Origin of the sequence: Geothrix limicola, assembly GCF_030268085.1 — a bacterium.
GTDB lineage: Bacteria > Acidobacteriota > Holophagae > Holophagales > Holophagaceae > Geothrix > Geothrix limicola.
The window spans coordinates 675,618-732,431 of sequence record NZ_BSDE01000003.1 but is presented as its reverse complement, the minus strand read 5'-3'; the positions used below and the strand labels follow the sequence as shown (position 1 = coordinate 732,431).

Below are 56,814 nucleotides of genomic sequence, written 5' to 3'. Positions count from 1 at the left end.
CAGCCCACCACGGCGGCGCGGATGCCCCTGCCGGCGCCGTAGCCCGCGACGTACTTGCCGATGACGCCCAACAGGGCCAGCAGCAGCGCGAAGCCCAGGGTCGCGGGCTTGAAGAGGGCGCCGGGATCCACCTTGGCGCCCATGAGCACGAAGAAGAGTGGCGATAGCACCGTGACCAGCGGATGGATGAGTTCTTCCAGCGTGTGGCGCTCGCGGTGCTCGAGATCGACGATGTGGGCGGGTTCGAGGATGAGGCCCGCCGCGTAGGCACCCACGATGGAGGCCAGGCCCGCGAGGTTGCCCAGCCAGGCCAGCAGGAAGGCGAAACCGAGACCGAGCGGCAGCAGCACCTGCTCCCCGCGGAAGCGCGTGGCCAACTGGAAGAGGCGCGGGGTGGCCAGACGGCCCAGCGTGAGCGCGGCGGCGAGGAAGCCCAGGGCCAGCCCCATGGTCTTCACCAGCTGCGGCCCCAGCGCGCCGCCAGCAGCCGCGCCCACCATGCCCGAGACAGCCACGAGCACGAGCAGGCCCAGCACGTCATCCACCACCGCCGCACCGACGATGATGCGGCCCGCCAGGGAATCGGAGGCACCCTTTTCGCGCAGCACCTGGGCGGAGATGCCGATGCTGGTGGCGCAGAGGCAGGCGCCGATGAAGAGGTCGAGCACAAGGGGAGATCCCTTGGGCAGCAGAATCCAGGCCCCCGCGAGCCCCGCCAGCATGGGCGCCACCACGCCGATGAGGGCCACGCGAAGCGAGGCGACGCCCACCTTGAGCATCTGCGGCACGGTGGATTCGAGGCCGACGGCAAACATCAGCACCACGACGCCGAGGCCGCCCAGCAGTTCCGTCGCAGGCGAAGCGGCCACGTCGGGAAACAGCGGCCAGGCCCGGTGCAGCGCCGTGAGAGCGAGGCCCACGGCCAGTTCCCCCGTGACCGCCGGCAGCTTCAGGCGCACGGCCAGCTCGCCGCCCACCTTGGCCGAAAGCCACAGCACGGCCAACAGCATCAGCGTGCCCGCCAGGGGATCGTGCATCAGGAACGCGAAAGGCATCGGAACCCCGGGCTCATATGGATGGCCTCCATTAAAGCACCGGCACGGCCCGGGCCCCGCTCGTACCACCGCTCCGCCTGGACAGCTTCTCCGACGCACGCGCACACTGAGGGCATGTCAGAAGCGAGCAAGCCCCAAGGTGGTTCCGCCGCGCACCCCCTGGCCCTCCCCTCGCGGCTGAGGAGCCTGCGGATGATCGCCCAGGCCCGCCGCCTGGCCCTGGCGGTGCTGCCCCTGGGTGCCTTCATCGGATTGGTGGTGGCCTGGGCCCTCTCGGGCCTCGATCACCTGAGGCACCTCATCAGCGGCCACGGCTGGGCCCTGGTCGTCCTCACCGTCTCGCCCCTGCTCGGCCTCGTGCTGACGGGCGCCTGGCTCAAGGCCACGCGCATCGGCGAAGTGTCCCTCGTGAAGGATCTGGCCGAAAGCCAGACCGATCCCCTGGGGGCCTTCGGCTTCTGGCCGAGCCTGGGCAAGACCATGGCCTGCGCCCTGACCATCGGCTTCGGCGGAAGCGCCGGCATCGAGGGCCCCGCCAAGTGGCTGGGAGCCGCCCTCGGCGCCCAGTTCCACGCCATGCTCCGCTGGATGGCCCGGCGGGTGCCGCGATTGCGACGGGTGATGGCGCAGCCCGGCGTCGTCGTGATGTCGGGTTCCGCCGCGGCCCTGGCGGCCGTCTTCCGTGCCCCCCTTTCGGGCGCCCTGCTGGCGACTGAACACGACGGCCATCTGAATGCCACCCAGGTCGCGCCCGCCCTCGTGGCCTCCGCCACCGGCTACCTGGCCTTCATCGCCCTGCGCGGCACCGCTCCGCTGCTGGGCGTTGTTAGCCCCTACACCCTGCGGATGCGCGAGATCTTCTGGGCGCTGCCCCTCGGGCTGGCCTGTGCCGTGGGCGCCTCGCTGTTCCGCCGCCTGCTCCGTTTCAGTCGGCACCACCTGCGTCCGCTTCCGCTGCCCCTGCGCGGGCTCGTCGCCGGTCTGGGCCTGGTGATCCTGGCCCTGCCGGGCGCCTGGTTGTGGCCGGGCCTGCCCGTCACCCAGGGCGGCGGCCTGGACCTGGTCACCCACGTGCTTCACGGCGGTGTCCTTCCCTCGGCGGCCCTGGCCTTCTTCGCACTCAAGCTCACCGCCACGGCCCTCACCTTCGCCGGGGGTGGCGTGGGCGGCACCTGGCTGCCCTCCGTGACCATCGGCGCCTGCCTCGGCGCGGCCTTCGATGCCTGGGCCGGACTCGGCCAACCGGGGCTCTTCGCCATGGTCGGCGCCAGCGCCTTCGCGGGTGCCGTGCACCGTACGCTGCTGACGCCGGTGGTGTTCCTGGCCGAGACCACGGGCCAGGCGGCCCTGGTGGTGCCCGCCCTCGTCGCCACGGTGGCCGCATTCGAAGGCACACGGAACGAATGAATCCCGTCGATGGCGTCGCCTGGATTTCCTCCGGCTTGATCCTGGCGGGGCTGGCCGTGCTGCGCCGCCACGAGGCCCGGCTCCCCCACCTGGACTCGGACCCCGTCCTGTCCGATCCACCCTCCGTGTGCCTGTGCATCCCCGTGCGCGACGAGGCGCGCGAGCTGCCCGCGGCGCTGGACTCCTGGCTGGCCCAGGACCATCCGGAGTTGAAGATCCTCGTCGTGGACGATGGCTCGACGGACGGCAGCACCGAGATCCTCCGTGCACGGGAGGCCGCACACCCGGCGCGTCTGCGCGTGCTGCGCAACGACCACCTGCCGCCGGGCTGGCTGGGGAAGAACCATGCCCTGGACCTTGCTGCCAGGCAGCCCGAAGCGACATCTGCCGACTGGCTGCTCTTCGCGGATGGCGACGTGCAGGCCGCACCCGATCTGCTGCGCCGCGCCCTCGCCTTCGCAGCGGCGCAGCCCACGGACGTGCTCGCCCTGATCCCCGCCGTGGATGTGGAAGGCCCGGCCGAGCGCCTGATCCTGCCCGTCGCGGCCTCGGCCTTCCTCATGCTCGTGCCGCCCCACCAGGTGCCCAATCCCCGGCATCCTGCCTTCTGCGGCGTGGGCGCCTTCACGCTCATCCGCCGTGCGGCTTACGACGCCGTGGGCGGCCACGCCGCCGCGCCCCTGGAGGCCATCGACGACATGATGCTGGCCCGCCGCGCGAAGACTGCGGGTTTCGTCAACCGCGTGGCGCGGGGCGGGCCCGACCTGCACCTGCGCATGTACCACGGCCTGGGCGAGCTGGTGCGGGCCATGCGCAAGAACACGGCGGCCCTGCCCGCCTGGTACCTGCTGCCGTTCACGATTCCCGTCATCCTGATCGTCGGACTGGCGCCGCTCTGGATGCCCTTCGCGGGATATCCCATCCTCGCCCTCCTGCTCTGGCTGCTGGTGCCGGCCATCATCGGCGACGTGCAGCAGCGCCTGACGCGGCGCCCCATGGATCTCTGGTGGGCCCTGTGGCCGCTGAACGCCGTCGTCTTCGCCGTCGGAACCCTGTGGGCCTTCAGCGACCGGCTGCGGGGCCTCAACCACTGGCGGGGTCGGAACGTGCCGCTGAACTGATTCCAACTCGGGTTCGAAAAGATCCACCACGGAGGCACGGAGGGCACTGAGAAAAGCACAGAGAAAAGCGCTGAGAAGAACATGGGAAGCACCAGGTTCTTCTCCGTGTCCTCCTCCGTGCTTTCCGTGCCTCCGTGGTGAATCCTTCGGATCACAAACCGGAAGGAACCTTTAGGCGCCCTCGAACAGGCTCAGCGTATCGTCCAGGCGGCGCAGGATGGCGAGGATGCGGAAGGGCTCCACGGTCACGTAGTCCACGGCGCCCGCGGCCACGGCGTGGTGGCGCTTCTTGGCCTCGTCTTCTTCGGTGCCCGCGAGGATCACGGGCACGGGGCAATCCTCCTGCGCCACGAGCTGGCGGCAGAGTTCGAGGGGGCTGGCCAGCCGCAGCTGGTTGTGGATGACGACCATGCGGGTGCGGCCCCACTCTGCGCCTTCCTTTTCGATGCCCTTGAGCTGTGTCTTCACGGGGCCCTTGATGTGATCGAGCATGGCCAGCCCGAACTTCCGGCTGAGGGCCTCGCCCAGGCGGCGGGCGAATTCTTCTTTCTCCGTGAGCAGCAGGATCATGGGATCGCGGTCCACGATGATCTTGATGGTGGGCAGGGCCGCGGCGCGGTTGATGCGGGCCGTGGCCTCCTGGAAGCCGCGGGGCGAGAACTCGTCCTTGTCCTGCTGGGCCTGGAGTACCTGCTGATCCTGGATCCAGGTGCGGTACTGATCCAGCATCTTGGCGTCGGCCTGCTTGGTGAAGCGCAGACCCACCAGGTTCTCGCCGAAGTAGGCCACCGTGGTCGGTGCCCGCAGGCGCAGGTCACCTTCCAGCGGCACGTCCAGCAGCGATTCCTCGCCCATGCGCAGGAGTTCGCGGATGTCCTGCTTGGTGTTGCGCAGCACCAGTTCGAGGCCCTCCTCGCCGAAGCTCTGCACCGTGCCGTCGAGCAGGGCGTTGCGCGTGTTGGTGAAGGTGGCCGCGTGGGCCTGGCTGGGCGGGCGGTCGGGGATGAAATCCGCCAGGCGGTGCAGGTCCGAGCGGCGCATCACGCGGGGGATGGTGGCCAGGCAGGTCTCCACGCCTTCCAGAACCTCCTGCCCCGTGTGTGACACGACGCACTCGTACTCGAGCCCGCGGTCCTTGAGCTTGATGGCCAGGTTTTCGCCCGGCTTCAGGCCCCAGGCACCGATGTCGTCGAAGGGCATGCGGAAGGCCATGCGCTCGCCATCCTCCGTCAGGATCGGGAAGGCGGCCCGCTGGGCCTTGTAGGCCACTTCCAGCTTGGTTCCGGCGAGGCAGAGGCGCTGGAGGGCCATGCGGATGGCCGTGACATCTTCGAGGAGGGCGGTGGATTTGCTCATTTCAGGCCCCTCCGCCCAGGGGGGGCACGGCGCCCGCCGGAAGCCAGCGGGACAGCGCCCGGTGCAGCTCGTCGACGCGGACGGGTTTGGGAATGTGATCGTCCATGCCCGCCTCCAGGCATTTCTCGCGATCCCCCACCATGGCGTTGGCCGTCATCGCGATCACCGGCAGGCGGCGGCTGCCGCGCTCCCGCTCGCGAATCCGTTGCGTGGCCTCGAACCCATCCATCTCAGGCATCTGACAATCCATCAAAACCAAATCGTAGGCCACGCCCACGAGGGCGTCCAAGGCCTCGAGGCCCGTGCAGACCACGTCGGCCTCGATGCCGAATTTCCGGAGCATGATGAGGGCCACCTTCTGGTTCACGAGGTTGTCTTCGGCCAGCAGCACGCGCACCTTGGCCGGGACTTCCGCCACCAGCATGGGCACGGCGGCGGCGCCGCCATCGACGGCGTGGCTCGCGGGCTCCAGCAGGCGGCGCAGGTGGCTGGGCCGCGCTGGCAGGGTCAGGAAGGCCTGGACGCCGCGGCGGGCGGCGGCCTCGCGCAGCTCGGGCCGGTAGAGGGGGCCCGCGAAGACGACAGCGCCTTCGCCCTCCGCGGATACGGCCGCCTCCAGGGCCTCGGGCCCCACGAGAATCACGGAATCCGGACGGCGGACTTCGCGTAGCCACGCAGCCGGATCCGCACCAGTGGGCAGGATGCGGGCTTCCACGCCCCAGGCCTCGGTCTGTTCTGCGATCAGGCGCGCCGCGGCCGGAGGCAGGCCCAGGAGAAGCAGCGAAGTCGTGGCCGGGCGCACCGGCGCCAGCCCTTCCCGCACGCCGAGGCGGAGGGTGAACCAGAAGGTGCTGCCTTCATCGGGCACGCTGGTGACGCCGACGCCGCCGCCCATGAGTTCGGCCAGCCGCTTGCAGATGGTGAGCCCCAGCCCCGTGCCGCCGTACTTCCGCGTGGTGGAGCTGTCACCCTGGAAGAAGGAGGTGAAGAGTCGGTCGACGACCTCCGGCTTCATGCCGATGCCCGTGTCCTGGATCTCCACCCGCAGGAGAACCTGGCCCTCCGCTTCCGATTCGGGCCGCACGCGGACTTCCACCGAGCCTTCGTGGGTGAACTTCAGGGCGTTGTCCACCAGGTTCGTCAGCACCTGGCGCAGCCGCGTGGGATCGCCAGCCACGGCCAGCGGCGTCGCCGGATCCACGAAGACGCCCAGCTCGACGCCCTTGGCCTCGGCCTTCACCGCGAGCACGGCCTGGACATCCTCGATCACGGTGAGGAGGTCGAACTCCAGGGTTTCGAAAACCAGCTTCCCGGCCTCGATCTTCGAGAAGTCCAGGATGTCGTTGATGAGCGTGAGTAGGGCGTCGCCGCATGAGCGCACGGTCTCTGCGTACTGGCGCTGCTCGGCCCCCAGCGGCGTGTCCAGCAGCAGGCCCGTCATGCCGATGATGCCGTTCATGGGCGTGCGGATCTCGTGGCTCATGTTGGCCAGGAACTCGCTCTTCAACCCCGACAGCTCGAGAGCCTTGTCGCGGGCCTCGGCCAGTTCCAGATTCTTCCGTTCCAGTTCTTCGGCCGCTTCCTCCAGCTTGATCTCGGCACGCCGCCGCTCGGTGATGTCGTGGTACTGCCACAGCTGGCCCAGGTATTCCTCACCCACGATGATGGGCACAAAATCAACCGCCATGATGCGGCCGTCGACCAGCTCGAATTCCTCGCCCTGCACGGGTTTCCGGGCCTCCGTCAAAGCCTCGGCCCGGGCCCGGAAGCCCACCGGATCCGCCAGCAGGGGCAGGCACTCGTCCAGAATGTCCCGGGTGTCGCTCTCCACCAGCACGTGGGCCGGCACGGGGACGTGGAACATCTGGCAGAAGGTCTCGTTCAGCAGGGCGATCTTGCGGCCCTCAGTCTCCACCAGAATGCCCGCCTGCATGTTCTCGATGAGGGCGCGGAGGCGGCTCGTCGCCACGCGGAGGACGATCTCCGTGTGCTTGCGCTCGGTGATGTCGCCCAGGGTGCCCGAGATGCCGAGCACGACACCCGATTCGTCGAAGGCGATGCGCTGGTGGGCCTCCACCCATTTCACGTCGCCGGACTGGGTGGGAATGCGGAACTCGCTTTCGAAGACCGCCTGCCCCGTGTCCACCGCGTAGGTGAGCATGTTCAGGTAGCGGGCGTTGTCGGCCGGATGCAGGAAGGTCAGAAAGGGCCGCCCGAGGCTTTCCTCCACCGGATAGCCCGTCAGGTCCGCCCAGGCCGGGTTGAGGAAGGTCCACTGGCCCTGCCGGTCGATCTGGAAGATCACTTCCTTCAAGTCTTCGACCAGGGCCCGGTACCGGTCGGCCTCGGCCTGGACCGCGGCCAGCCGGGCCTCCAGGGCGGAAACAGATGCAGAGGAAGGGGAGGCCGGGGCGGGGTTCGACATGCTCCCTCTTCTTCGGCCGGCCCGGCCAGAATCCTAAAAAAAGATTTCTTGTTTTTTTCGCTTTTTGCCCCATCCTGGAAAGCACGCATCTGGAGGACCCATGGCCGCGGCCGAGCAAGACGATCGACTGAAAGCCCTCACCCGCACCGTGGCCGACATCGAGCGGGCCTTCGGCAAGGGCTCGATCATGAAGCTGGGCGACCGCATGAGCGGCGCCGAGGGCATCGAGGTCATCAGCACCGGCTCCATCTCCCTGGACTCGGCCCTGGGCGTCGGCGGCGTACCCAAGGGCCGCATCGTCGAGGTCTACGGCCCAGAGGCCAGCGGCAAGACGACCCTGGCCCTCCACATGGTGGCCCAGGCCCAGAAGAAGGGCGGCCTCGCCGCCTACATCGACGCCGAGCACGCCCTCGATCCCGAATACGCCCAGAAGCTGGGCGTGGATGTGGCCAACCTCTTCATCAGCCAACCCGACAGCGGCGAGCAGGCCCTGGAGATCTGCGACCAGCTCGTGCGCAGCGGCGCCCTAGACATCATCGTGGTGGACTCCGTGGCCGCCCTGGTGCCCAAGGCCGAAATCGACGGCGAGATGGGCGACAGCCACGTGGGCCTGCAGGCCCGCCTCATGAGCCAGGCCCTGCGCAAGATGACCGGCACCATCAGCAAGACCAACAGCTGCGTCGTCTTCATCAACCAGATCCGCATGAAGATCGGCGTGATGTTCGGCAACCCCGAGACCACGACGGGCGGCAACGCGCTCAAGTTCTACGCCTCCGTGCGCCTGGACGTGCGCAGCATCCAGAGCATCAAGGGCAACACCGGCGATCCGCTGGTGGCCGCCAAGGACGAGGATTCCTCCGTCATCGGCAAGAAGACCAAGGTCAAGGTCGTGAAGAACAAGGTCGCGCCGCCCCTCAAGGTGGCCACCTTCGACATCATGTATGGCGAGGGCATCAGCCGCACCAGCGAGCTGGTGGAGCTGGGCACCCAGTTGGAGATCATCCAGAAGAGCGGCTCCTGGTACAGCTACAAGGACAGCCGCCTGGGCCAGGGCGCCGAGAACGTGAAGAAGCTCTTCAACGACAACCCGGAGCTGGCCGACGAGGTCGAAAATCTCATCCGCGAGCGCCTCGGCATGAAGGGCGCCGTGGAAGTCTAGAACCCATCAGCTGCAGGACCTTTGGAAGGGGTCGGCAGACGGCGGTGATCCTCACGGGTCGCCGCCGTTTTTTTTGACGGGGGCCGGCGGTTCCTGTCGCGTCAGCTATCATGGCCGATCCTCCGAGGTCCCCATGGCCAGCCCCGCCTTCCAGGTCGAAACCGTCCACCTGTCCCAGTTCCGCGAAGGCAGCGCCCGGGAGCGCGCCGACTTCATCCGGGTGCTCGGCGACAGCTTCCGCCACACGGGCTTCGTGAAGGTGGCCGGGCACCGGGTCCAGCAGACCGACGTGGACGGGGCCTACGAGGCCGCCCGGGCCTTCTTCGCCCTGCCCGAGGAAACCAAGCGCCGCTACCAGGTGCCCGGGGGCGGAGGCGCCCGCGGCTTCACCAGCTTCGGCAGCGAACACGCCAAGGACAACCCCGTGGGCGACCTCAAGGAATTCTGGCACGTGGGCCAGGAGCTGCCTGCTGGCCACCCCCTCCATGCAGCCTACGGCGACAACCTCTGGCCCGAGGCCGAGGTGCCAAGCTTCAAGGCCCACACCCTCGCCCTCTACCACGCCCTGGAAGACTGCGCGGGCACCCTACTGGAGGCCCTCGCCCTCTACCTGAGCCTTCCCGAGCGCAGCCTCGCCGACATGATCCTGGACGGCAACTCCATCCTGCGGCTCATCCACTATCCGGCCCTGAAGGACCGCTACCTCGAGGGCGGCGTGCGCAGCTCCGCCCACGAGGACATCAACCTCATCACCCTCCTGCCCGCCGCCACGGACTCCGGGCTGCAGCTGCTGGACCGCGACGGCGTCTGGCGCGCCGTGGACGGCCTGGCCGGCGAGATCGTGGCCGATGCCGGCGACATGCTGAGCCGCCACCTGAACCTGAAGATCCCCAGCACCACGCACCGCGTGATCAATCCCGACAGCGCCGAGGCCGTGCGCTACTCCATGCCCTTCTTCTGCCATCCGCGCCCCGAAGTCGTGCTGGACTGCCCCGAGGCCCTGCTTGAAGCGGGCGAGGCCAAGCGCTTCGAGCCCATCACCGCCCACGCCTTCCTCATGCAGCGCCTGCGGGAGATCGGGCTTATCTGAACGGACCTAGTCCTTGTCCTGCACGCCCAGTCCCGCCCCCTGGAGGTGGCGCGGCAGGTTGGGGGTGGGCTGGGTCGCCAGGGGGCTGACCGAAGGCGCTGGGGCCTGGGCCCGGGGCGGAGCGGCAGGCCGGGCGGCGGCGGGGGCCTGGAGGCTCCGCATCTGTTCGGCGGTGGCGAAGCGCTCGAGGCGCGACAGCTGTTCAGCGTTGGGGAAGCCCTCGTAGCGCACGCGGCGCGGGCCCCAGATGGCCACGGGCTCGCCCTTGATCTCGTGGATGCGCGGCAGGGTCTGGCGCGCGAAGATGCCCAGCGGTTCGCCGTTCCGGGCCGAGAAGGCGATGAGGTCCGTCTCCGGCAGCAGCACCGGGGCCCCTTCGGACCAGAGGGCCATGGTGAGCGGCTTGCCCTGCCCGGTCTTCACCATGCTGACGATGGCGGGCCGGCCCAGGGCGGGGTCGAGATCCTCCTCCTGGTGGCGCAGGGCTTCGATGAGGTCCATGTGCTTCAGTTCGCGCTGGGGCGAGGACATGGGATGGGGTTCCTGGAGCCGTGCGGTCATCAACTGGTCGCCGACGCGCTCGATGACGGCCAGTTGAAGGGGTTTCGCACCGGACTGGAGGCTGCGACCCACTTCGTCCATGAGCTTGGGCAGGAGGATCTGGGGCACCGCCAGCAGCGTGTCCGCCGAAGGAATGGCGAGGAAGGGGTGCTGGTCCTTGAAGAGTCCGGACCACACCTCAGGCAACAGCAGGCGCGCCGCATCGAACCCATCGCGCCAAGGGCTGCGGTAGGCACCGGAGGGCAGGCGTTCGAAGCTGCCTTCGCTGCGATGGCGAAGGTGATCCAGGGCCACCTCCAGCACATCGTCGGCGCTCTGATCCCAAAGCTTCGGCCAGGCCGCGGGCATTACCGTGTCCTGCACGCGGATACGCTGGCTCAGGCCGTCAATGAAGCCGCGGCTCCAGCGATCCTCGCGTTCGGCCACCCAGGCGGGCACCAGTTCGGGCCGCACGTGATCCTGCGCGTCGATCCAGGGCTCGGGGAGGGGTAGGCCCTTTCCGCAGAGCTCAGCCACCGCGTCGGCCCAGGCTTCCCGCTCCTCGGCCTTGCGGTGGGCCTCGAAACCGGGGATCAGCGCCGCCAGGCCCGGGAGGTCGGCGGACAGCCCGCGGGCCTCCAGCAGGGCCTCCAGGCTCGGCAGGGGCGCCACGTCGGCGCGGGAACGGAATCGATCGAAAAAGCCCATATCTGCAGATCCACCCAAACAATCCATTGTGACCGAGGAAACGAAATTATGCTTGAGGTATGGAGCCTCTCGACACCCTGGGCCGCCCCCTCAAGGCGCTGCGCATTTCGGTCACCGACCGATGCAATTTCCGCTGCAGCTACTGCATGCCCAAGGATGTGTTCGGGCCCGACTATCCCTTCCTGCCGCGGGAGGCCCTGCTCAGCTTCGAGGAGATCACCCGGCTGGTGCGGATCTTCAGGGGTCTGGGTGTCTCCAAGATCCGCCTCACCGGGGGCGAACCGCTCCTGCGGCGGGAGCTGCCGGCCCTCGTCCGGATGATCGCCGCGGTGCCCGGCCTGGAGGACCTCGCCCTCACCAGCAACGGCGTGCTGCTGCCGGATCTGGCGCCCCTCCTGCGCGAGGCGGGCCTGAACCGCCTCACCGTTAGTCTCGACACCCTGCGCCCCGAGCGCTTCCGCGCCCTCAGCGATACGGATCTGCCGCTCGCGCGCGTATTGGAGGGCATCGCCGCGGCCCGCGCCGCGGGCTTCGGCCCCCTCAAGCTCAACTGCGTCCTGCAGCGCGGGGTCAATGACGACGAGGTCCTCGACCTCGCCGCCTTCGCCCGCGAGCAGGGCCACACCCTGCGCTTCATCGAGTTCATGGACGTGGGCGCCACCAACGGCTGGCGCATGGAAGCCGTCGTACCCGCCGTGGAGATCCACGGCGTCCTGCACGCGAAATGGCCACTGGAGCCGCTTCCCGAGGCCCAGGGTGGCGTGGCGAAGGGCTGGCGCTACCTCGACGGGAAGGGCGAGATCGGCCTCATCGCTTCCGTCACCGCCCCCTTCTGCCGCGGCTGCGACCGCGCCCGCCTCTCGGCGGACGGCCACCTCTACACCTGCCTGTTCGCAAGCGAAGGGCTCGACCTCAAGGGCTTCCTCCGCAGCGGCCACAGTGATGCCGACATTCATTCGCTGCTGGCCAGCCACTGGTCGCGCCGCGGCGACCGGTATTCCGAACTGCGGCGCGCCGATACGCCCGGCCTGCCCCGCATCGAGATGTCCCACATCGGCGGCTGAAATCGAGGCACCCATGCGCCTGCTCGCGTCCCTCCTGTCCGTGGCCTTCACGGCCGCCCTCGCGGCCGCGCCGCCTGCTGCTGTCGTCCATGGGGGCGCCGGCAGCCCGCGCGTGCGCATGGACGGGACGGATCGCGCCGCCGCCAAGGCCCTCCTCGAGCTCAAGGCCGGGCGCAGCGCCCTCGAGGCCGCCCTGGCGGGCGTGGTGGTCCTGGAGGATGATCCCCGCTTCAACGCGGGCACCGGCGCCAACATCCGCCTGGATGGCAAAACCATCCAGATGGATGCGGCCTGCATGGATGGTGAGACCGGCGCCTTCGGGGCCGTCGCGGCCATCGAGCGGGTGAAGAACCCCGTGCTGGTGGCGCGCAAGGTCATGGACACGCCCCACCTCCTCATCGTCGGCGAAGGCGCCACACGCTTTGCGCGGGCCATGGGCTTTCCCGACTACGATCCCACCTGCGCCGAGAACAAGGCCCGCTTCGCCCGAGTACAGACCATCCTCAAGGGCACGGATCCGCGCCAGCTCGACGCCTGGAAGCGCTACGACTGGAAGAAGGCCTGGAACTTCCCCACGCCCCTGAAGGAGGCCCTGGGATCGCCGGACACCGTCGGGTGCGTCGCGCGGGATGCGAAGGGACGCTTCGCCGCGGCCATCAGCACCGGCGGCACCACCATCACCTTCTACGGACGCGTGGGCGACGTGCCCATGTACGGCGCGGGCATCTTTGCTGGACCCAAGGGCTCCGTGGCCTGCACGGGCAACGGCGAGGACATCGTCAAGCACCTGGTCGCCAAGACCACGTACGACCTGCTGGAGAAGGGCCTTCCCGCCCAGGAGGCCGTGGATCGCGCCCTAGCCGCCTTCCCCGAGCGCATCGACCTCGGCCTCGTCGCCATCGGACCCGAGAGCACCGGGGGCGGCTGCAACTACTCCGCCGAGAAGAAGGCCTTCGTGAAGGATTACCGGAACCAGATGGCCTGGAGTCTCGCCCAGTAGCGGACCTTCATTTGCGCGGGACCGGCTTCGGATCCGCGGAGCGGGCCTTGCGACGGGCCAGGTCCCTGGCCATGGCCGCCCGCGTGTCCTCACTGACCTCGCCCACCACGCCCGTTCCGCCCTGGGGAGGCGGAGGCGTCTCGGCCTCCTCCGCCTTGGCCGGCGGCTGAGGCCGTGGCGCCTTGGATTCCTGCACCCAGCGCACCTGCGTGGACAGGGCCCAGGCCAGCCCCGCGAGCAGGGTCCCGCCGATCAGGCAGAGAAAGAAGACATCCCGCCGACGCATGACGCCTTTCCTGGAAGCGATCCGCTTCAAGATGAAAGGGCCGAGGAGGGGCGTCCTGCCCGCTTCCCCGGCCCCTTCAGATGCTCATCGGGCCTAGAACTGGATGCCCGCGTAGACGGCGCCGGACCAGGTGGGCGCCATGGAGCGCAGGGTCTGATCGTCGATCTGGGACATGGGCAGGATGGCGCGCTGGCTGGTCTTGATGGCGGCCACGCCGGCCTCCCCGCCGAGGATCGTCACCACCGAGCCCGTCTTGATCTTGAGGTCCAGGCTGGCCCGCACCCAGGGGCGGAAATAGACCGCGTGCGCGTCGATGTCGCCCGTGCCGCCGTTGGTGGTGGAGTAGGTTCCCTTCGGGTTGATGGTCTCGCCGCGGCCTTCCAGGTGGAGGCCAAAATCCACTGCGGACCCCAGCGGGAACAGGTAGCCCGCGCCCACGCTCCAGTAGCTGTAGTAGACCTTGACCTTGGTGACGTCGAGGACGTTGGGGGGCGGTGTCGAGCTGATGTCGCGGTTGGTCACCATGTGAGCCGAACTCTGGAAGCGGGCGGCCAGCTCCCAGTACCAGCGCGATTCATCCGAGGTGCGGCCCATGAGCCGAAGACCGGGACCCGTCTGGAAGTTCGCCTGGTCCTTGACGCCCTGGCCCAGCAGGACGCCCGAGGTCTGGACGGCCTCACCAAAGATCACGATCCGCGCGGTCATATCGTCGGGCTTGTCCTGGGCGCACAGCGCGCCCGTGGCGAGAATCGCAGCCAGGATGCTGAGGGGTTTCACAGGTCCTCCTTCGGACTCGGATGAAAAAATCGGGCACCCTGGACCGGAATCCGGGGTGCCCGCATGAAGATCAGATCAAGGGGCCACGGGGGTCGCGGGCCCGTTGACGACAACGATATCCCAGGGGTAGTTGAAGGGAACTTTGTGGCCTTGGCTAACATCAATACCGCCCGGCTTGAGACTGATGGGTGCCGTGGCAGTCTTGATGGCTTCAATCCACTCAGGGCGGTTGACCGGGCGATACCCAGTCTGATTCTTCAACACCGAACGCAGCGCATAGATGGTCACGGTGGCGCTGCTCCCAGCCTGAGGGCGAAGCTCCGGTGGCACGTCGAACCAGCAGTAGCCTGGGGCGACAGTGTCAGTTCCATCGGACTTTGCGCCAGCAGCAGGGGTGTTCTGAGAGGGCAGGAACCTGCGGGCATCGGTAAGAATCGGGTCCGTCACACTCTGGTTCCCCGTTCCAACCGGATAACCTCCCGGCAGCAAGAAATGAGAGGTGTTGTTGTTGGCAGTCAGTTCGACCACCCAGAAATCTGGTGCAATCACCTCGGAACTCGAATCAGTGGTCGGATTGAACCATTGGATCCGGTAACCGCCGAGAGTCTGGCCGTTCAGGCTCCCGTCGCCGTTCCTTCCACGCTTGTCCACCATGGTGTCCTGGGGGGGCAGGAATCCCCAGGCCGAGACAGGATCAGTGGAGGAACCCGAGAAGCTGGTCGGGAAATGATGGACTCCCCCGGCCTGCCATGTGCGAGAAATGAGCGCCCCGGGTGCCGCATTGTAATTCGGGTTAAAGGCCGTCCAGAAGAATCGGCCAACCCCCGTGGTCAAGGGTGTGCCTCCATTAATGGCGATCGGCGAAGCCGTGAAATCAAAGGTTCCACTCTCAGTCACATTCAGGTCGAAGGAACTGTTGTCGGGGAAGATCGAGTTCAGCTTCGGCCAAGCTCCAGCAGGTGCGCTGTAGAAGAACTTGGGAAGCAAGATGTCGGTGTCGACCGCGGGGCTGGAGCACGGAACCGTGATTCTGCCGAGTGGAGTAGTTGTATTCAGCAGGGCGTTATCTGTATCAAAAGAACTGGCGCTGGTGCGATTCATTACCAGAGGCCGCGCAAAGGCCTTGGACCAGAGGTACTCTGCATAACCGAACGAGGCGCGATGCAAGAATGGATTATAAACATTCGGATTATAGGGCTTCCTATTAACATCATTGGAATTATAAGGAACTGCGATCGAACTCAAGCCGCCCTGCAAGGCCAGGGTCCCAGGAGCGTTCGTCAGAATGCCCTGCATGAAAGTTGTGGCGGTTAGGTCCAGCGCCGTCGGATTTGTGTCCGACAGGCGGCTATTCGGCAGTCGGTTAATCAGGCTGTCGAAATCATATGGATCGGAAGTGCTGGCAGGCGCGCGATAAGCCTGAATCCCGGTGACACTGAAGTGCTCCGTACTCTGGTTGTCCGTATTGTATTTTGAACTGTCGATGATGAAACCCATGTCACTGGGGGTGTTGATCGTCTGAAGTGACCCAGTCGCAGCCTTGCGCCGGTCGGCATCAGTAGTGCTGGTGGTGTCGCGGTAATACTTGTCTGAATTGAAATCCATGGTTTCGCCAGCCTTCAGGCTGATCCACCACTCGCCAAAGCTTTGGTAACCCTTCAGGCCGGAGAAAGCACCAATGTTGTTGGACCGTTCAACAAATTGATCGTTCGCCCCTAGTGGATCGGTCAGCGGCACCGAGAGTCGGTCCAGCCACCGCAAGTTGGGCTGATAGAGGAGATCACAAGTAAGGTTGTTGAAGAGATCAATGCTTCCCTGGATTCGACGTTGATCCGAAGGTGCAGTCTCCGTTGCGAAGCCGGCAGCCGTCACCACCTGGAGGGTGGGATTATAGGGTGGCGTTGCATTGGCGAACCCGAACAAGGTGCCCTTCGAAGGATCTGGAGTGGCGTTCCCGAGCGTCGTGTCGACTCCGGGCTGATTGGGGATCCGGAAGATGTACCCGAAATCATTCCCGAATTTAGGAATGCTGACCCAGAAGGGAAGGTTGGAACGAACGGGAATCGACACCGTGGCCTTGGTGGCATCGGTGACGGGATAGGAGTTGCTCAGACCATCCTGGAAAATCTGGACCGGCTGTCCCATCCCATTGGCAAGGCTCCTGACGTAGTCATAGGTGTCCGCCAATTGCGTATCCGAACGTGTGCGGTACAGGAAACTCAGGACGAAATTCTGAGTCTGGGTGCCATCCACCAGTACCCACTTCATATTGGTCTTCGGATTCAGTTCGATTCGGTAGATTGACGTGCTATCCGGTGCTACGTCAGCCGGTGTGCCCACCGCAACCCAAGTGATCGTGGTACCCGTGTTCGCGGTAATCGCACGAAGCTGTCCGGCACCCGCACCTGAAACGATCCTCACATAGGAGCCAACCCACTGATTGGCAGTCCAAGCCTTGGTGGTATCAATCAGGGTTGTGGTGCTCCCACCCGTGGCGGTCCCGGAATCAAGCACCCCAGAGGTGCGTCCATAGGGGTCGGTTACCGTGAAGGTCACCAAGTTCGCCGTGATGACACCCGGGGTACCAGGGAAACTGACTTGGCCCGGATGCTGCTGACTGGAACTACTCGGAGAACCTCCCGGGAAGGACCAGGACACCGTGACCTGCTCTCCACTGGCTGGAAGGGTGTAGGTCCCGTCAAAGATGAGCTTGCCACCCAGAGGAAGCACGACGACATCGGGATCTTTGGCCCCTGCGGGAATGGTGACGCCCTTGATGCTTCCGGGAGCCGGCAGGGTCCCGCTGGATTGCGGGGAGGTAATGGTCGACGTTGGAAGGGTATTGAAAGCCAGATTGAAGGTCAGTGTCACCGGAGTGGCCACACCCGTCAGAGTGCCGTTGGAGGAACGGCCATCGTTGGCCGAGACGATGACGGTGGCGGAGGGATGCCCGGAAACCCAAGCATCCGTGAAGACGTGCTGGATCGAGATGTTCGCACCAACCTTGGTATCCGTGGTGGTGGCTCCAGTGGTCGGAGCAGAACCATCGCCCCAGTCCACGCTATAGCTCACCGGATCACCGTCCTGATCAGTGAGGGTGAAAGCCACTGGCACCGGCTTTGAACTCCAGGCTGAAGAAGTCGGCGTAACAGGAACTGTCACAACGATCTGGGGGGCATGGTTGGCGCCCATCGTCTTGATCGTCATCACAGGCCCCGTGGTGGGCAGGCCCTGGATGCCCACCGTGTCCACCGCATAAGCAGATGGCGCGGCCGTGCGCGTGCCCGTCGCAGCAGCACCCGGATACTGGACTGTGAAGGTGTAGCTGCCGCCCCCGTTGCTGACCTTGTTGGTCACGATGGCACCGGGATCGTTCGGGGTAAACGTGATGTTGGCGACAGGAAGGGGGTCAACCACCCCGGGGCTTCCGGCCCGGGGATTCGTGACGGTCAAGCCGAAGTCCTGAAGGACCGAGGCACTCAGATCCACGTTCAGAGTCGTGGCCCCAGGGCTCACGAAGGTCACCACCGGCAGGGGCGTCGTCACCACGGGGAAGGCGACCACCTGGCTGTAGTCGCCGGTGCTGCCGTGATTGTCGACGGCCCGCACCTTCACCTGGGCGTTGCCCGTGAAGGTGGCGGCGTAGGTGTGGTTGATGGTGGTCGTGGCGGAATTCTGGACGCCCGTGCCATCGCCGAAATCCCACTGGTACTGCGCGATGGTGTCGCCGGCATCGGGGTCGGTGGCGGCGGCGGTAAACGTGTAGGCCTTGTTCTGGTACAGCGTGGCCGTCGGCGTGGACACCGCGGACACGGGCGCGCGGTTGGCCAGCACGTTCAGGCTGAGAGTCTGGACGGTCACGCCGCCCTTCCCGTCGTCGGCCGTGGCCTTGACGACGGTGGGGCCCGAGGCCAGGAAGCTGTGGATGACAGGGTTGCCCGTCGCCACGGTGGTATCGCCGAAATCCCAGCTGATGGTCGGGGTGTCACCGTCGGCATCGGTCACCGAGGCGGTGAAGGTGAGGGGCACATTCGCATAGGGTGTGCCCGCGGGCGTCTGCACGATGGTCACGGCAGGCGCGGCGTTGGCCAGGATGTTCAGGTTGAGTGTGATGGACTTGAGGCCACCGGTCCGGCCGTCATTGGCCGTGAAGGTCACGGGGTAGACACCGGCCGCGGCGAAGGTGTGGGACTGGTTCAGCGCAGCGCTCGCCTGGGTGGCGCTCACGTCGCCCTTGCCGGCGTCCCCGAAGGTCCAGGTATAGGTGAGCGTGTCCCCGTCGGGATCGACGGCCGTGGCTGCGAAAGCGATGGCGACGTTCTGCCAGGTGGAGTTGGCCCCGGCGGGAATCTGGGGCGTGGCCACCATGGTGATGGCGGGCGGATTGTTGACGAGGGACACGGTCTTGATCGTGACCACGGGGCCCGTGACCTGGACGCTGCTGACGCCGTTGGAATCGACGACCTTCACCTTGGGCGTGGCGGTCCGGGACGTCAGGGTGGTGTCGGCTGGATAGGTGGCAACGACGCTCCAGTCCCCGCCGCCCATGTCGGTGGCAGTGGCCACGGTGGCCAGGGCGTCACCCGGATCCAGGACGATGCCGGAGGCGCTGACGGTCCCGGTCCCCGTGTTCGTCACGTGGACCTGGTAGGTGAGGGCATAGCTCGATCCCAGGGCCGGATTGATGGTGATGGCCGAAGCGGGCGTCGTGAAGGCCACGGTGAGCGGCGAGGGCGCGGCCGTGATGGTGAACGCATGGGTGGCGGCCGTGGAAAGCAGGCCCGCGCTGTTCTTGGCCACGACGCTCAGGGTGGCGGATGCGCCCGTCGTGTAGGCATAGGTGTAGGTCGCGCTGGCCTTGCCGCCGGCCAGCACCGCGGGGGTGGTGACCTTGGTACCGTCGCCGAAATCCCACTGGAATTCCGTGACGGCGCCGCCGATGTTCGGATCATTGCCACTGGCGCTGAACGTATAGGTCTTGAACTGCACCAGGGAGGTGTCGGCGGGGGCCCAGCTGTCGAAGGTCACCGTGGGCGGCACGCTGGTCTGGGGCAGGGTTCCACCGCCGGTGGATTTCCCGCCGCCGCCGCAGCCCATGATTCCCAAGAAAGCCGCCGCTAGGACGAGACCAAGAATCCCGCGCTTTCCCTGACTCATATACAACCCCTGGGAAATGAACATCGTTGATAACGTTACAGTAGGTAAAGCCAACTGGTAAAAAGAAAAGCGAAAGAATTCGGGCTTTCTTCCGGTCTGAAATCGAGGGTGGGGAGCCATCGTACCAGACCCACCTCCTTCAAAACACATCCCCGGCCCCTGTCAACGGACCGTCTCTGTGCTCGGGTGGATGCAAAAGTCCTACCGGATCATCTGGGCGATGAGAAAGGCCATTTCGAGGCTCTGACTGCGGTTCAGGCGGGGATCGCAGCCGCTGCGGTAGGCCCGCTGGAGTCCGGCCTCGTCCAGGCCCTCCACCCCGCCCGTGCATTCGGTGACGGGTTCGCCCGTCAGTTCGAAGTGCACCGCGCCCATGCGAGACCCGCAGGCTCGGTGCAGGGCGGCCACCTCCTGCAACTCCTGGAGAATGTCGCCGAAGGCCCGGGTTTTGAGCCCCCCGGCGGCCGTCCGGCCGTTGCCGTGCATGGGGTCGCAGCTCCAGAGCACGGGATGCCCCTCGGACCTGGCGGCTTCGATCAGGCCCGGCAGCGCGGCCTCGGCCCGGCCCGCGCCGAAGCGCGTGATGAGGGTGAGGCGGCCCGGGCGCCGCCCGGGATCCAGCTTGGCCAGCACCTTCCGCAGGCTCTCGGGCGTCATGGAGGCCCCCACCTTCAGCCCGATGGGATTGGCGAGACCCCGGATGTATTCGAGATGGGCCCCTTCGAGCTGTCGGGTGCGCTCGCCGATCCACAGGAAGTGGGCCCCCAGGTTGTAGTGGCGGCCGCTCTCCGGCACGAAGCGGGTCATGGCCGTCTCGAAGGGCAGGTGCAGCGCCTCGTGACTGGTGAAGAGTTCTCCGGTGCGGAGGTGCTCGGGAAGACCTCCCAGACGCTGCACGAAGGCCAGGGAGTTCCGCACCTGATCGAGGGTTTCAAGGTAGTGGCCCGCATCCTCCCGGCTCCAGGAGAGGTCCCAGTGCTCGGGGTGGTGCAGGTCCGCGAAGCCGCCGTCCACGAGGGCCCGCAGGTGGTTCAGGGTGGCTGCGGCCCGGTGGTAGGCCTCCAGCAGGCGCCGGGGATCGGGTTCGCGCTGGCTGGGGTCCAGACCATTGATGATGTCGCCGCGGTAGACCGGCACCTCCTTCCCGTCAATGCGCTCCGTGTCACCGCTGCGGGGCTTGGCATACTGCCCTGCGATGCGGCCGAGGTGGATGACGCCGGTGCGGCCGCCGTGGGTGATGAGCACCGACATCTGGAGGAGCACGCGCAGCTTGTTCTGGATGATGGACCCGCGGCAATCCGCGAAGGCCTCGGCACAGTCGCCGCCCTGGAGCAGGAACCGCCTGCCTTCGGCGGCCTCGGCCAGCAGCGCGTGCAGGTGATCGACCTCCTCGGGCACGACCAGGGGCGGGAGTTCGCGCAGTTCGGCCAGCACGGCCTCGACGGCCGCATCATCGCGATAGACGGGCTGCTGGGCGGCGGGCAGGCTGCGCCAGGCATCCGGAGTCCAGGTCTGTATCGTCGTCTTCATCGCGCACCTTCCATGACGGCCTGCGGGTAGCTGCCCAGCACCTTGAGGGAGGCACAGGCACTTTGGAGTTCGACGAGGGCTTCGTGCATGAGTGGGTCCTCCGCATGGCCCTCCACGTCGAGGAAGAAGGCGTACTCCCACAGTTTTCTCCGCGTGGGCCGGCTCTGGATGCGGCTCAGGTTCAGGCCGCGGCGGGCCAGGGGTTCGAGCAGCCGCAGCAGGGCGCCGGGGCCGTCCTGGGCCATGGCCAGCAGGGTGGTGCGGTCGCGGCCCGTCGGCTCGGCGGCCTTGGGACCGAGCACGACGAAGCGGGTGGCATTGGCGGCCAGATCCTGGATGCGCGTCTCCGCGACCCGCAGGCCGAAGAGTTCGGCGGCCAGTTCCGAGGCCACGGCGGCGCCCTCGGCATCCTCCCGTGCCAGCCGCGCAGCCTCCGAGGTGGAGGGCGCTTCGATGCGGTCCGCCTGAGGCAGGTGGGCCTCCAGCCAGCGGCGGCACTGGCCCAGGGCCTGGGGATGGGAATAGACCCGCCGCACGCTGCCCAGTTCAAGTTCAGGGCGCAGCAGCAGTGCCTGGTCCACGGGCAGCAGGATCTCCGCGCAGATGCGCAGGGGGCTGTCGAGGAAGGCATCCAGCGTCGTGTCCACGGCGCCCTCCGTGGCGTTCTCCACGGGCACCACGCCGTAGTCCGCGTGGGCCCGTTCCACGGCCTGGAACACGGCCTGGATGGTGCCCTGGGGCAGGGCCTGGCTCGATCCCCCGAACTGGTGCCGGGCCGCCAGGTGCGTGAAGGTGCCTTCGGGCCCGAGGAAGGCCACGCGCAGTGGCTTTTCCAGACTCAGACAGGCGCTCATGATCTCCTGGAAGATCGTGCGCACCGCCGCGCCGGGGAAGGGCCCCGGGTTTTCGGCTTCCAGCCGGTTGAGCACCTCGCGTTCGCGCTTGGGCGCGTGGAAGAGCGCCTCGGGCGCGACCTCCGATTTCAACCGGCCCACTTCCGCGGCGAGGCCCGCCCGCCGGTTGAGCAGGGCCAGCACCTGGTCGTCCACAGCGTCGATGCTGCGGCGGAGGTCCGCGAGGGCCTTGGGATCGAAATGGGTCATGGGTTCTCCTGCATGCGAAAACCCCCGAGCCGTGAGGTCTCGGGGGCGATGGCTGAAGCGGTTCTGGTTCTAGACGCCGCCTACCCTCGCACCTGAGGTGCGAAAGCTAAAGGCGAAAAAGCGGCGGGAGGTCAGCATGTCAGTCCTGACACCTTGCCTGAAATGGCAGGCATCCGCAAGGAACGTTTGACCCAAGGAAGGCAAAGCGAACCGCGAATTCACGCAAATGAAGGCCAGATCGCTGCCCATGTCGCGGCTGGCCGCCCATTTCTTCTCTATTCGCGTTCATTCGCGTTATTAGCGGTTTCATTTTTTCTGTTCAGGCGCCCAGGTGCCGGAGCGCTTCCTCCAGGCAGGCCGCCCATACGTCGTCGGGCGTCTCCTCCAGGAAGAACTCCACCGCGTGCCCGGCGGGCCGGGCCTCGGGGTGCTGGGACCAGGCTTCGAACAGGGCGTCCAGTGGGGCCGCATCCAGCGGGTTGTGGCGGAACTTGTGGGCCTTGCGGCCGCGGTCCGGTTCGGGGCCCCGCAGGCAGACGCCTTCGCGTTTGGTGGCGACGAAGGTGAAGGCCTGGACCCACTTCCCTTCCATGAGCTGGTTGAAGTGCAGGAAGGCTCCGTGGTGGCTCCGGGAATAGTCGAACAGCCGGTGCTTGCCCCGCCATTTCGACGCCCACTGGGTGAGGATGGCGGCGAGCCGTGCCCGCTCCGAGGGGTGTCTCAGACAACCCTGGGCGTAGGGCAGGAATTCTTCGAGCAGTTCCAAAGCAGGGCCTCCGGCGTCCTTCACCCTACCGCAGGGGCGGAAGCAGGGCATCTCCCCGCTTTCATCACCACTTTGCAAAGATCGCTAACATGAAGCGAATCACGAGCCCCTGATGCCCCATCACTCTGTCGCGCCCTCCCCCGAGCCAGGCCGCCTCTTCCGGCCCTGGGTGCTGACCCTGGCCGTGCTGGCGCTATGCCTTGGCGTCACGGTCATGGCCTGGCGGATCGCCCTTCAGAACCAGGCCCAGCGAGATCTTGCACGACTGAACCGGTTCGTGAGCCGCACGGAGCTGGGCCTTCAGAACCGGCTGGGGCGCTACGAGGACATCACCCGGGGCGCGCAGGGTTTCTTCGCGGAGGAGTCCAGCACGCCCCTCTCCGTCGAGAAGTGGCGCACCTACGTCAACGGTCTGGACCTGCCCCATCGCCACCCGGGCCTGACGAGCCTGGCCTTCATCGCGAGGGTCAGCCCCCAGGAACTGGACGCCTTCATGGTGGCCCGGCCGCAGCTGACCGGGCGCTACCACCTCCCAAGCGCGGACCCCCTTCCCCTCCGGAATCCCGGCCAGGACGGGGACCACCTGATCATCGAGCTCTGCGAACCCGGCGAGCGATCCGTGCGGGGCCTCGGCCTGGACGTCGGCACCAGCCGCACCCAGCGCATGACCGCGGAGCGCGCCCGGGATACCGGTCAGCCCGTGCTCTCCAGCCTGGTCTACTTCTCCCAGCCGACCGGGCGGGAAGACGCGGTGGTGCTCAACGTGCCCGTGTACCGCGGCACGCCGGAGACCGTGGAGGAGCGCCGGCTGGCGCTCCGGGGCTGGATTTCCGCGGGCATCCTGATCCGCCCCCTCATCGAGGATGTGCTGCGCGGCGAAGACCAGGGCATCGCGCTGGAGGTGGTCGATCCCCTTCCCGTCCAGGGGCCGCAGTGGCTGTACGCCACCCCGGACTGGCCCAAGGGCGCCAATTCGGATGTCGTCCGCGCGCTGGACGTGGGCGGTCGCGGCTGGCAGATCCGGTATGCCGTCAAGCCCAGCTTCTACCAGGCGGAGGGTCGCAACCAGCCGCTCTTCCTGCTGCTGGCGGGGCTCGCGGTGAGCTTCAGCCTGGCGGCGGTCGTCTGGTCGCTGTCCGGCACGCGCCGGCGGGCCCTCGAGCTGGCCCGCGCCATGAACGTCTCCCTGGACGAAGCCCTGCAGCGGAACCGCAGCCACCTGGCCTCCACGCCGCTCGCCGTCATCGAAACGGACGCCTCGTTCTGCATCAGCGAATGGAACGCCGCGGCCGAGCGCATCTTCGGCTACGCGAAGGAGGCGGTGCTGGGTCAGGATCCCCGCCTGCTCATCCCGCCGGAGGGACAGGCCGAAGTCGGCCCCCGGCGGGAGGCGCTGCTGCAGAGCGGCACCGGCACGCGGCTCAGCATGGAGAACCTCACGTGCACGGGCCAGCGCATCCGCTGCGACTGGTACAACGCGGCTTTGCGCGACGAGCAGGGCCGGTTCATCGGCGCCATCTTCCTGGCGGATGATGTCACCGACCGTCGCCGCGTCGAGGATGCCCTGCGCCAGGCGCAGAAGCTCGAAAGCCTGGGCGTCCTGGCGGGCGGCATCGCCCACGACTTCAACAACCTGCTTACGGCCATCATGGGCAACACCGAAGTGGCCCTGGACCGCATTCCGGACGACCCCGCCCTGCGCAACGCGCTCCAGCGCATCGAGGCCACCTCCCAGCGCGGGTCCGACCTCGCCCGCCAGCTGCTGGCCTATGCCGGCAAGGCCCACTTCTCCGTCCGCCCCCTCGACCTGAACGCCATCCTCCTCGAAATGGGTGATCTGCTTTCCGTGTCCATTTCGAAGAAGGTCCGCATCCAGACGGATCTGCAGCCGGACCTGCCCCCCGTGGACGCCGACAGCGCCCAGTTCCAGCAGGTGGTCATGAACCTCGTGATCAACGCCTCCGAGGCCATCGGAGATCATCCCGGCACCGTCACCCTGCGCACCCGCGGCCTCCGGTATGAACGCGCCGAACTCGGCGCCGCCTTCCCCGGACAGGTCCTCGAACCCGGCCCCTACGTGCGCCTGGAGGTCGAGGATGATGGCTGCGGCATGGACGCCGAAACCATCGGCCGCATCTTCGATCCCTTCTTCACGACGAAGTTCACGGGCCGGGGACTGGGGCTCTCGGCCATGCTCGGCATCGTCCGGGGCCACCGCGCCGGCCTCCGGGTGGAAAGCTCGCCTGGGAAGGGGACGACCTTCATCCTGCTCTTCCCCGCCTCTGAATCCCCCCTGGCTCCGCCCGCGCCTGAGCCGCAGTCGCGCCAAGTGGCCTCGGGCACCGTGCTGGTGGTGGATGACGAGGCCATCATCCGCGATCTGGCGCGAAACGCCCTGGAGAATGCCGGATTCAAGGTGGTGGAGGCCCAGGATGGGCTGGACGCCGTGGAACGCTTCGCAGCTCAGGCGGAAAGCATTGATCTGGTCCTCCTCGACATGACCATGCCCAGGATGGGCGGCGCCGAGGCCTTCCGCCTAATCCGCGAACGGTCTCCCCGGGTCAAGGTCCTGTTGACCAGCGGTTACACCCAGAAGGAATCCCTGGAATCGCTGGTGGACCTCCCGCCGAATGGATTCCTCCAGAAACCCTTCCGGGTCCGCGACCTGATCGCCAAGGTGCGGGACCTCCTTCAGCAAGAGGGGTAAATTCAAAAATAAATAAGCATGTTGGAATATTCATATTGCAACCTAAGTCCTTGCGATAACAGCCTCCTGTGCAATGGATCACAAGTGTCCCCATTTAGGTTTTTAGACACAGAATTAGGGGCCTGAACATCTCATGCTGAACGGATCTGGAGGCATTCATGTCCGATTCGGCCACTCAGCTGATCAGCTCCGGCAACCTGCCCGCTCCCAACTGGCACGCCACCCACGAGGAAGCCCAGGCCCGCCTGACCCGCATGGCCGAGGCCCTGGGCGCCGGGAACTGGGCTGAGGTCGACGGCGGGGCCAAGTGGATCTACGAGGTGCTGCGCGCCCACAACGAGGCCGAGGAGCGGGAGCTCTTCCCCCTGCTGGAGGAGATCGGCGCCGAATCCCTGCACCAGCGCCTCTACGACGACCACCGGCAGATGTGGGAGCTCACCCTCCAGCTGCTTTCCGAGATCAGCGAAGGCCAGGTGCGCGCCCCGCGTTCGCTCACCCTGCTGGGCCAGCGCTTGGTGGATCTCATCCGCGATCACATCGAGGCTGAGGAAAAGCTCATGCTGCCCCTGCTCAAGGGCAAGTCGCTCTACTGGTCCGAGGACGAGACCCAGGAGGGCTACCTCATCCTCGAGAAGAAGCTCATCGCCCCCGAGACCTGGTCCTTCATCGTGCAGGCGCCCCAGGTGGCGCGGGGCCGCAAGCCCGGCCAGTTCTTCATGGTGGCGCCCTTCCCCGAGAGCGAGCGCATCCCCCTCACGCTGGCGGGAGGCGATGCCAAGAAGGGCTACATCCACTTCATCATGCAGGAGGTCGGCGCCACCACCCAGGCCATGGGCAAGCTCAGCGCGGGTGACCGCCTCTACGCCGTGGCCGGGCCCATGGGCACGCCGACCGAGCTGGTGGAGGAAGGCACCATCGTGCTGATGGCCGGCGGCTACGGCAGCGCCGCGATCCTGCCCGCGGCCGAAGCCCTCCACGCCGAAGGGCGCCGCGTCATCACCATCCTCGGCGGCCGCTCCAAGGAGCGCGTGCTGCTGGCGGACGAACTGGGCGCGGCCTCGGCCGAGCTCATCGTCACCACCGACGACGGCACCCTGGGCCGCAAGGGCCTCGTGACCGATGCGCTCAAGGACATCATCGCCCGCGAGCCCATCGCCCAAGTGGTGGCCGTGGGTCCGCTGCCCATGATGCGGGCCGTCTCCGATCTGACGAAGCCCCACGGAATCTTCACGCTCGTGAGCCTCAACGCGCTCATGGTGGACGGCACCGGCATGTGCGGCGGCTGCCGCGTCAGCGTGGGCGGGCAGACCAAGTTCGCCTGCTTCGACGGCCCCGACTTCGACGGCCACCAGGTGGACTTCAACATGCTCCGCATGCGGTCCGACTGGTACAAGCAGGAGGAGAAGGACATCTGCGAGCCCGACCAGTGCAAGATCGGCCGCGTGGCCGCCACGGGCCCGGTGGACTACTCGAAGTACCTCAACGAGGCCGTCACCGAGCTGGACTGGAAGAACCTCGACCTGGGCGCCATCAAGCCCAGCCAGAAGATGAAGATCCCCCGCCAGGACATGGCCTGTCAGCCGCCCGAACTGCGCGTGTGCAACTTCGACGAGGTGAGCCTGGGCCTGTCGCCCGAGCAGGCCAAGCTCGAGGCGGCCCGCTGCATCATGTGCAAGCACCCCGCCTGCATCGAAGGCTGCCCGGTGAGCATCAACATCCCGGCCTTCCTCCAGCAGATCGTCAACGATGATCCCCAGGCCGCCGCGCGCGTCATCAAGGAAAGCTCCAGCCTGGGCTCGGTCTGCGGCCGCGTCTGCCCGCAGGAAAAGCAGTGCGAGATCAAGTGCGTGGTGGGCATCAAGGGTGAGCCCGTCTCCATCGGCCGCCTGGAGCGCTACGCCAGCGACTCCATGCTGGGCTCCCAGGAGCTGCCCCCGGTCGAAGCGCCCACCGGCAAGAAGGTGGCCGTCGTCGGCGCGGGCCCCGCGGGGCTCACGGTGGCCGGCGAACTCATCAAGAAGGGTCATCAGGTCACGGTCTACGACGCCTTCCACAAGCCGGGCGGCGTGATGCTCTACGGCATCCCCGAATTCCGCCTGCCCAACAAGATCGTCGATCAGGAAGTGGACACCCTGCGCCGCCTGGGCGTGAAGTTCGTCATGAACACCCTGGTGGGCCGCAGCATGACGCTGGAGGATCTCCGGAAGGAGAACGACGCCATCTTCATGGGCACCGGCGCGGGCCTGCCCAAGATGATGGGCATCCCCGGCGAGGAGTACAAGGGCGTCTACACGGCCAATGAATTCCTCACCCGCATCAACCTCATGCGTGCCGACCTCTTCCCCACCCACACGACACCCGTGACGGTCGGCAAGAACGTCATCATCGTCGGCGCGGGCAACACGGCCATGGACGCCTCCCGCGCGGCCCGCCGCATGGGCGCCGAGAAGGTCACGGTGGTCTACCGCCGCACCATCAAGGAATCCACAGCCCGCAAGGAGGAGCTGGAGCACGCCATGGAAGAGGGCGTGGAATTCAAATTCCTCACGACGCCCGTGCAGCTGCACGGCAACGACAAGGGCTGGATGACTCACGCCGAATGCGCCGTCATGGAGCTGGGCGAGCCCGGACCCGATGGCCGCCGCAGCCCCAAGATGACGGACGAGCGGATCATGATCCCCTGTGAAACCCTCGTGGTGGCGCTGGGCTTCGACGTGAATCCCCTCATCGCCATGACCGACAAGGGCCTGAAGACCCTGAAGGGCGGTGTCGTCGTCGTCGACAACGAAACCGGTGAGACCTCCCTGCCCGGCGTCTTCGCCGGCGGCGACGTCATCACCGGCGGCGCCACCGTCATCCTGGCCATGGGTCAGGGCCGCCGCGCCGCGGCGGCGATCCACCAGCGGCTCCAAGGGGATCCGGCGGTGGTCTGACCACTGACCCCCTTTGTGATGAATATGACCGATCTATCTTGTATGATTCTACAGGTGCGGTTTTTGTCCTGATTCCCACTGCCTGAAACCGCCAAAGGCCCCCGGGAGGAGTAACCATGAGCCAACGTGTGATGAAGACCTTGGATGGAAACGAGGCCACCGCCTCGGTCGCCCATCGCCTCAGCGAGGTCATCGCCATCTACCCCATCACCCCTTCTTCGAACATGGGCGAATGGGCTGACGAATGGAGCTCCCAGGGCAAGACCAACATCTGGAAGACCATCCCATCCGTGATCGAGATGCAGTCCGAGGGCGGCGCCGCGGGCGCCGTGCACGGCGCGCTCCAGGCCGGCAGCCTCACGACGACCTTCACGGCGTCCCAGGGCCTGCTCCTGATGATCCCGAACATGTACAAGATCGCCGGCGAGCTGACGCCCTTCTGCATGCACGTCACCGCCCGCACCCTGGCTGCCCACGCCCTCAGCATCTTCGGCGACCACTCGGACGTGATGTCCTGCCGCATGACCGGCTTCGCCATGCTTTCTTCGGAAAGTGTTCAGCAGGCCCACGATTTCGCGGCCATCTGCCACGCCGCCACCCTGCGCAGCCGCGTGCCCATCCTGCACTTCTTCGACGGCTTCCGCACCAGCCACGAGGTCGCCAAGATCGAGATCCTCAATGACGAGGACCTGGCCCACATGGTGCCCGACGAGCTGGTGGCCAAGTTCCGCAAGATGGCCCTCACGCCCGATCACCCGGTGATCCGCGGGACCGCCCAGAACCCCGACACCTTCTTCCAGGCCCGCGAAGCCTGCACGCCCTACTACAAGGCCTTCCCGGCCATCGTGCAGCAGGAAATGGATCGCTTCGGCGCCCTGACGGGCCGCAACTACCGCCTCTACGACTACTACGGCCACCCCGAGGCCGAGCGCGTCGTTGTCATCATGGGCTCGGGCTGCGACGTCACCCACGAGTACGTCGAGTGGGCCATGAAGCAGGGCGAGAAGGTCGGCGTCCTGAAGGTGCGCCTCTTCAGGCCCTTCGCCATCGAGGAGTTCGTCCGCGCCCTGCCCGCCACGGTGAAGAAGATCGCCGTCATGGACCGCTGCAAGGAGCCGGGATCCCCCGCCGATCCCATGCACCTCGACGTCATCGCCGCCCTGCGCGAAGGCCGTGAGGACGGCCACACCAAGCTCGATCCCATCGTCGTGGGCGGCCGCTACGGCCTCTCCTCCAAGGAATTCACACCGGCCATGGTCCAGGCCATCTACCAGAACCTGGCCAAGGACACGCCGAAGAACCACTTCACCATCGGCATCGTGGACGACATCAGCCACAGCTCGCTGACCTACGACGCGAGCTTCGACGTGGAGCCCGCCGATGTGACCCGCGCGCTGTTCTACGGCCTCGGCGCCGACGGCACGGTGGGCGCCAACAAGAACTCCATCAAGATCATCGCCGAAGAAACCCCGAACTACGGCCAGGGCTATTTCGTTTACGACTCCAAGAAGTCCGGCGCCATCACCATCAGCCATCTGCGCTTCGGCCCCCGCCCCATCAAGAGCGCCTACCTGGTGACCAAGGCCAACTTCATCGCCTGCCACCAGACGAGCTTCCTCGACAAGTACGAGATGCTCGAGACCGCCGTGAAGGGCGCCACCTTCCTCCTCAACACGCCCCACGACAAGGACACCGTCTGGGACACGCTGCCGAAGGAAGTGCAGGAAGCCATCGTCGAGAAGCAGCTCAAGTTCTACGTGATCGACGCCTACGAAGTGGCCAAGAACACCGGCATGGGCGTGCGCATCAACACGATCATGCAGACCTGCTTCTTCGCCATCAGCGGCGTGCTGCCCCGCGAGGAGGCCATCGCCCAGATCAAGAAGGCCATCAAGAAGACCTACGGCAAGAAGGGCGATGCCATCGTCCAGAAGAATTTCGTCGCCGTGGATGAAACCCTCGCCCACCTCCATGAAGTGAAGGTCCCGACGAGCGTCAGCTCCTCCCGCGTGCGTCCGCCCGCGGTGGCCGCCGAGGCGCCGGACTTCGTCCAGCGCGTCACGGCCGTGATGATGGAGGGCAAGGGCGATCTGCTGCCCGTCAGCGCCTTCCCCATCGACGGCACCTGGCCCGTGGGCACCACCAAGTGGGAGAAGCGCAACATCGCGCTGGAAATCCCCGAGTGGGACAGCTCCATCTGCATCCAGTGCAACAAGTGCGCGATGGTCTGCCCCCACGCCGCCATCCGCGCCAAGGTCTATGAGCCTTCGGCTCTGGCCGGCGCGCCCGGGACCTTCAAGTCCATCGACTACAAGGGACCCGAGTACAAGGGCCAGAAATACACCATCCAGGTGGCCCCCGAGGATTGCACGGGCTGCACCCTTTGCGTGGAAGTCTGCCCCGCCAAGGACAAGAGCAACCCCAAGCACAAGGCCATCGACATGGTCGCCCAGGCGCCCCTGCGCGAGCCCGAAGCCGCCAACTACAAGTTCTTCCTCGATCTGCCTGAGGTCGACCGCACCACGGTCAAGCTGGACGTGAAGGGCACGCAGTTCCTCGAGCCCCTCTTCGAATACAGCGGCGCCTGCTCGGGCTGCGGCGAAACGCCTTACATCAAGCTGCTCACCCAGCTCTTCGGCGACCGCACCCTCATCGCCAACGCCACGGGCTGCTCCAGCATCTACGGCGGCAACCTGCCCACCACGCCCTACACCGTCAACAAGGACGGCCGCGGCCCCGCCTGGGCCAACAGCCTCTTCGAGGACAACGCGGAATTCGGCCTGGGCCTGCGCCTCTCGGTGGACAAGCACCAGGAGTTCGGCCTGGAGCTGATGCACCGCCTCGGCTCGAAGCTGGGTGACGAACTCGTCGCCGGCCTCGCCACCGCCGACCAGACCACCGAAGCGGGCATCAAGGCCCAGCGCGAGCGAGTGGACGTCCTCAAGCAGAAGCTTTCCGGCATGGCCGAACCCGAGGCCAAGATGCTCTTCGATCTGGCCGACTACCTCGTCGATAAGAGCGTCTGGATCGTCGGCGGCGACGGCTGGGCCTACGACATCGGCTACGGCGGCCTCGACCACGTGCTCGCCTCCGGCCGCAACGTGAACGTGCTCGTGCTCGATACCGAGGTCTACTCCAACACCGGCGGCCAGGCCTCCAAGTCCACGCCCATGGGCGCCGGCGCCAAGTTCGCCATGGCCGGCAAGGCCATGCCCAAGAAGGACATGGCCATGATCGCCATGGCCTACGGTGGCATCTATGTCGCCAAGGTCGCCTTCGGCTTCCGCGACGCGCAGACCGTGAAGGCCTTCCAGGAAGCCGAGTCCTACAACGGACCCAGCCTCATCCTGGCCTACAGCCACTGCATCGCCCACGGCTACGATCTGGCCAAGGGTTGCGAACAGCAGAAGCTGGCGGTGGATGCCGGTCACTGGCCGTTGTTCCGCTTCGACCCCCGCCGTCTGGAAAAGGGCGAGGCGCCCCTGCAGATGGATTCCGGCGCACCGAAGATCCCCATGCTCCAGTACGTGCGTAACGAGACCCGCTACCGCATGATCGAGCAGCAGAATCCCGAGAACTTCAAGAAGCTCATGGACCAGGCCCAGCTCGACACCACCAACCGCTACTCCGTCTACGAACAGCTCGCCAAGCTGTCCGTCACAGCCAAGTGAAGGGGAAGGTGAATCCATGAAACTCGCGACCACCTACCTCGGCCTCAAGCTCAAGCACCCCCTGATGGCGGGCGCCTCGCCCATGGTCGATGACCTGGGCATGGTCAAGCGCCTGGAAGATGCCGGCGCCTCGGCCATCGTGATGCACTCGCTCTTCGAGGAACAGATCACCCGCGAAGAGCAGGGCACCATCATGGACATGCAGCTCAGCGCCAGCACCAGCGCCGAGGCCCTGTCCTACTTCCCCCAGCCCGACGAGTTCCGCCTGGGCCCCGAGACCTACCTCGAGCAGATCCGCCGCATCAAGGCCGCCGTCGCGGTGCCCGTCATCGCCTCGCTCAACGGCACCACGCCCGCGGGCTGGCTGCACCACGGCAAGCTGATGGAAGAGGCCGGCGCCGATGCGCTGGAGCTGAACGTCTACTACCTCCCCACGGATCCAAAGGAAACGGCCTCGGACGTGGAAAAGCGGACCCTCGACATCGTCAGGGCTGTGAAATCCGAAGTGAAGATCCCTGTCGCAGTGAAGCTGTCGCCCTTCTTCTCGGCGCTGGCGCACTTCGCCGTGGAACTGGAAGCCGCCGGAGCCGACGGCCTCGTGCTCTTCAACCGCTTCTTCCAGCCCGACATCAACGTCGAGGACCTGCTGGCCGAACCCAGTCTGCAGTTGTCAGGCCCCGCCGACCTGCTGCTCCGCCTGCGCTGGCTGGCCCTGCTCCACGGCCACATCAAGGGCAGCCTCGCCGTCACCGGCGGCGTGCATGACGGCATCGGCGCCCTCAAGGCCGTCATGGCCGGCGCGGACGCGGTTCAAATGGTTTCCGCCCTGCTGATCCACGGGCCCGACCGCCTGGCCCAGACCCTGGCCACCCTCACCGAATGGCTCGAAGAGCACGAATACGAGTCCCTCGCCCAGGCCCGGGGCAGCATGAGCCTGCTGAAGTGCCCCAATCCCCAGGCCTTCACCCGCGCCAACTACATGCGAATCCTCAACGGCTGGAAGCCCTGAATCCCGGCTTTTCCCAGCGAGACCCCCGGAGTATCGGGGGTCTCGCGCATTGTGCAAAGAATCACAGTCTTTGGATGTGATTGACCTGAAGATCGTCTATTATTCATAGCAATCATCTCAACCATCCTTCCCTTGCAGGTGACCATGCTTCCTCTGTCCCAGTCCTCCGGTTATGCGGTCCTTGCCATGAGCTGCCTCGAAGACCCAGGCGGCAAGCCTACGCTGGTGGTGGATGTGGCGGCCCGCACGGGCTTCCCCCGCCCCTACCTGTCCAAGATGATCCACAAGCTTGCCAAGGTGGGCCTGGTCATGGCGAAGCGCGGCAACAAGGGCGGCGTGGTGCTGGCCCTGGCGGCCAAGGAGATCACGCTCGACCTCATCGCCGAAGCCGTGGACGGCTCCGAGTGGCGAAACCAGTGCCTCCTCGGCTTCAAGGACTGCTCCGACGAGCGCGCCTGCCCCTCGCACACCTTCTGGAAGGCCGAGCGCGATCACATCTACCGCTGCCTGAAGGACATCTCCCTGGAGGAGATCCGCACCTTCGAGCAGAACAGCCGCACCTGGCGCCTGGCCGACGCTCTCCCCGAGAAGAAGGCCAAGCCCCGCGTCAAGAAGGCCGCTAAACCCGCCGCGAAGAAACCCGCGGCCCCCAAACGCACCCCCGCCAAGAAGGCCTGATCTAGGCCCCTTTCTGCGCCACGAGGCCGCCCCCGGGGCGGCCTCGTTCGTTCCGTGGGATCCCTTCTTCCTAATGGCCCCCGGCGGCAGTGTATTCCGGCGCAGACACCGCACTTTGTATCCGTTGGTTCAGGAGGCCGTGGTTCGCCCGGAAACGCTCCACACCCGGGTCGGGATTCTGGGCCAGGTCCGCCAGGGTCACCGAACGTAGCCGCGCCAGGATCTGCTCCAAGGTCTGGTGCCAGAACTCGTGGAGAACACAGGGCGTCTCCCCCGAACAACCGAGCAGCCCCATGAGGCAACGCTTCCGCCAGGCCACGCCATCAATGGCCTCAGACAGATCCTCCAGGGTGATCTCCGAAGAAGGCCTGGCCAGCACCACGCCGCCGTGGTGACCGCGTCGGGCGACCACCAGGCCTTTCTTGGCCAGCTTGTGGATCAACTTCGATAGGTACGAGCGAGGAATGCCGGTGTACTCCGCCACCTCCTCGACCAGGACCGGATGCCCCCCTGGTTCCTGGAGGCAGCGCAATGCCCGCACCGCGTAACCCGTAGTCTGGGACAGGGGGAGCATCCAAACCTCCATGAAAGATCAAGCCAAAACAAGGCTTATCAATGAAGATGCTCCGGTATTCTATTTGGTCAACCATCCTTGTGATTTTGATCACGTTGTGGTTGTGCAACGGGCTAAAAACAAAGCCCCCGGCATGGGGGCTTTGGGCCAACCGGGAGGGATGAAAAGCCTATTTCGCGGCGACCAGTTTGCGAACGCTTTGATAGAGGCCCTTGGGAATCGCGTTCTTGGTCACGAGGTCCGCCTTCGACCTGTAGGGGCGCTTGGCGATGATCGCGTCGGCGTAGGTTTCCGTGATGCCCGGGACCTTCACCAGCTCGGCCTTGGTGGCGTGGTTGATATCCACCGCCTTGGCCTTGGCTTCGGCATCAGCCTTCGCCTTCGCCTGCCGCAGCTTCTCACGGGCTTTGGCCCGGGCCGCCTGCTCGGCAGTGGTAGGGGCCTTTTTCGGCTTCGGTGTCTCATCTTCCTGGGCCAGGCCCCAGGCCGTGCATCCGAACACAATCGCAAGTGTTGAAATCAATCTAACTATTTTTTTATTCACGAATTACCCCTACACAATGGCTTCATTCTCGTTCCTTCGGCGCCGCAGTGTCAATTGCGGGAGCCTCCAACAAAAGGACCCGGCAGCCGAAGCTCCCGGGTCCTTTCGACGTGCGTGGGTGACCCGAAGGTCAGGCCCTTACTTCCAGCTCATGTGGACGGCGCGAATGTCGGCCGTCTTGCCGTTGCCGTGGCAGATCATGCACTGTTCGACGTTCGCAGGCAGAACGCCGGCGGCCGTGCGGGCAGCGTAGAACGAACCGCCGTTGCCACGGAAGTGCGCGATGGCAGCAGGCGTGTCATGGCAAGCCGAGCAGGCGCTCGTGATCGGGGAAGTCACGAGGGTGCCAGCGGCGGCCTGGGTGGCCGTGGCCGTGGCCAGGCTGTAGGAGTAGTTCGCGCCGTAGGCGGTGCCCAGGGGCAGCACGGCGGGGTTGGTCGTGAGCGCGGGGTTGATCCAGGGCGAGATGACCTTGTCCGTCGAAGCAACCACTTCATTGCCGGTGACGATGGAGTAGGCCGTGGCCGTGGTCATGTTGCCCGCGGCAACGCCGGTCCAGAGCAGGTTCGGGATGGCCGCAGCGTTGGTGCTGTTGCTGAAGTCATAGGAACCGGGGACGTGGCAGGCCTCGCAGTTGTTCAGCATCGCGGGGTAGGTCACGTTCCAGTACTTGTCGCCCGCGGTGGCTTCCCAGGAGTACTTCTGGGTCCGCTTGTCGGCGCCGTGGATGGCGTGGACGGCATCCTTGATGTTCACACCCCAGCCACTGTTGATCTTGTTGACGTTGTGGCAGAAGGTGCAGGTCGGGGCATCGTTGCGTTCGCCGGCATGGTAGACCTTGTCGGTAAAGACACCGAGCACCGCGTGGCAGTCATTGCACTTGGCATTGCTGACGATGGCGCGGCGAGTGGTGTTGGCCGGGCCGGTCCAGGTCTTGCCGTCGGCCGAAACCGTGCCGGGGAAGCCGGTGGGGATCGGCGTGGCATTGCTCATAATCTTGGACACGTTGGGCGCCGGAACGCTCACGCCACCGATGGTCGTGGTGGTGTTGTAGGGGTACCCGGGGACCGCGGTCTGGGTCAGGGGCTGGGAAGCGCCGTACCCATAGGAGTAGCCGATGCCGCCCGTCACCATGGTGGCGCTGGTCGGGATGACCGTGCCAACCATCGTCAGGGTGTAGTAGCCATCGGTGCCCTTGGCGGACAGGGTGGCCTTGGCGCTACCGGAGCCGTTCCAGACACTGACGAAGGTCACGCTGGCGGTGGTGTTCCAATCCGCAGGCGTGCTGATGCCGTCCTGGGTCGTGCCCATGGCGACGTAGAAGCTGGGGCCGCCGATGTAGCCGGTCCAGAACACGTTGTCCGTGGTGCTGGCGGGCGTCAGGAAGTCCTTGGCGACGCCGTCTTCCAGGAAGCGGAACTTGAACACGGGATGGCCCGTGGTGTCGAGCGCGAAGCTCTTGAGATCCCAGGTCACGCGGTGCGCGCCGGCGGGGATGCTGCTGCTGTAGGCCGCAACGGTGGAACCGTTGGTGTGGCTGTTGGGGACGTAGCCAGCCACGTCGGGGCCGACGGCCGGAGTGTGGACGGTGTCGATGTTGGCGGGAGTGTGGCAGTCGACGCAGTGCTTGTCGTCGAGCTGGGGGCCACCGTTGGCGAGGGTGCCGTGGTTGGTGCCATCGGCGAAGTTCACCTGGTCATGGCAGGCGCCGCAGGCCAGCCGGCTCGGCACGTTCTTCCAGTTGTCGCCCTGGGTGGTGACATAGGGAGAGGTGGCCGTGCCGTCGTGGCACATGACGCAGTTGCGCTGATCCTGGGGATAGGTGACTTCGTTGAACAGAATGTTGGCGTAGTTGTAGCCGGTCTTGGTCAGCCCTTCACCCATGTGCATCCGGTGGATGAACGCGACGAAGTTGCCGGTGGCCAGGCCGTTGATCTTGTAGGTGGCGGTGGTGCCGACGGGAGACGCGGGAGGCGCCACCGTCGTCGCGGTCACGACCGATTCGGCATTGCCATACTTGCGCTGATCCGTGTGGCAGATCGTGCAGAGCTGGGTGTCGATGCGGCTGCCGCCGTGGAAGGTCGTGAACTTGGTGTGGCAGCGGTTGCAGGCGTCCATGTCGACGATGTTGCGCTGCAGGTCCGTGGAGGCCACGGCCTTGCCCGTGGCAGGGATGAAGTCGTAATAGAGGTTCGCGGGCGTCTTAACAGGCGCCGCGGGCACACCGAGGTTGGAGCCATCGGGGGTGTTGGTGCTGGTGCCGCGGGCGTTGCCGTAGATCTGGATGGACAGGCGGTGCGTCAGCGTACCGTCGAAGGTCACGTCGCCGAGGTCGGTGCGGACCTGGTTCTTCGTCGCATCGTACGTGTAGCCATCGAGGAAGGCCTGGGCCTTCGTGATGTCCCGGTAGAACGTGTAGGTGTACGTGCCGTCGAGGTTGTCGACCAGGGTGCCCGTGTTGTCGGTGGTGGGCTTGCCAGGGGCCGCTGCCGTCGTGGTGTTCGGCATCGTCGTGACGACGTAGTTCACCCAGTAGGCGGGGCTGCCGTTGGTGCCAGGCACCAGCTTGGCGATCGTGAAGCCGAAGTTGGGGTAGCTGGCGGCCAGGGCCGTGGAGGCCTTGCTGGTCATCGCGCCGAAGCCCGAGACAGGCGTGCCGTAGGCATCGGTGACCGTGAACTTCACGACCGGCTGACCGGACGTGGCGGAGACAGCCACGCTCTGGATCGAACCCTTGAACGTCGTGTTGCTCCACTCGTCGGGGCTCAGCGCCGCGGCGTTGATGGTGACCACCGGGCTCTTGCCGTCGACACCGTTGGTGCCGTTCGTTCCGTTCGTGCCGTTGGTGCCGTTCGTGCCGTTCGTGCCGTTCTGACCGGCCTTCCCGTTACACCCGATCAGCACGAGCGCGATCGCTGCGGTGGCTAGAAGCCCGCAGAGCTGTTTCAAAGGACGGTGCTTCATATTCCATTCTCCCTATTAGGTGGTGAAGCGTTGATGGGCGGGGTGAAAGAAACTGCGTGTTGCGTTGAACCGGATGTCGCACCTCCTTTGAACTCGGTGCCTGGAATGCGTCTGTCTCAGGGCTTCGGAATGCTCGTCCCGTGACAGAGGGTGTTGTTGAAGCAGCCCGGAGCTGTTCCAGCCGGGGGAGTTGCGAGCGGCTTCATGCTCGAGTTCGCTCCGGCGTTGTGACATTTCGCGCACTCGGGTGCGTTCGCGCTGTCCGTTTCCACGTGGTTCGATTTCAGCAGCGTCGTGCTCAGCCAGGGCTTGTCCGGGTGCGGTGCCTTCGTGTGGCAGCTCTTGCACGAAATCGCCGGGCCATTGTCGAAGGTCGATCCGTGGCACTTCGCGCACCGCGCGAATCCCGCCATCGCGAACGCATCCGTCGGGTTCGGCGCCAACTGCGCCCCCATCCGGCCGTGCTGCAGCGGGTCCGCCCAGTTCGACGGATGGTCCACGCCCTTCGGGTGGCACGAGAAGCAGCTCACCTTCGCGATGCCGCCCGCCTGCGCCGGATCCGACGTCGATCCATGGCAGCTCCGGCACTGGTCCGGCGTCGCCGCATAACCCGCGTAGTGCACCTGGATCCAGTTCGACGGATGATGCCCCGTCGCCTCGCTGAACGGAGTGGCCTTCCCGGCCGCGCTTCCCGAACAGCCCAGCGCCAGGACCGCCAGGGCCATCGCCAAGCAGCTACCCGCCATCCATTTGACTTTGCTCATGGTGTTCCCCTTCGACATTCAGCGGATGACTACCGGTGACAAGCCCGGCACTTGTCGTTGTTCGCCCGGCCATGGCAGCTGTAGCAGCTCGACGGATCCAGCTTCCCTTCGATCTTGTGCAGCGTCAGGAAGTCTCCCCGGTGCGGCGCCATGCGGTCCGGGCTGTCGCTCAGCCGCGTCGCCGGCTTCATCGGAACCTTCCCGCCGTGGCAGTCCACGCAGAACGACGGCGCGTGGCACGCCGCACACGTGTTCCGGTCCTGGTTCGCCTGGAATTTGTGGTCCTTCACGAAGGTCGGCGTGTGATCGAACGTCGCGTAGGGCTTCAGCGCACCCTTCGCCACGTCCGTGCTGTGGCATTCCGAGCACACGGGCTTCCCTGCGCCGAGCCCCTCAGGGTGCGTCGCCGCGAAGCTCGCCTCGGGCGATACCAGACCGCAGGCCATCAGCATCCCAAGGCCCAGCACCACTCCTAGAATCTGCAGAACGGACTTCCGGACCATTACTTGCCCCCCTTCTTAGCGAAGCCAAAGCGATACTCGGCCCGCAGCAATGCCCGCGTTTCATGCTTGGCCACGGGCGTGCTGCCGAAGCTCACGTCGCCGGACACCTTCACGTTCGTCGTCGCCTGGTAACCCACCGACGCCACCGTCTCGAACACGTTCCGCAGCCCCGCCAGATAAGGATTCCCGCTCTCGTAACGCTGCAGGATCCCATCCAGGCTCGCCGTGAACTTGCCCTTGTTCAGCATCACCCAAGCCCGCGCCTCCTTGTGGCTCAGGCTCCTCGACGGCGCAGCGGGATCCACGAACTTCGTGTCCACCGCGTTCGCCCAGTGCCCGCTCACACCCAGCAGCACGGCACGCTCGTTGAAGTTCCAGCGCATCTCGCCGCCCGCCCGGTTCACGTCGCCGAACGTCTCGCGGTGCGTGTGCCGGTAGTCCGCCACCACCTGGAACGAGGCCGTCGTGTTCCACGTCAGGTTGCCGCCAAAGCCCTTGAACAGGTCGCCGTCATCCTGCCGGAACAACGAGGGCAGGTTCGTCCCCGCGAAGTAGAAGCGGAAGTTCCGCTCCGCGTAGTTCCCCGACATCGTCACCTGGTCGCCCAGCTTCACCGTCGCCGTGTAATCCTGCTCGGCCGCGTTCGTCCGCTGGTTGCTCACGTCGTAGACGCTCCGCCCCTGCAGGCTGAACGCCTTCGCCGGCGTCACCACCAGGTCCAGGCCCAGCCGCTTGCGCGTGTAGTCCGTCGACGAGGGGAACGTCAGATCCTGCGCCGCCTTCGTTCCATCCTGCAGGTAGGACAGGCCGATCTCGCCCACCTGCGCCATCCGCCAACCCAGCCGCGCTCCGAAGATGAAGTCGTGCTGGAAGTCGTAGTCGTGCTGGTTCCGGGGATCCACCACCTTATAGAGGACGGGCTTGCCACCGAAGGCCGACACCGTGAACCCGTTCACCAGGTCCGTCCGCGCGCTCACGCCATCGATCTGTTCGAAGCCCGTGCTCTGGTTCGCCGTGAACCGACCGGCCTTGATCTCGGCATTCGCCTGGTCGAAACGGTACTGCAGGTACCCGTAGTTCAGGTACCCGGCCGTCTTTCCGTCGAAGTTGCTCTGATCGCTCAGATCCGTCCGGCCCCACCCGAACAGGTGCAGCGACAGGTTGTCCGAACCCAGCTTCGTCGCGTCGATGCCCAAGTACTGCGTCGCCGGAGTGTAGGTCGCCTTCTCCGTCCCCGCCGCATCCTGCTTCCACATCTGGGCCATGGTCGTCCCATACAGGCTGACCTCCTGGCCCCAGGCGCTGGCTGACATCAGGGTGGCTAGCAGGGCCACATAGGTGTGTCGTTTCATGGTTCGCCTCATCTTGCAATTCGCTGTTCGTGTGGCCGTTCAAGAAGACGAGTGGTGCGGGGAACGGGAGAGAAGACTTGAGCTGGTAGCTGATGCACAGGTCAGGAAGAACACTAGTGCCGAAATTAATTGACCTCAAGAGAGTGAATGCAAATTGTCACAGGGCCCTGTGGGGAGAAAACGGGATCCAAGGAAGCCGTTGTGACAATTGAGTAATTTTTTTAACTACAATTAAAATATATATTTACACAACACATTGGGGCCCCAGATAAGACTCGAACCCGGAATTCACTCCCCCGGTGAACCTTGCCTCGCGACAAAGTTGTGACTTGGGGCACTGGCCCTATTGCCCGAAGGCACCGCGGGGTTTTTCCGAATCCTCGGAAGGCCTGTGACGTCGCGCACACCCACTGCCACAGGGCTTCCGTGTGATCCCAGACACGGGGCGGGACCACCATACTTCCGGCTTGGCAATTGCAATATGATTGGAGGTTGACATGACTCAGAACACCCTGGCCCTGGGGGTGGAAGCGGTGGGGTGTGCGGCCTTCGATGCCGGCATCAAGGGCGCTTTCGGCTATCCCGGCACCCCCTCCACGGAAGGGTTCGAGTTCGTCGAAGCCATGATCCAAGAGGCGCCCGAAGGCCGCGTGGCCCGCTGGGCCGCCAATGAGAAGGTGGCCTACGACCTGGCCCTGGGCGTGAGCTACGCCGGGCATCGCACCCTCGTGACCATGAAGCATGTGGGCCTGAACGTGGCCATGGATGCCTACGCCAACTCCGCCCTCACGGGCGTGCGCGGTGGCCTGGTGCTGCTGGTGGCTGACGATCCGGGCATGCACAGCAGCCAGAACGAGCAGGACAGCCGCCGTCTGGCTGAATTCGCCTGGCTGCCCTGCCTCGAACCCAGCACCGTGCAGGAGTGCTACGACTTCACCTGGCAGGCCTTCGAACTGTCCGAAGCCCTGCAGATCCCCGTGATGGTGCGCCTCGTCACCCGCCTGGCCCATTGCCGGGCTGCCCTCCGGCGCCGTGCGATCCTGCCTCCGACGGGCTTGGGTCTGGCTCCGAAGGACACCATCCAGGACTGGGTGCTGATCCCATCCAATGCCCGGCGGCGCTATGTGGATCTGCTGGCCAAGCAGCCCCGCCTCATCGAGCGGCTCGCCCCCATGAACCGTCTGGTGGCGGGCGGCAGCCGCCAGGGCGTGGCCGTCTCGGGCATGGGCCGCGCCTACTTTGATCAGCTGCTCCTGGAATACCCGGCCCTGGCGGCCTTGCCCCGCCTTGAAGTGGCCGCCTACCCGGTGGACCCTCAGCTTGAGGCGGCCTTCCTCGCCCAGGTGGACGAGGTCTTCGTCTTCGAAGAGGACTATCCGGTGTTGGAGGAGCGCCTGGGCCTGCGCGGTTCAGCCAAGGTGCGCGGACGATTGGACGGCACCGTGCCCCGCACGGGCGAGCTCACGCCCCGCCAACTCAAGAATGCCCTGGCCCTGCTCGTAGCCGAGGCCAAGGAATCCATCACCCTGGATCTGCCCCCCCGAGCCCCGCGCTTCTGTGACGGCTGCGGCCACGTGGACGCCTACGAAGCCATGCAGGAAGCCCTCGCCAACCTGGGCGTGCCCGAGACCCGCGTCTTCGGTGACATCGGCTGCTACACCCTCGCCGCCCAGGAACCCATGGGCGCCATCCATGCCGTCGTCGAAATGGGCGCCAGCATCAGCATGGCCGTGGGCGCGGCCCTGGCGGGCCAGACGCCCTCCGTCGCCGTCATCGGCGATTCCACCTTCGGCCACAGCGGCCTGCCGGCCCTGCTGACGGCCGCCGACTCGGATGTGAACGTCACCATCATCATCCTCGACAACCGCGTGGTGGGCATGACAGGCCAGCAGCCCAGCCAGGCCCTCGACCAGGTGGAGCGCATGGCCCTCGGCATGGGCATTCCCGAAGCCCAGCTCCAGGTCCTCACCCCCCTGCCCAGGCTGCACGACGCCAACGTGAAGGCCATGGAATCCGCCCTCCAGCACCCCGGCCCCTCCGTCGTCATCTTCCGGCGCGAGTGCATCCAGTCCATGCGCCGGGGTGTGCTGAAGGACCACGATCGTGAACTCAAGGCCTGCGCGGAGCAGGTCTGCGCCAGCACGGAGGCCCGCCCATGAGCGCTCCCCGCATCCACGGCATCGTCCTCTCCGGCGTGGGAGGCCAGGGGGTCCTCTCCCTCGCTCAGATCGTCCTCGAAGCCCTGCGCCGCAGCGGCCTGCACGCGCTGCAGTCCGAGATCCACGGCATGAGCCAGCGGGGCGGCAGCGTCCATGCCCAGGTCTGCTTCTCCGAAGGCCCGCTGACCTCGCCGATCATCGACGAGGGTTCCGCGGACCTGCTCATCGCCCTCGAACCGCTCGAAGCCCTGCGCTACGTGTCCATGCTGCGCATGAACGGCCACCTCGTCGTCTCCGAGGAACCCCAGATCAACATGGAAGGCTATCCGCCCATCGATGACGTCTACGCGGCCCTCAAGGCCGTGCGCGGGGCCCACCTCCTCGACACCGAGGATCTCGCCCGCCGCCTGAGCCACAAGCAGGCCGGCGGCATGGCCCTGCTGGGCATGGCGTCCAGGTTCCTGCCGGTCTCTCCCGAGGTGTGGCAGGACGTGATCACCCAGCGCTTCGAAGCCAAGGGTGCCCGCGTCACCGAGAAGAACCTCGAAGCCTTCCAGGCCGGGCGCGGCCTCATCCAGGAAACGGTGGGAGCCTAAGATGCACACGGCCACGGGATTCCTCCACGAGGGGCGGGCCTATGGCCTGCTCGCCGCCGCGGGCCTGCGGGTGCCGCGGCACGCCTTCATTGATGGCGAATTACGCACATCCGGCCCGCTGCCCTTCGAGCCGGGCGAGCCCATCGTGCTCAAGGGCATCGCCGACGAGCTCTGGCACAAGTCCGACAAGGGCGCCGTCCACTTCGGCAGCTTCGACGCCGAGGCACTGAAGGCCGAAGCCGCCGCCATGCGCCAGCGCGTGCCCGAGCATCCCTGGATCGGCGGCCTCGTCTGCGAAAAGGTCGCCTTCAAGAGGCTCTCCGGCCTGCCCACCGAGGCGCTCGTGTCGCTCAAGCGGGATCCCGATGCGGGCTGGCTCGTCGTCTGCGGCATTGGCGGCCTTCAGGCCGATGCCTGGGCCGCCATGGCCCCGCCGATGATCTGGCCCATCGCCCTCGCCACGCCCGAGCAGGCCCTCGCGGATCTGCGCGCCCACTGGCTGGGCCGCACCTGGCTCGGCCACCAGCGCGGCACCGAAGCGCTCACCGACGAAGCCAAGCTGCTGAGCTTCCTGCAGGGCCTCTGGCGCGCGGTGGAGGGGCTTCAGCGCGAAGGCGTCACCCTGCTCGAACTCAATCCCATCGTGCTCGACAGCGAGGGACGCCCCACGGCCCTGGACGGCGTCGGCACGCTGGAGACCGAGACAACGGCGACCGTCGCCTCGCCGGATCCCGCCTGGTACCAGGCCCTGCTCAACCCGCGGAGCCTCGTCATCGCGGGCGTCTCCAGCCGCGAAGGCACCGTGGGCCGCATCATCCTCGAGAACGTGCGGAAATCGAAGCTGCCCGAAAGCGCGCTGCGCCTCATCAAGCCCGGATCCACGGAATTCCTCGGTCTGCCCTGCCTCGCCTCCGTCGCCGAACTCGCGACCGCACCCGCGGATCAGCTCATCCTTTCGCTGCCCGCGCCCCAGACGCTGGAAGTCGTCGAGCAGCTCTGCCGCCAGGGCGGCGGTGCCACCGTCGTCTACCTCGTGGCCGGCGGACTGGGTGATGGCGCAGACACCGAGGGCCTCGGCAAGCGGCTCGTGGCCTGCCTGAACGAACACCGCCGCGCCGGCAAGTGGACCCCCGCCGTCGTGGGCCCCAATGGCCTCGGCCTGTTCAGCCCTGACCAGGCCCTCAACTCGCTCTTCATCCCCGAGGTGAAGCTGCCCCTCACCGCCAAGCCCGGACACCTGGCCCTCGCCAGCCAAAGCGGCGCCTTCCTCATCACGCGCCTCAGCCGCCGCGCCGAGCTGGGCCTGCGGGCCGCCGTCGCCATCGGCAACCAGATGGACCTGCGCTGCTCGGACTTCTTCAAGGGCTTCGCGTCCGACCCCGCCGTGAAGGTGGTGGGCGCCTACCTCGAGGGCTTTACGCCCGGCGATCTCGAAGCCACCGCCGAAGCCGCCAAGACGTTGCGCGCCTCGGGCCGCCGCGTGCTCCTCTACAAGGGCGGGCGCAGCCAGGAGGGCATGGCCGCCGCCAGCAGCCACACGGGCGCCCTCGCGGGCGATCACGCGCTGCAGGCCGCCGTGCTGCGCCGCGCGGGCGTGCTGCTCGCCGAGCGCATGGAGGCCTTCGACGCGGCCCTGGCCTGGCTGGGCGCCTATCCGAGCGGATGCCCCAAGTCCGTGGCCATCATGACCAACGCGGGCTTTGAATCCGTGGCCTCGGCGGATCTGCTCAACGGGCCCTTCCGCGGATCCAAGCTCACGGAAGCGGAAACCGCCGCCCTCGCCGCCACCATCGAAGCCGAGGGTCTCACGGGCCTCGTCAGCGCNGTGACCGGACGCATGGTGTAGGAAGGAAAACCGGAGCAGACTCTATTTCGGACTTTGGATGCCGAAATGAGCCGATTCCTGCCCCCCCTGCGCACCCTCCTGCCCGCCGAGCACGGCAGCTGGTTCATGCTCGGGTTTCCGCTGGTGCTCGGCCTGCTTCTGAGACCGAGCCTGGCGGGACTCCGTGGCCATCATGACCAACGCGGGCTTTGAATCCGTGGCCTCGGCGGATCTGCTCAACGGGCCCTTCCGCGGATCCAAGCTCACGGAAGCGGAAACCGCCGCCCTCGCCGCCACCATCGAAGCCGAGGGTCTCACGGGCCTCGTCAGCGCCAGGCTGCCCCTGGACCTCACGCCCATGGCCAACGAATCCGCCTACCTCGCCACGGCGAAACTGCTGCTGGCATCCGAGGCGGACGCAGTGGTGGTGGGCCTCGTGCCCCTCACCGTGCGGCTCAACACGACCCAGATCGAGGCCATCGCAGCCTTCGCCACGGAACTGTCGCGGCTCGCCCAGGCGGCAGGCAAGTGGGTGGGTGTCGCGGTGGAAGGCGGCCCCCTCTTCGACCTGTATCGCCAGGGGCTGCGCGCCTCCGGGCTGCCCGTCTTCCTCACCATGGAAGAAGCCCTGGAAGGCCTGCGCCTCATCGCCTCCGAGATGTGACCGGACGCATGGTGTAGGAAGGAAAACCGGAGCAGACTCTATTTCGGACTTTGGATGCCGAAATGAGCCGATTCCTGCCCCCCCTGCGCACCCTCCTGCCCGCCGAGCACGGCAGCTGGTTCATGCTCGGGTTTCCGCTGGTGCTCGGCCTGCTTCTGAGACCGAGCCTGGCGGGACTCTGCCTCGGCCTGGCCGCCCTGGCCTTCTTCATGGGCCGTCCGGCCCTGCGGCGGGTACTCAACGGACAGAAGGATCCATCCCAGTTCCGGGCCCTCCTTCTGCTCGGTGGACTTGCGGCCGCCTTCGGCGTCCTGGCCTGGTTACTTTCAGATTTTAAATTCCTGATTCCCCTGGCCTGCATCTCCCCCCTCGTCATCCTCGCCCTGCGCGCGGATCTGGAACGGGCGGTGCGATCCCTCTTCGTCGAGATGGCCGCCCAGGGCGCCTTCGCCGGGCTGGCGGCGGCCATGCTCGTCGCCGGGGGGGATTCGCTGGCGGCGGCCGCCCGCGCCTGGCTCTTCGTCACCCTCGTGGGGGCTTCCAACCTGGCCCACGTGCGCCGTTTCCTGGGGCACGCCCATGGCATGGCCGACCTTGAACTCAGGCGCCGCAGGATCCCCGTCCACGTGCTTCACGCGCTGCTCATCGCGAGCTCCGCCCTGCTGCTGGCGCCCCGGGGCCTGGCCGGCTTCCTCTGGACCGGATGGACAGTCCTGCTCTACCTGCGGGCCCTCGCACCCTACCGGCCCACGCCGGCCCGAACGCTCGGCTGGCGCGAGGGGGGCCTGAGTGTGGTGGGACTGTTCCTGCTTTGGCGCGCCCTGCTCTGATCTCCGTCACAACGGGCTGGACTCCGGAATCCCCAGGGGCGATGCTCAAATCAGAAAAAGGATTCTGGAATGCTCTTCTCCACGGCCACCGGTTACGCCCTACGCGCCCTCGCGGCCCTTCCCGAGGATGGGACCTTCAGCCTCGCGAAGGACCTCTCCGCCAAGCTGGAGCTTCCGGGTCCCTACCTCGCCAAGATCCTGCAGGGCCTCGTGCAGGCCGACATCCTCGAATCCGTGCGCGGGCCCAAGGGCGGCTTCCGCCTCACCCGGCCCTCTCACCGCATCACCGTCGGCGAAGTCGTCTCGGCCCTGGAGGGGCCCGACGCCATGGAGGGCTGCATCATGGGCTTTCCCACCTGTGGCGGCGACCATCCCTGTCCGCTGCACGATGCCTGGGGCGCCGTGAAGGTACAGGTCTCGAGCTCCATGACCCAGGCCACCATCCGGGATCTGCAGCTCATGGACATCCGCCATCAGAAGGAAGCCGAGGTCCGGACCGCGAAGCGGGGCTGAGCGCGAGGCCGCGGGCACCCAGAGTAGGATCGGAGGCATGGCCATGAGCTGCGACCATCCCGATCTGCTGCCCCTCGACGAAGCCCTGCAGCGCCTCTGGAACGCGCTGCCCGCACCGGATCTGCCCGGGCTGCGTGCCGAACGCGACGACCCCGCCACCGATCGCGCCAGCATGGACGGCGTGGCGTTGAAGGCCTCCGAAGGCCGCGCATCGCGCCGGGTGCTGGGCACGCTCTACGCCGGCAGCGATCCCGCCGTCTTCGCCGTGGCGCCGGGGACTGCCGTGCGCATCATGACCGGCGCCGCGCTGCCGCCGGGGGCCGACGCCATCGTGCCCGTGGAAGCGCTGGCCACCGACGGGGACACGGTCCGGCCCCAGGTGGATCCAAAAGTCGGCGATCACGTGCGCCGCCAGGGCGAGCAGGCCCGTGCCGGCGACCAGCTGCTGCCCGCGGGCACACCCCTCAGCGCCGCTCGTCTGGCCCTCTTCGCACAGGAGGGCCAGCTTCTTCCCCTGCGCCCGCGCCTCCGCGTCGGTGTGGCCTCCACGGGCAACGAGCTGGTGCCTCACCCCGCGTCGCATCAGATCCGCGATTCCAACGGCCCCATGCTCGCCGCCCTGGCCCACACCCTCGGCGCCGACGTGGACCTGCGCTCGGCCCTGCCCGACGAACCCGCCGCCCTGGCCGCGGCCCTGCAAAACCCCGGCGACATCCGCATCCTGCTCACCTCCGGCGGCGTGAGCATGGGCGACCATGACCACCTGCCCGGCGTCCTGAAGGATCTGGGGGCGACCATCCTCTTCCACAAGATCCGCCTCAAGCCCGGCAAGCCCATGCTGGCGGCCCTGCTCGGCGATCTGCTGCTGCTGGGCCTTCCGGGCAATCCCGTCTCGGCCTACGTCAACGGCCTGCTCTTCCTGTCGCTGGCCCTGGCCCGCCTCGAAGGCCGGGCCGCGCCCGATCCCTGGCGCCGGGCGCGCCTGGCCGCCGCCGTGCGGAACAAGGGCGACCGTCCCCTGCTCCATCCCTGCCGCCTGGTGGAAGGCCGCCTCGAACCGCTGCCCGGCAAAGGCTCCGCCGACCTCGTCACCCTGGCCCGCGCGGATGCGCTGGCGTGGATCGATGCGGGCGGATTGGAAGCCGGCACCAAGACGCGGTGGATGCCGGTCGTGTAGCCATTCCATGAAAACGGCGCCAACCGGCGCCGTTTCGCAAATGGAGGGATGATCCGCTCAGCCCTTGGCGTAGCGCTGCAGCTTGCCGAGATCCAGGATGCGCACGACGGGGAAGGTGCTCTGGATGAGGCCCAGATCCGTCAGGAGGCGCAGGGCTCGGCTGAAGGCTTCGCGGCTGGCGCCGATGCACTGGGCCAGGTCTTCCTGGGTTTCCTGGAACTCCACCAGGGAGCGCAGGGGATTGGATTCGTGGGCTTCCAGCAGCAGCTGGGCCACGCGCTCGGGCACGCTGTGCAGGCTGAGGGTCTCCACCAGGGTCACCAGGTGGCGCACCTTGGCGGTGAAGTGGTGGATGATCATCTCGGCCACTTCGGGATGGCGATGGACGATCTGACGGAGGGGCGCGGCGGGGATGAGCCAGCATTCGGTCTCGCCGTGGGATTCGGCGCTGGAGGCGATGGGCGCGCCGTCGAAGACGGGCACTTCGCCCACGCAGTCCCCCACTTTGAGGAACTGAAGCACCTGAACGCGGCCGCGACCGTCGGTGCGGAAGACCTTCAGGCCGCCCTTCACCACCACGTAGACGCCGGGGATCTGGTCGCCCTGCGTGTAGACCCTGGCACCGTCCGGGAAACGTCGGAGTTCAGCGATGCTGGCCAGCTCTTCCGCGGAGTTCATCGGCAGCCCGGCCAGGAACTCGATCCTTCTCAGATTGAGGACTGCTTGAGGCATGGGGCTCCACCGGAGTGATTCAGACTGTTATCTCATATTTCCCGTTTCTTGTGACCTCGGTCACGCCATCGGGAACCTTGCGACCAGTACTTTACCGCGAGGTTGGAATTTCGTCTGGCGGAATTCACGTGAAAGACAAGACCCCGGCGGCATCTGCCTACCGGGGTCTCGTCAGGTTGATGCGTGAAAGCAAGGGGCCTACTTCACCCGCTCCATGAAGGTGCGGTCCACGGTGTTCACGCGGATCTTCTGTCCCGCTTCCATGTAGGGAGGCACGCCCACGGTGATGCCGTTGTCCAGCTTGGCCGGCTTGTAGGAGCCCGTGGCGTTGGCGTTCTTCATGACGGGATCGGTCTCCACGATCTCCAGCACCACGCTGGGCGGCAGGGTGGCGCTCATGGGCTGGCCTTCGTAGAACTCGATCTCGACCTGCATGTTGGGCTCGAGGAAGACCAGGTCGTCGCCCAGGATCTCCTTGCTCACTTCCAGCTGCTCGTAGGTCTCGTTGTTCATGAAGACGAGGTGATCGCCGTCCTCGTAGAGGTATTCGAGCATGTGCTGCTCGAGGCTGGCTTTGTCGACCTTGTCGGCGCTGCCGAAGCGGTTCTCGCGGTTGATGCCGTCCTTCAGGCGCTTCATCTTCACCACGACGCGGGCCGGCAGGTTGCCGGGGGTCTGGTGCTCGACGCTGATGACGCGGCAGAGCTCGTTCTCGAAGTTGACGATCATCCCGGCGCGAACCTGGGTGGCGTTGATGAAGGGCATGGGAAACTCCCGGGAAGGGGGAAGCGCTCGAAGAAGAAAAGGCCCCGATCACGATCAGGGCCTTGGCTTGGAGTGGTGGGCGTACCAGGATTCGAACCTGGGACTTCTACCGTGTGAAGGTAGCACTCTACCGCTGAGTTATACGCCCGCGGTCGAACAGAATACCGCAGGAGGGCCGCCTTTCCAAGCCTGAATCAGCGGGGAACCAGAACGCCCTTGAGGGCCTTGGCGAAACGCGGCGCTTCCGCAGCCTTCATGCCGCAGATGCCCACGCGCAGGCCCTCGGGGAGCGGCACGGTGAAGACGCCTTCGGCCTTGAGACGCCCGCAGATGGCCTCCGGATCCGCTGTCGTGACGGTGACGAAGAACCCGCCCTGCCAGTGGAGCGGCGCCATGCCTTCGGATTCCAGGGCCGCATCCAGCGCCGCGGCCCGGGCCGCCAGCACGTCGGACCAGTGGCGATGCTCGGCAGACAGCCGAGCCTGGGCTTTGCCATCCTTCGCCAGGCGCAGCAGCAGGGCCTGGGGGGCTCTCGCGCAGTTGGACCAGGTGCCCCGGCAGGACTGGGTGAGCGCCGCCTGCAGGGCCGGATCCTCGCACCAGGGGAAGGCCAGCGCACCGCTGCGGGCGCCGTAGAGCGTCATGGACTTCGACAGGGACAGCGAGGCCCCCACCAGCACACGGCCTTCGGCGCCGAGCACCGCGTAGTCGCCCAGCGCAGCGGCCACGGCCCCGGGTTCGCGCGTGTAGTCGAGGTAGGCGAAATCCAGGAGCAGGGTGACGGGTCCCAGGCTCGCCACGTCGCGCAGCAGATCCATCAGCACGGCGCGATCCGCCGCCGACAGACTGCGTCCCGTCGGGTTGTGGCATGGGTCGTTCAGCCACAGGAGCACGCGGCCCTGGGCCTTCATCAGCTGGCGCAGCGCCAGGTCCCAGGCGGTCGCGTCCAGCGGTTCCCCCGCCTCGGGCCAGGGCGCCGTGATCAGCTGCATCCCGTTTTCGGCGGCCAGGGTGGCGTAGGGCCCCCAGAAGGGCGCCGTGGTGAGCAGAGCCTGGCCGGGTTCCAGGAAGTTGCGCAGCGACAGGGCCAGGGCACCGCTGCCGCCCGGTGTGGCGCAGGCCGCGCCGGCGGTGTCGAGCATGGGCCAGTGCCGCTTCACCAGCGCCTTCAGGAAGGTCGGATCGCCCGCGATGGGCGCGTAGGGCGCGACCTCCATGGCCGTGAGTTCGCGCCAGAGGTCCATGACGGATTCCAGGATCACCAGCTGCCCGGAATCATCCAGCAGCGCGCCCACGGTGGCGTTCAACACGGACTCGCCGGCGGCCTTCCGCGCCTGGGCTTCGGCATTGAGGGCAAAGATCGGATCGTCGGCGGGGAAGGAGCGTCGGGTGGGGATGAGCTGATCAGTCATCGCCTTAGATTAACGCTCCGACACCGCCATCGGCGCTGGAGGATGTTGCTGGGCGTGGCGCAGGAAGGCGGCGGCCTGCCCCGCCAGTCCCCCGCCGGTCTGCACCCAGGAGAAGCTGCGCTGGATGCTGAGCTCGGGCAGGGGGATCTCCTCCAGGGCGCGGCGACCCAATTCGCGCTGGATGCTCCAGCGGGACAGGAAGCCGATGCCGAGGCCGAGGAGCACGCAGGATTTGATGGCCTCCGTGTCCCCCACCACCAGGTCCGAGCCGCGGGGACCATGGGCCACACGCGCCTTGCGCAGGGCCCGCTCCACCACCACGCGGGTGCCCGAACCGGATTCCCGCCAGATCAGGGGGACCCCCGCGAGATCGGCCAGCGCCGAGACTTCCGCGAGGGCCGCGGGGGCCTTGGCGGCGCGCACCGCCACCAGCTCGTCCCGCAGGTAGGGCCGGAGGGAAAGGCCCGGCGCCCGAGTCAGCCCTTCCATCAGGGCCAGCGGAGTCCGCCCCTCCCGCACCCAGCCGAGCACCTCGTCGGTGTTGGCCACGTCCACCACCAGGGGCGCGGGTCGGTGCCGCGTGAGGAAGGTACGGATCAGCGGAGGCAGGATGTAGGCGGCGGCCGTGGTGCTCGCGGCCAGCCGCAATTCGCCGCCGGCGCTTTCCTCCGCGTGGATCCGCTGCCCCGCCTCCTCCAGCAGGCGGTGGACGCGGCGGGCATAGTCCAGGAGCACCCGGCCCACCTCCGTGAGGCGCATCCCCGAGGCGTGGCGCGTGAAGAGCGACTTGCCCAGATCCGACTCCAGCTGCCGGATCTGGGCCGTCACCGCGGGCTGGGACAGGTTCAGGCTCCGCGCCGCCGCCGACACCTGGCCGGACTGGGCCACCACCCGGAAGGTTTCGAGACGACGGGGATCGAGTTCAGGAAACAACCTAGCCTCATCTGTTTTTCTGATGCCTTATTCATTATCACTATTATTTTTTAAAATGCCCCATGGCCAAGATCGGATCCATGAAACGAGCTGCCTCGTCCCTCCTGATCCTCGGTGCGCTGTTGTCCCTGGCCCCCTTCGCTCCGGCCGCCGCGGCCCTGGTGGGTGGGGCTGCACTGGCGCTCACCCTGGGTAATCCGTTCCAGGGGCTGACCCGCACCTGGGCGCATCGACTGCTGCCCCTGGCCGTGGTGGGCCTGGGCGCGGACATGGACCTGCGCGCGGTGGCGAAGGCGGGATGGCATGGCCTGGGCTACACGGCCCTGAGCCTCAGTCTGGTGCTGGCCCTGGGCTGGGCCCTGGCCCGCCTGTTGAAGGTCGAGCGCGAAGCGGGCCTGCTCATCTCCGTGGGAACGGCCATCTGCGGCGGCAGCGCCATCGCCGCCGTGGCGCCCGTCATCCGTGCGAAAGAGCACGAGATCTCCGTGGCCCTGGCCACCGTCTTCCTGCTGAACGCCGCAGCCCTGGTGATCTTCCCGCCCCTGGGCCACGCCGCGGGGCTCGGCCAGGACGCCTTCGGCCTCTGGTCGGCCCTGGCCATCCACGACACCAGCTCCGTGGTGGGCGCGGGCCTTGCCTACGGGCCGCGGGCGCTGGAGGTGGCCACCACCGTGAAGCTGGCGCGGGCCCTGTGGATCGTGCCCCTCACCCTAGGTCTGGGCTGGAACATGGCCCGGCACAACCCGAGCGCCGAAGCCGCTACAACGCCAACCAAGCCCTGGTTCATCGCGGGCTTCCTGGCCGTGGCCGCGCTGGTGACCTTCCTCCCCGGGCTGCACGCCACCGGCCACCTGGTCGCCTTCGCCGCGCGCCGCGCGCTGGTGCTGACCCTCTTTCTCATCGGCGCGGGGCTCAGCCGCGACGCCCTGCGCCGCGTGGGGCTGCGCCCCTTCACCCAGGGTCTGCTGCTCTGGCTGATGGTGGGGTCGCTGGGCCTCGTCGCCGTGAAGCTGGGACTGCTCACCGTGGGTTAGACTCTCCCGCTGGAGATGCCCATGATCCGCCCCTTCCAAGGCATGGTCCCCAAGATCGGCCACCGCGTGTTCGTCGCCGACAGCGCCCTGCTTCTCGGCGACGTTAGCCTCGGCGACGAGGCCAGCATCTGGTTCAACTGCGTCATCCGCGGCGACGTAAACTGGATCCGCATCGGCGCGCGCACCAACATCCAGGACGCCTGCTGCCTGCACGTCACCAACGGGAAGTGGCCCCTGCTCATCGAGGACGAGGTGAGCATCGCCCACAACGTGATGCTGCATGGATGCACCATCCGCAAGGGCGCGCTCATCGGCATGAGCACCACCATCATGGACGGGGCCGAGATCGGGGAGGGCTGCCTCGTGGCCGCGGGAAGCTTCATCCGCGAAGGCTTCAAGGCCCCGCCCCACAGCCTGGTGGCGGGCTGGCCCGCCACCGTGAAGGGACCCCTCAACGAGAAGCAGCGCGACCTCGTGGCCAGCGTCTGGACCCGCTACGTGCGCTACAAGGAAGGCTACTTCAAGGATGGCTGGCCCATCGCCGAGGCCCCCGTGATCGATGCCCCCCAGCCCGGCTTCGCCGAGGGGCATCCTTTTCCATGACCGACCGCCAGGGGCCGCTCAGTTCTGAGGCGTAGGGGCCTCAGGCGCAGGCTGCACCACCTCCCAGCCGTCCTCCGTGCGCCCCTGCACCTGCTCCTGGGTGTGCGTGATCAGTTCGTCCTTCAAGATCCGGTCCTGCCCGCCGTGCCGCACCGTGGCGCGGAACTGGAGCGTCCAGGTGGTGACGCCGCCCTCCTGCTCGCGGTCGGCGTAGACCATCACCGTGCCCAGGGGCCCCGAGGTGCCGCGCTGAAAGGCCGGGGCCGTGGGCGTGACGGGGTTCTTCAGGGACTGGATCAGCGGGTTCCTGGACAGGGCCTGGATGATGGCGTCCTGGGAGGGCACCTGTCCCGGCGCCTTGGCGTGGATCGCCTGGAGCGCCACGTCCGCCTGCGCCTTCGCCGCATTCAGGTTGGCCTGCACGGCGATCTCCCGGGCCCGCTCGCGCTGGCCGAGGAGGGCTGGAATGGCGATGGCGCTGACGATGCCCGCGACGGGCACCATCATCACCGGCAGCACGAGGCCGAGGATGCCCGTGACCAGAGCCGTGGCGGGCACCGGCTCGTAGACCTCCGGCTGGGCCCGAACGAGGCGCTTCGCCTGCCCCTGCTTCACGAGGGCGACGATGGCCAGGATGATGGCGACCGGAAAGCCGATGCAGGTGAGCGCGAAGAGAATGGCCAGGATGCCGCAGATCTTGGCGGCCTTGGCGCCGGGTGCGGGCACCAGATATGAGTCAGACATGCGTTCTCCGGATGAAGATCCAGGATTCCACAAGGGGACAAGTCACCGCCAGGATCATCGACTCTTCCCCATCCCTTGCCAGGACGGGTAGACTCACCGGACCATGTCCCCCCTGCTGATCCTCCGCGTCCACGCCGATCTGCGCCTCGGGCTGGGCCACGTGGCCCGAGCGCTCGCCCTTCAAGAGACCTGGCGCGCCCTGGGCGGTCAGGCCTGCATCGCCGTTTCGGGGGACGACCGCGCCCGCCGCGTGGGCGGCGGCACCCACCCTTTCCTCGAGCAGCCCCTGTCCTGCGAGGCGCAATACCTCGGTGAGGATCTCCACGCGCCAGTGCCCGAGGCGCTGAAGTCCCGCGCCGCGGTGGCCCTCGTGGACCAGTGGGACACGAGCACTCCCTTCCTCCAGGCCCTGCGGCCCCTGAAGGTGGCGGTGATGGAAGACGACACGGACGCCCATGAATGCGCCGACCTCCTCTTCCAGCCCTTCCTCGAAGGGGTCCGCTGGCCCGACCATCCGGTGAAGGTGGTCGACGGCCACAAGGTGCGTCCCTTTGAAACCCGGTCCGGCGCCTGCCGCGTGCTCCGGGGCTCCAGCTTCATCGTCGTGGACAAGGCGGCCGCGGCCCTGCGCCCCAAGCGCATGCCCCTCCAGCCCCTGGCGGTCCACAAGCTGCTGGTCACCTTCGGGGGCAGCGATGGACCCAACCTCGCCCAGAAAGCCTTCGACACCCTCGCCCGGCTCGCCGCGGAGGACCGTTGGCGCGGCGCCTGCACGGTGCTCGCCCCCAACGGCATCCAGGGCGACCCCTTCCCGGGCTGCACGGTGGTCCGCGGCCTGCCCGCACTCACCCGGCGCATCCCCGAGTTCGACGCCATATGGTGCTCGGCGGGCGTGACCCTGGCCGAATCCCTCTGCATGGGCATCCCGGCGGCCGTGTGGGGACAGAACGAACGCCAGCACGGCATCCTGTCCGACCTGGCCATGGCCAACGGTTGCTTCGACCTGGGCGTGGGACCCGAGGCCGACCTGGATATCGTGGCCGAGGCCCTCTCCCAGTGGCTGGGTCCCGAAGGCCAGGACAACCGGCAGGAGCAGGTCCGCGACGGCATGGCCCTGGTGGACGGCCAGGCCGCCTCGCGCATCGCCCAGGAGTTGTGGCGGCTTTCTGAAATCCCGGCTTGACCCCAAGGCCACCCAACGATAAGCTTTCCCTTCTGTGAATTCGCCGCCCATGGGGTGGTGTCTTTGCTGCGCGATTGTGATTCCGGAGCAGGCCATGAGCACGTACTTCCCGAAAGCCAATGATCTCAAGCGCCAGTGGTTCCTGGTGGACGCCACCGGGATTCCCGTCGGCCGCCTGAGCACCGCCGTCGCGGATGTCCTGTCCGGCAAGAACAAGCCGACCTGGACCCCCTTCCTCGACACCGGCGACCACGTCATCGTCATCAACGCCGACAAGGCCGTGCTGACGGGCAAGAAGGGCGTGCAGAAGTTCTACCGCCGCACCACCACCCAGCCCGGCTCCATGAAGGAAGTCAAGGCCCAGGTGATGCAGGCCACCTTCCCCGAGCGCATCATCGAGAGCGCGGTCAAGGGCATGCTGCCCAAGGGCCCCCTCGGTCGGGCGATGTATCGCAAGCTCAAGGTCTACGCGGGCCCCGAGCACGAGCAGTCCGCCCAGCAGCCCCAGATCCTGACCATCCAGAAGTAGAGGCGAGGAACCCATGGCCATTTCCCAGAACTACGGAACCGGTCGCCGCAAGAGCGCGGCCGCTCGCGCCTTCCTGCGCCCTGGCACCGGCAAGATCACCGTCAACGGCCGCAGCCTCGAGAGCTACTTCCCCAATGCCGTGCTCCGCATGATGGTTCACCAGCCCCTCGTGCTGGCCGACCTCGATGGCAAGTTCGACATGATCATCAGCGTCACCGGCGGCGGCCCTGCCGGCCAGGCTTCGGCCATCCGCATGGGCATCTCCCGCGCGCTGCTGGGCTACAACGAGCAGCTCAAGTCCCTCCTGCGCGGCGCCGGCCTCCTGACCCGCGACCCCCGCATGAAGGAACGTAAGAAGCCCGGTCGCAAGGCCGCCCGTCGTCGCTTCCAGTTCAGCAAGCGCTAGTCCGTCTCTGGAAGGGGGAGCCACTCGGTTCCCCCTTCTGTTTTCCCGGTCCGACCTCGAACCTCTTGGGGCGGACGATTCGGGCGAAGGGAACCAACCCGACGCCTTTCATCCCACCCGCGGCATCCTTCGATTCGCCGCTTGACCAGGGAGGCCAGCATGGCTGCCATCCAGATGAAGGAACTGCTTGAAGCCGGTGCCCACTTCGGACACCAGACCAAGCGTTGGAACCCGAAGATGAAGAAGTTCATTTTCGGCGCCCGCAACAGCATCTACATCATCGACCTCCAGAAGACCCTGCGCCTCTGGAACACCGCCGCGAACTTCCTCACGAAGTCCGCCAGCGAAGGGAAGAACTTCCTCTTCGTGGCCACCAAGCCCCAGGCCCAGGAGCTCATCGCCGAGCAGGCCGGCCGCTGCGGCGCCTTCTACGTCAACAACCGCTGGCTGGGCGGCATGCTGACCA

General features: G+C 66.8%; 46 protein-coding genes and 1 tRNA gene (2 of these 47 running past the window's edge). 25 read left to right on the top strand and 22 right to left on the bottom strand.

Annotation, left to right across the window (positions count from 1 at the left end; translation table 11 throughout):
- A protein-coding gene (locus QSJ34_RS11135; RefSeq protein ID WP_285575145.1) for a cation:proton antiporter crosses the window boundary here: on the bottom strand, positions 1-1,055 show its 5' portion. It extends 181 nt beyond the left edge of the window; the window shows 1,055 of its 1,236 coding nt (coding positions 1-1,055); the start codon lies at positions 1,053-1,055; its stop codon lies beyond the left edge, outside the window.
- A 192-nt stretch (positions 1,056-1,247) separates the two neighbouring features.
- On the opposite strand from QSJ34_RS11135, the gene QSJ34_RS11130 reads away from it, so the two are divergent.
- Positions 1,248-2,462 carry a chloride channel protein gene (locus QSJ34_RS11130; protein ID WP_285575143.1) on the top strand — a complete coding sequence of 405 codons (1,215 nt, stop codon included), beginning with the start codon at positions 1,248-1,250 and terminating at the stop codon, positions 2,460-2,462.
- A complete protein-coding gene (locus tag QSJ34_RS11125) occupies positions 2,459-3,583 on the top strand; it encodes a glycosyltransferase family 2 protein (RefSeq protein ID WP_285575140.1) in 1,125 nt (374 codons plus the stop codon). Before QSJ34_RS11130 ends, QSJ34_RS11125 begins: the two co-directional genes overlap by 4 nt.
- Positions 3,584-3,754: 171 nt before the next feature.
- On the opposite strand, the gene QSJ34_RS11120 is transcribed toward QSJ34_RS11125, so the two are convergent.
- Both QSJ34_RS11120 and QSJ34_RS11115 read right to left on the bottom strand, forming a co-directional pair.
- Positions 3,755-4,939, bottom strand: coding sequence for a PleD family two-component system response regulator (locus tag QSJ34_RS11120; RefSeq protein WP_285575138.1), 1,185 nt, complete (start codon positions 4,937-4,939; stop codon positions 3,755-3,757).
- A gap of 1 nt (position 4,940) precedes the next feature.
- Complete coding sequence (locus QSJ34_RS11115; protein ID WP_285575136.1) at positions 4,941-7,364, bottom strand: ATP-binding protein; 2,424 nt, start codon at positions 7,362-7,364, stop codon at positions 4,941-4,943.
- Positions 7,365-7,464: 100 nt separating this feature from the next.
- Here QSJ34_RS11115 and recA point away from each other — a divergent pair, with 100 nt between their 5' ends.
- Positions 7,465-8,523 (top strand): recombinase RecA, encoded by a 1,059-nt coding sequence (gene recA, locus QSJ34_RS11110; RefSeq protein ID WP_285575134.1) that lies wholly within the window; start codon positions 7,465-7,467, stop codon positions 8,521-8,523.
- 133 nt (positions 8,524-8,656) lie between these two features.
- On the top strand, positions 8,657-9,613 hold the full coding sequence (locus QSJ34_RS11105; RefSeq protein ID WP_285575132.1) for an isopenicillin N synthase family dioxygenase: 957 nt from the start codon (positions 8,657-8,659) through the stop codon (positions 9,611-9,613).
- 6 nt (positions 9,614-9,619) lie between these two features.
- Here the strand turns inward: QSJ34_RS11105 and QSJ34_RS11100 are convergent, their stop codons facing one another.
- The gene (locus QSJ34_RS11100; protein WP_285575130.1) at positions 9,620-10,861 is read right to left on the bottom strand and encodes a DUF1444 domain-containing protein; all 1,242 of its coding nucleotides are present in this window, start codon (positions 10,859-10,861) and stop codon (positions 9,620-9,622) included.
- Positions 10,862-10,920: 59 nt separating this feature from the next.
- Here QSJ34_RS11100 and moaA point away from each other — a divergent pair, with 59 nt between their 5' ends.
- Together moaA and QSJ34_RS11090 are read left to right on the top strand one after the other, a co-directional pair.
- Entirely contained in the window at positions 10,921-11,925 is a 1,005-nt protein-coding gene (moaA, locus tag QSJ34_RS11095) for a GTP 3',8-cyclase MoaA (protein WP_285575128.1), read from the top strand.
- A 13-nt stretch (positions 11,926-11,938) separates the two neighbouring features.
- On the top strand, positions 11,939-12,925 hold the full coding sequence (locus QSJ34_RS11090; protein ID WP_285575126.1) for an isoaspartyl peptidase/L-asparaginase: 987 nt from the start codon (positions 11,939-11,941) through the stop codon (positions 12,923-12,925).
- A gap of 7 nt (positions 12,926-12,932) precedes the next feature.
- Here QSJ34_RS11090 and QSJ34_RS11085 read toward each other — a convergent pair whose 3' ends face one another.
- The 6 genes from QSJ34_RS11085 to QSJ34_RS11060 form a co-directional block, all read right to left on the bottom strand.
- A complete protein-coding gene (locus tag QSJ34_RS11085) occupies positions 12,933-13,211 on the bottom strand; it encodes a hypothetical protein (RefSeq protein ID WP_285575124.1) in 279 nt (92 codons plus the stop codon).
- 93 nt (positions 13,212-13,304) lie between these two features.
- Positions 13,305-13,988, bottom strand: a complete 684-nt coding sequence (locus tag QSJ34_RS11080) for a hypothetical protein (protein WP_285575122.1) — start codon at positions 13,986-13,988, stop codon at positions 13,305-13,307.
- Positions 13,989-14,063: 75 nt separating this feature from the next.
- On the bottom strand, positions 14,064-19,145 hold the full coding sequence (locus tag QSJ34_RS11075; RefSeq protein ID WP_285575120.1) for a PKD domain-containing protein: 5,082 nt from the start codon (positions 19,143-19,145) through the stop codon (positions 14,064-14,066).
- 201 nt (positions 19,146-19,346) lie between these two features.
- Positions 19,347-20,675 (bottom strand): 3-deoxy-7-phosphoheptulonate synthase class II, encoded by a 1,329-nt coding sequence (locus QSJ34_RS11070; RefSeq protein WP_285575118.1) that lies wholly within the window; start codon positions 20,673-20,675, stop codon positions 19,347-19,349.
- On the bottom strand, positions 20,672-21,778 hold the full coding sequence (gene pheA, locus QSJ34_RS11065) for a prephenate dehydratase (protein WP_285575116.1): 1,107 nt from the start codon (positions 21,776-21,778) through the stop codon (positions 20,672-20,674). The genes QSJ34_RS11070 and pheA overlap by 4 nt, the downstream gene beginning before the upstream one ends.
- Positions 21,779-22,097: 319 nt before the next feature.
- Positions 22,098-22,544 carry a hypothetical protein gene (locus tag QSJ34_RS11060; protein ID WP_285575113.1) on the bottom strand — a complete coding sequence of 149 codons (447 nt, stop codon included), beginning with the start codon at positions 22,542-22,544 and terminating at the stop codon, positions 22,098-22,100.
- 112 nt (positions 22,545-22,656) lie between these two features.
- On the opposite strand from QSJ34_RS11060, the gene QSJ34_RS11055 reads away from it, so the two are divergent.
- The 5 genes from QSJ34_RS11055 (at position 22,657) to QSJ34_RS11035 (ending at position 33,542) form a co-directional block, all read left to right on the top strand.
- Complete coding sequence (locus QSJ34_RS11055) at positions 22,657-25,251, top strand: CHASE domain-containing protein (protein ID WP_285575112.1); 2,595 nt, start codon at positions 22,657-22,659, stop codon at positions 25,249-25,251.
- A 158-nt stretch (positions 25,252-25,409) separates the two neighbouring features.
- Positions 25,410-28,184, top strand: a complete 2,775-nt coding sequence (gene gltA / locus QSJ34_RS11050; protein ID WP_285575111.1) for an NADPH-dependent glutamate synthase — start codon at positions 25,410-25,412, stop codon at positions 28,182-28,184.
- Positions 28,185-28,300: 116 nt separating this feature from the next.
- Entirely contained in the window at positions 28,301-31,855 is a 3,555-nt protein-coding gene (nifJ, locus tag QSJ34_RS11045) for a pyruvate:ferredoxin (flavodoxin) oxidoreductase (RefSeq protein ID WP_285575109.1), read from the top strand.
- Between the two features lie 16 nt (positions 31,856-31,871).
- Positions 31,872-32,864 (top strand): dihydroorotate dehydrogenase-like protein, encoded by a 993-nt coding sequence (locus QSJ34_RS11040; protein ID WP_285575107.1) that lies wholly within the window; start codon positions 31,872-31,874, stop codon positions 32,862-32,864.
- A gap of 144 nt (positions 32,865-33,008) precedes the next feature.
- Complete coding sequence (locus QSJ34_RS11035) at positions 33,009-33,542, top strand: RrF2 family transcriptional regulator (RefSeq protein WP_285575105.1); 534 nt, start codon at positions 33,009-33,011, stop codon at positions 33,540-33,542.
- 70 nt (positions 33,543-33,612) lie between these two features.
- Here QSJ34_RS11035 and QSJ34_RS11030 read toward each other — a convergent pair whose 3' ends face one another.
- From QSJ34_RS11030 to QSJ34_RS11005, 6 genes are all read right to left on the bottom strand, one after another.
- Positions 33,613-34,116: an RrF2 family transcriptional regulator gene (locus QSJ34_RS11030; RefSeq protein WP_285575103.1), complete on the bottom strand. Its 504-nt coding sequence runs from the start codon at positions 34,114-34,116 to the stop codon at positions 33,613-33,615.
- A 169-nt stretch (positions 34,117-34,285) separates the two neighbouring features.
- Positions 34,286-34,618, bottom strand: coding sequence for a ComEA family DNA-binding protein (locus tag QSJ34_RS11025; protein ID WP_285575101.1), 333 nt, complete (start codon positions 34,616-34,618; stop codon positions 34,286-34,288).
- Positions 34,619-34,798: 180 nt separating this feature from the next.
- Complete coding sequence (locus QSJ34_RS11020) at positions 34,799-37,624, bottom strand: OmcA/MtrC family decaheme c-type cytochrome (RefSeq protein ID WP_285575100.1); 2,826 nt, start codon at positions 37,622-37,624, stop codon at positions 34,799-34,801.
- A 116-nt stretch (positions 37,625-37,740) separates the two neighbouring features.
- Positions 37,741-38,388 carry a hypothetical protein gene (locus QSJ34_RS11015; protein WP_285575099.1) on the bottom strand — a complete coding sequence of 216 codons (648 nt, stop codon included), beginning with the start codon at positions 38,386-38,388 and terminating at the stop codon, positions 37,741-37,743.
- A 29-nt stretch (positions 38,389-38,417) separates the two neighbouring features.
- Positions 38,418-38,855 carry a hypothetical protein gene (locus QSJ34_RS11010; RefSeq protein ID WP_285575097.1) on the bottom strand — a complete coding sequence of 146 codons (438 nt, stop codon included), beginning with the start codon at positions 38,853-38,855 and terminating at the stop codon, positions 38,418-38,420.
- Between the two features lie 35 nt (positions 38,856-38,890).
- Positions 38,891-40,243 carry a hypothetical protein gene (locus tag QSJ34_RS11005; RefSeq protein WP_285575095.1) on the bottom strand — a complete coding sequence of 451 codons (1,353 nt, stop codon included), beginning with the start codon at positions 40,241-40,243 and terminating at the stop codon, positions 38,891-38,893.
- A gap of 497 nt (positions 40,244-40,740) precedes the next feature.
- Between QSJ34_RS11005 and QSJ34_RS11000 the strand changes: the two genes are divergently transcribed.
- From QSJ34_RS11000 to QSJ34_RS10965, 8 genes are all read left to right on the top strand, one after another.
- Positions 40,741-42,402, top strand: a complete 1,662-nt coding sequence (locus QSJ34_RS11000; protein ID WP_285575093.1) for a thiamine pyrophosphate-dependent enzyme — start codon at positions 40,741-40,743, stop codon at positions 42,400-42,402.
- Positions 42,399-42,998 (top strand): indolepyruvate oxidoreductase subunit beta, encoded by a 600-nt coding sequence (locus QSJ34_RS10995; protein ID WP_285575090.1) that lies wholly within the window; start codon positions 42,399-42,401, stop codon positions 42,996-42,998. The genes QSJ34_RS11000 and QSJ34_RS10995 overlap by 4 nt, the downstream gene beginning before the upstream one ends.
- Position 42,999: 1 nt before the next feature.
- Entirely contained in the window at positions 43,000-44,844 is a 1,845-nt protein-coding gene (locus QSJ34_RS10990; protein ID WP_285575088.1) for an acetate--CoA ligase family protein, read from the top strand.
- A 45-nt stretch (positions 44,845-44,889) separates the two neighbouring features.
- On the top strand, positions 44,890-45,036 hold the full coding sequence (locus tag QSJ34_RS10985) for a YwiC-like family protein (RefSeq protein ID WP_285575086.1): 147 nt from the start codon (positions 44,890-44,892) through the stop codon (positions 45,034-45,036).
- Positions 45,008-45,487 carry a hypothetical protein gene (locus QSJ34_RS10980; protein WP_285575084.1) on the top strand — a complete coding sequence of 160 codons (480 nt, stop codon included), beginning with the start codon at positions 45,008-45,010 and terminating at the stop codon, positions 45,485-45,487. Before QSJ34_RS10985 ends, QSJ34_RS10980 begins: the two co-directional genes overlap by 29 nt.
- A gap of 62 nt (positions 45,488-45,549) precedes the next feature.
- Positions 45,550-46,317: a YwiC-like family protein gene (locus tag QSJ34_RS10975; protein ID WP_285575082.1), complete on the top strand. Its 768-nt coding sequence runs from the start codon at positions 45,550-45,552 to the stop codon at positions 46,315-46,317.
- A 69-nt stretch (positions 46,318-46,386) separates the two neighbouring features.
- Positions 46,387-46,830 (top strand): RrF2 family transcriptional regulator, encoded by a 444-nt coding sequence (locus tag QSJ34_RS10970; protein WP_285575079.1) that lies wholly within the window; start codon positions 46,387-46,389, stop codon positions 46,828-46,830.
- Between the two features lie 37 nt (positions 46,831-46,867).
- A complete protein-coding gene (locus QSJ34_RS10965) occupies positions 46,868-48,007 on the top strand; it encodes a molybdopterin molybdotransferase MoeA (protein ID WP_285575077.1) in 1,140 nt (379 codons plus the stop codon).
- Between the two features lie 57 nt (positions 48,008-48,064).
- On the opposite strand, the gene QSJ34_RS10960 is transcribed toward QSJ34_RS10965, so the two are convergent.
- From QSJ34_RS10960 to QSJ34_RS10940, 5 genes are all read right to left on the bottom strand, one after another.
- Entirely contained in the window at positions 48,065-48,739 is a 675-nt protein-coding gene (locus tag QSJ34_RS10960; RefSeq protein WP_285575075.1) for a Crp/Fnr family transcriptional regulator, read from the bottom strand.
- A gap of 198 nt (positions 48,740-48,937) precedes the next feature.
- Complete coding sequence (gene efp, locus QSJ34_RS10955; RefSeq protein WP_285575074.1) at positions 48,938-49,504, bottom strand: elongation factor P; 567 nt, start codon at positions 49,502-49,504, stop codon at positions 48,938-48,940.
- Positions 49,505-49,577: 73 nt separating this feature from the next.
- Positions 49,578-49,652, bottom strand: a tRNA-Val gene (locus QSJ34_RS10950).
- 46 nt (positions 49,653-49,698) lie between these two features.
- Positions 49,699-50,916 (bottom strand): pyridoxal phosphate-dependent aminotransferase, encoded by a 1,218-nt coding sequence (locus QSJ34_RS10945; RefSeq protein ID WP_285575072.1) that lies wholly within the window; start codon positions 50,914-50,916, stop codon positions 49,699-49,701.
- A gap of 9 nt (positions 50,917-50,925) precedes the next feature.
- A complete protein-coding gene (locus tag QSJ34_RS10940) occupies positions 50,926-51,849 on the bottom strand; it encodes a LysR substrate-binding domain-containing protein (RefSeq protein WP_285575070.1) in 924 nt (307 codons plus the stop codon).
- 80 nt (positions 51,850-51,929) lie between these two features.
- Here QSJ34_RS10940 and QSJ34_RS10935 point away from each other — a divergent pair, with 80 nt between their 5' ends.
- Both QSJ34_RS10935 and QSJ34_RS10930 read left to right on the top strand, forming a co-directional pair.
- Complete coding sequence (locus tag QSJ34_RS10935; protein WP_285575068.1) at positions 51,930-52,883, top strand: YeiH family protein; 954 nt, start codon at positions 51,930-51,932, stop codon at positions 52,881-52,883.
- A gap of 21 nt (positions 52,884-52,904) precedes the next feature.
- Entirely contained in the window at positions 52,905-53,486 is a 582-nt protein-coding gene (locus QSJ34_RS10930; RefSeq protein ID WP_285575066.1) for a gamma carbonic anhydrase family protein, read from the top strand.
- 18 nt (positions 53,487-53,504) lie between these two features.
- On the opposite strand, the gene QSJ34_RS10925 is transcribed toward QSJ34_RS10930, so the two are convergent.
- The gene (locus QSJ34_RS10925) at positions 53,505-54,230 is read right to left on the bottom strand and encodes a hypothetical protein (RefSeq protein ID WP_285575064.1); all 726 of its coding nucleotides are present in this window, start codon (positions 54,228-54,230) and stop codon (positions 53,505-53,507) included.
- A gap of 103 nt (positions 54,231-54,333) precedes the next feature.
- Between QSJ34_RS10925 and QSJ34_RS10920 the strand changes: the two genes are divergently transcribed.
- From QSJ34_RS10920 to rpsB, 4 genes are all read left to right on the top strand, one after another.
- A complete protein-coding gene (locus QSJ34_RS10920) occupies positions 54,334-55,413 on the top strand; it encodes a hypothetical protein (protein ID WP_285575063.1) in 1,080 nt (359 codons plus the stop codon).
- Between the two features lie 94 nt (positions 55,414-55,507).
- Entirely contained in the window at positions 55,508-55,942 is a 435-nt protein-coding gene (gene rplM / locus QSJ34_RS10915; RefSeq protein WP_285575061.1) for a 50S ribosomal protein L13, read from the top strand.
- A 13-nt stretch (positions 55,943-55,955) separates the two neighbouring features.
- A complete protein-coding gene (gene rpsI / locus QSJ34_RS10910) occupies positions 55,956-56,348 on the top strand; it encodes a 30S ribosomal protein S9 (protein ID WP_285575060.1) in 393 nt (130 codons plus the stop codon).
- 159 nt (positions 56,349-56,507) lie between these two features.
- Positions 56,508-56,814, top strand: the 5' end (the start) of a protein-coding gene (gene rpsB, locus QSJ34_RS10905) for a 30S ribosomal protein S2 (RefSeq protein WP_285575059.1). 446 nt of this gene lie beyond the right edge of the window; only the first 307 of its 753 coding nucleotides appear in the window; it begins with the start codon at positions 56,508-56,510; its stop codon lies off the right edge, out of view.

What these genes read in the sequence shown, in the direction of transcription:
- QSJ34_RS11130 (WP_285575143.1), top strand. Translation starts at nt 1,248, where the DNA reads ATGATCGCCCAGGCCCGCCGCCTGGCCCTGGCGGTGCTGCCCCTGGGT.
- QSJ34_RS11125 (WP_285575140.1), top strand. Translation starts at nt 2,459, where the DNA reads ATGAATCCCGTCGATGGCGTCGCCTGGATTTCCTCCGGCTTGATCCTG.
- QSJ34_RS11120 (WP_285575138.1), bottom strand. Translation starts at nt 4,939, where the DNA reads ATGAGCAAATCCACCGCCCTCCTCGAAGATGTCACGGCCATCCGCATG.
- QSJ34_RS11115 (WP_285575136.1), bottom strand. Translation starts at nt 7,364, where the DNA reads ATGTCGAACCCCGCCCCGGCCTCCCCTTCCTCTGCATCTGTTTCCGCC.
- recA (WP_285575134.1), top strand. Translation starts at nt 7,465, where the DNA reads ATGGCCGCGGCCGAGCAAGACGATCGACTGAAAGCCCTCACCCGCACC.
- QSJ34_RS11105 (WP_285575132.1), top strand. Translation starts at nt 8,657, where the DNA reads ATGGCCAGCCCCGCCTTCCAGGTCGAAACCGTCCACCTGTCCCAGTTC.
- QSJ34_RS11100 (WP_285575130.1), bottom strand. Translation starts at nt 10,861, where the DNA reads ATGGGCTTTTTCGATCGATTCCGTTCCCGCGCCGACGTGGCGCCCCTG.
- moaA (WP_285575128.1), top strand. Translation starts at nt 10,921, where the DNA reads ATGGAGCCTCTCGACACCCTGGGCCGCCCCCTCAAGGCGCTGCGCATT.
- QSJ34_RS11090 (WP_285575126.1), top strand. Translation starts at nt 11,939, where the DNA reads ATGCGCCTGCTCGCGTCCCTCCTGTCCGTGGCCTTCACGGCCGCCCTC.
- QSJ34_RS11085 (WP_285575124.1), bottom strand. Translation starts at nt 13,211, where the DNA reads ATGCGTCGGCGGGATGTCTTCTTTCTCTGCCTGATCGGCGGGACCCTG.
- QSJ34_RS11075 (WP_285575120.1), bottom strand. Translation starts at nt 19,145, where the DNA reads ATGAGTCAGGGAAAGCGCGGGATTCTTGGTCTCGTCCTAGCGGCGGCT.
- QSJ34_RS11070 (WP_285575118.1), bottom strand. Translation starts at nt 20,675, where the DNA reads ATGAAGACGACGATACAGACCTGGACTCCGGATGCCTGGCGCAGCCTG.
- pheA (WP_285575116.1), bottom strand. Translation starts at nt 21,778, where the DNA reads ATGACCCATTTCGATCCCAAGGCCCTCGCGGACCTCCGCCGCAGCATC.
- QSJ34_RS11055 (WP_285575112.1), top strand. Translation starts at nt 22,657, where the DNA reads ATGCCCCATCACTCTGTCGCGCCCTCCCCCGAGCCAGGCCGCCTCTTC.
- gltA (WP_285575111.1), top strand. Translation starts at nt 25,410, where the DNA reads ATGTCCGATTCGGCCACTCAGCTGATCAGCTCCGGCAACCTGCCCGCT.
- nifJ (WP_285575109.1), top strand. Translation starts at nt 28,301, where the DNA reads ATGAGCCAACGTGTGATGAAGACCTTGGATGGAAACGAGGCCACCGCC.
- QSJ34_RS11040 (WP_285575107.1), top strand. Translation starts at nt 31,872, where the DNA reads ATGAAACTCGCGACCACCTACCTCGGCCTCAAGCTCAAGCACCCCCTG.
- QSJ34_RS11035 (WP_285575105.1), top strand. Translation starts at nt 33,009, where the DNA reads ATGCTTCCTCTGTCCCAGTCCTCCGGTTATGCGGTCCTTGCCATGAGC.
- QSJ34_RS11030 (WP_285575103.1), bottom strand. Translation starts at nt 34,116, where the DNA reads ATGCTCCCCCTGTCCCAGACTACGGGTTACGCGGTGCGGGCATTGCGC.
- QSJ34_RS11020 (WP_285575100.1), bottom strand. Translation starts at nt 37,624, where the DNA reads ATGAAGCACCGTCCTTTGAAACAGCTCTGCGGGCTTCTAGCCACCGCA.
- QSJ34_RS11015 (WP_285575099.1), bottom strand. Translation starts at nt 38,388, where the DNA reads ATGAGCAAAGTCAAATGGATGGCGGGTAGCTGCTTGGCGATGGCCCTG.
- QSJ34_RS11005 (WP_285575095.1), bottom strand. Translation starts at nt 40,243, where the DNA reads ATGAAACGACACACCTATGTGGCCCTGCTAGCCACCCTGATGTCAGCC.
- QSJ34_RS11000 (WP_285575093.1), top strand. Translation starts at nt 40,741, where the DNA reads ATGACTCAGAACACCCTGGCCCTGGGGGTGGAAGCGGTGGGGTGTGCG.
- QSJ34_RS10995 (WP_285575090.1), top strand. Translation starts at nt 42,399, where the DNA reads ATGAGCGCTCCCCGCATCCACGGCATCGTCCTCTCCGGCGTGGGAGGC.
- QSJ34_RS10985 (WP_285575086.1), top strand. Translation starts at nt 44,890, where the DNA reads ATGAGCCGATTCCTGCCCCCCCTGCGCACCCTCCTGCCCGCCGAGCAC.
- QSJ34_RS10975 (WP_285575082.1), top strand. Translation starts at nt 45,550, where the DNA reads ATGAGCCGATTCCTGCCCCCCCTGCGCACCCTCCTGCCCGCCGAGCAC.
- QSJ34_RS10970 (WP_285575079.1), top strand. Translation starts at nt 46,387, where the DNA reads ATGCTCTTCTCCACGGCCACCGGTTACGCCCTACGCGCCCTCGCGGCC.
- QSJ34_RS10965 (WP_285575077.1), top strand. Translation starts at nt 46,868, where the DNA reads ATGGCCATGAGCTGCGACCATCCCGATCTGCTGCCCCTCGACGAAGCC.
- QSJ34_RS10960 (WP_285575075.1), bottom strand. Translation starts at nt 48,739, where the DNA reads ATGCCTCAAGCAGTCCTCAATCTGAGAAGGATCGAGTTCCTGGCCGGG.
- efp (WP_285575074.1), bottom strand. Translation starts at nt 49,504, where the DNA reads ATGCCCTTCATCAACGCCACCCAGGTTCGCGCCGGGATGATCGTCAAC.
- QSJ34_RS10945 (WP_285575072.1), bottom strand. Translation starts at nt 50,916, where the DNA reads ATGACTGATCAGCTCATCCCCACCCGACGCTCCTTCCCCGCCGACGAT.
- QSJ34_RS10935 (WP_285575068.1), top strand. Translation starts at nt 51,930, where the DNA reads ATGAAACGAGCTGCCTCGTCCCTCCTGATCCTCGGTGCGCTGTTGTCC.
- QSJ34_RS10930 (WP_285575066.1), top strand. Translation starts at nt 52,905, where the DNA reads ATGATCCGCCCCTTCCAAGGCATGGTCCCCAAGATCGGCCACCGCGTG.
- QSJ34_RS10925 (WP_285575064.1), bottom strand. Translation starts at nt 54,230, where the DNA reads ATGTCTGACTCATATCTGGTGCCCGCACCCGGCGCCAAGGCCGCCAAG.
- QSJ34_RS10920 (WP_285575063.1), top strand. Translation starts at nt 54,334, where the DNA reads ATGTCCCCCCTGCTGATCCTCCGCGTCCACGCCGATCTGCGCCTCGGG.
- rplM (WP_285575061.1), top strand. Translation starts at nt 55,508, where the DNA reads ATGAGCACGTACTTCCCGAAAGCCAATGATCTCAAGCGCCAGTGGTTC.
- rpsI (WP_285575060.1), top strand. Translation starts at nt 55,956, where the DNA reads ATGGCCATTTCCCAGAACTACGGAACCGGTCGCCGCAAGAGCGCGGCC.